This is a genomic window from Erwinia sp. OLFS4, from assembly GCF_002752165.1.
In the GTDB taxonomy this organism is placed as follows: Bacteria; Pseudomonadota; Gammaproteobacteria; order Enterobacterales; family Enterobacteriaceae; genus Izhakiella.
Genome location: NZ_MOMB01000005.1, coordinates 57,672 through 115,032, shown reverse-complemented (window position 1 = coordinate 115,032; position 57,361 = coordinate 57,672). Strand labels below are relative to the sequence as shown.

Annotated in this window: 59 protein-coding genes and 1 pseudogene (2 of these 60 only partly in view); 35 read left to right on the top strand and 25 right to left on the bottom strand. The window is 51.2% G+C overall.

Annotated elements, in window-relative coordinates; all coding sequences use genetic code 11:
• The 6 genes from BL249_RS02675 to BL249_RS02650 form a co-directional block, all read right to left on the bottom strand.
• A protein-coding gene (locus tag BL249_RS02675; RefSeq protein WP_256385410.1) for an amino acid adenylation domain-containing SDR family oxidoreductase crosses the window boundary here: on the bottom strand, positions 1-286 show its 5' end (the start). It extends 2,699 nt beyond the left edge of the window; the window shows 286 of its 2,985 coding nt (coding positions 1-286); its start codon is at positions 284-286; its stop codon lies off the left edge, out of view.
• 669 nt (positions 287-955) lie between these two features.
• Positions 956-1,564, bottom strand: coding sequence for a hypothetical protein (locus tag BL249_RS02670; RefSeq protein ID WP_099704947.1), 609 nt, complete (start codon positions 1,562-1,564; stop codon positions 956-958).
• 492 nt (positions 1,565-2,056) lie between these two features.
• Positions 2,057-2,920, bottom strand: coding sequence for a metal ABC transporter permease (locus BL249_RS02665; RefSeq protein ID WP_099704946.1), 864 nt, complete (start codon positions 2,918-2,920; stop codon positions 2,057-2,059).
• Positions 2,901-3,773 carry an iron/manganese ABC transporter permease subunit SitC gene (gene sitC / locus BL249_RS02660; RefSeq protein WP_099704945.1) on the bottom strand — a complete coding sequence of 291 codons (873 nt, stop codon included), beginning with the start codon at positions 3,771-3,773 and terminating at the stop codon, positions 2,901-2,903. Before sitC ends, BL249_RS02665 begins: the two co-directional genes overlap by 20 nt.
• A 2-nt stretch (positions 3,774-3,775) precedes the next feature.
• Positions 3,776-4,603, bottom strand: a complete 828-nt coding sequence (locus tag BL249_RS02655) for a manganese/iron ABC transporter ATP-binding protein (RefSeq protein ID WP_099704944.1) — start codon at positions 4,601-4,603, stop codon at positions 3,776-3,778.
• Entirely contained in the window at positions 4,600-5,517 is a 918-nt protein-coding gene (locus BL249_RS02650) for a metal ABC transporter substrate-binding protein (RefSeq protein WP_099704943.1), read from the bottom strand. Before BL249_RS02650 ends, BL249_RS02655 begins: the two co-directional genes overlap by 4 nt.
• 281 nt (positions 5,518-5,798) lie before the next feature.
• Between BL249_RS02650 and BL249_RS02645 the strand changes: the two genes are divergently transcribed.
• On the top strand, positions 5,799-6,164 hold the full coding sequence (locus BL249_RS02645) for a hypothetical protein (RefSeq protein ID WP_099716835.1): 366 nt from the start codon (positions 5,799-5,801) through the stop codon (positions 6,162-6,164).
• Positions 6,165-6,174: 10 nt separating this feature from the next.
• Here the strand turns inward: BL249_RS02645 and BL249_RS02640 are convergent, their stop codons facing one another.
• Positions 6,175-6,555, bottom strand: coding sequence for a RidA family protein (locus BL249_RS02640; RefSeq protein WP_099704941.1), 381 nt, complete (start codon positions 6,553-6,555; stop codon positions 6,175-6,177).
• Between the two features lie 186 nt (positions 6,556-6,741).
• On the opposite strand from BL249_RS02640, the gene BL249_RS02635 reads away from it, so the two are divergent.
• Positions 6,742-6,978, top strand: a complete 237-nt coding sequence (locus BL249_RS02635; RefSeq protein WP_241898826.1) for a hypothetical protein — start codon at positions 6,742-6,744, stop codon at positions 6,976-6,978.
• Positions 6,979-7,026: 48 nt separating this feature from the next.
• On the opposite strand, the gene BL249_RS02630 is transcribed toward BL249_RS02635, so the two are convergent.
• Positions 7,027-7,383 (bottom strand): RamA family antibiotic efflux transcriptional regulator, encoded by a 357-nt coding sequence (locus BL249_RS02630; RefSeq protein WP_099704940.1) that lies wholly within the window; start codon positions 7,381-7,383, stop codon positions 7,027-7,029.
• 328 nt (positions 7,384-7,711) lie between these two features.
• Between BL249_RS02630 and BL249_RS02625 the strand changes: the two genes are divergently transcribed.
• Positions 7,712-8,293, top strand: a complete 582-nt coding sequence (locus BL249_RS02625) for a TetR/AcrR family transcriptional regulator (protein ID WP_099704939.1) — start codon at positions 7,712-7,714, stop codon at positions 8,291-8,293.
• A 26-nt stretch (positions 8,294-8,319) separates the two neighbouring features.
• Here the strand turns inward: BL249_RS02625 and BL249_RS18910 are convergent, their stop codons facing one another.
• A complete protein-coding gene (locus tag BL249_RS18910) occupies positions 8,320-8,823 on the bottom strand; it encodes a thioredoxin family protein (protein ID WP_158233070.1) in 504 nt (167 codons plus the stop codon).
• Positions 8,824-9,039: 216 nt separating this feature from the next.
• On the opposite strand from BL249_RS18910, the gene BL249_RS02615 reads away from it, so the two are divergent.
• Positions 9,040-10,506: a catalase gene (locus BL249_RS02615; RefSeq protein WP_099704938.1), complete on the top strand. Its 1,467-nt coding sequence runs from the start codon at positions 9,040-9,042 to the stop codon at positions 10,504-10,506.
• A 106-nt stretch (positions 10,507-10,612) separates the two neighbouring features.
• Here BL249_RS02615 and BL249_RS02610 read toward each other — a convergent pair whose 3' ends face one another.
• The 3 genes from BL249_RS02610 to pptA all read right to left on the bottom strand — a co-directional run bounded on the left by BL249_RS02610 (position 10,613) and on the right by pptA (position 12,421).
• Positions 10,613-10,873 carry a DUF2534 family protein gene (locus BL249_RS02610; protein WP_099704937.1) on the bottom strand — a complete coding sequence of 87 codons (261 nt, stop codon included), beginning with the start codon at positions 10,871-10,873 and terminating at the stop codon, positions 10,613-10,615.
• 113 nt (positions 10,874-10,986) lie between these two features.
• On the bottom strand, positions 10,987-11,781 hold the full coding sequence (locus tag BL249_RS02605; protein ID WP_099704936.1) for an SDR family NAD(P)-dependent oxidoreductase: 795 nt from the start codon (positions 11,779-11,781) through the stop codon (positions 10,987-10,989).
• A gap of 409 nt (positions 11,782-12,190) precedes the next feature.
• On the bottom strand, positions 12,191-12,421 hold the full coding sequence (gene pptA, locus BL249_RS02600; RefSeq protein WP_099704935.1) for a tautomerase PptA: 231 nt from the start codon (positions 12,419-12,421) through the stop codon (positions 12,191-12,193).
• Positions 12,422-12,701: 280 nt separating this feature from the next.
• Here pptA and copC point away from each other — a divergent pair, with 280 nt between their 5' ends.
• The 5 genes and pseudogenes from copC (at position 12,702) to BL249_RS18905 (ending at position 17,006) form a co-directional block, all read left to right on the top strand.
• Complete coding sequence (gene copC / locus BL249_RS02595; RefSeq protein ID WP_099704934.1) at positions 12,702-13,079, top strand: copper homeostasis periplasmic binding protein CopC; 378 nt, start codon at positions 12,702-12,704, stop codon at positions 13,077-13,079.
• Between the two features lie 198 nt (positions 13,080-13,277).
• Positions 13,278-14,126: an NAD(P)-dependent oxidoreductase gene (locus BL249_RS02590; RefSeq protein WP_241898825.1), complete on the top strand. Its 849-nt coding sequence runs from the start codon at positions 13,278-13,280 to the stop codon at positions 14,124-14,126.
• 84 nt (positions 14,127-14,210) lie between these two features.
• Positions 14,211-14,477: a hypothetical protein gene (locus tag BL249_RS02585; protein ID WP_099704932.1), complete on the top strand. Its 267-nt coding sequence runs from the start codon at positions 14,211-14,213 to the stop codon at positions 14,475-14,477.
• A gap of 159 nt (positions 14,478-14,636) precedes the next feature.
• A pseudogene (locus BL249_RS02580) lies at positions 14,637-16,651 on the top strand (protein-disulfide reductase DsbD family protein).
• A 196-nt stretch (positions 16,652-16,847) separates the two neighbouring features.
• Positions 16,848-17,006, top strand: coding sequence for a hypothetical protein (locus tag BL249_RS18905; RefSeq protein WP_158233069.1), 159 nt, complete (start codon positions 16,848-16,850; stop codon positions 17,004-17,006).
• Between the two features lie 176 nt (positions 17,007-17,182).
• Here BL249_RS18905 and ptrR read toward each other — a convergent pair whose 3' ends face one another.
• A complete protein-coding gene (gene ptrR / locus BL249_RS02570; RefSeq protein WP_099704957.1) occupies positions 17,183-18,079 on the bottom strand; it encodes a putrescine utilization regulator PtrR in 897 nt (298 codons plus the stop codon).
• A 102-nt stretch (positions 18,080-18,181) separates the two neighbouring features.
• Here ptrR and BL249_RS02565 point away from each other — a divergent pair, with 102 nt between their 5' ends.
• A complete protein-coding gene (locus BL249_RS02565; protein WP_099704930.1) occupies positions 18,182-19,570 on the top strand; it encodes an aldehyde dehydrogenase family protein in 1,389 nt (462 codons plus the stop codon).
• Between the two features lie 378 nt (positions 19,571-19,948).
• Positions 19,949-20,473: a YagU family protein gene (locus BL249_RS02560; RefSeq protein WP_099704929.1), complete on the top strand. Its 525-nt coding sequence runs from the start codon at positions 19,949-19,951 to the stop codon at positions 20,471-20,473.
• A 298-nt stretch (positions 20,474-20,771) separates the two neighbouring features.
• On the opposite strand, the gene BL249_RS02555 is transcribed toward BL249_RS02560, so the two are convergent.
• Positions 20,772-21,587: a Cof-type HAD-IIB family hydrolase gene (locus tag BL249_RS02555; protein ID WP_099704928.1), complete on the bottom strand. Its 816-nt coding sequence runs from the start codon at positions 21,585-21,587 to the stop codon at positions 20,772-20,774.
• Between the two features lie 145 nt (positions 21,588-21,732).
• Positions 21,733-22,590, bottom strand: a complete 858-nt coding sequence (locus BL249_RS02550) for an SDR family oxidoreductase (protein WP_099704927.1) — start codon at positions 22,588-22,590, stop codon at positions 21,733-21,735.
• Positions 22,591-22,707: 117 nt separating this feature from the next.
• On the opposite strand from BL249_RS02550, the gene BL249_RS02545 reads away from it, so the two are divergent.
• Positions 22,708-23,109 carry a winged helix-turn-helix transcriptional regulator gene (locus BL249_RS02545; protein ID WP_099704956.1) on the top strand — a complete coding sequence of 134 codons (402 nt, stop codon included), beginning with the start codon at positions 22,708-22,710 and terminating at the stop codon, positions 23,107-23,109.
• A gap of 165 nt (positions 23,110-23,274) precedes the next feature.
• The gene (pqqU, locus tag BL249_RS02540) at positions 23,275-25,377 is read left to right on the top strand and encodes a TonB-dependent receptor PqqU (RefSeq protein WP_199073419.1); all 2,103 of its coding nucleotides are present in this window, start codon (positions 23,275-23,277) and stop codon (positions 25,375-25,377) included.
• Between the two features lie 16 nt (positions 25,378-25,393).
• Here the strand turns inward: pqqU and BL249_RS02535 are convergent, their stop codons facing one another.
• From BL249_RS02535 to dcp, 3 genes are all read right to left on the bottom strand, one after another.
• Complete coding sequence (locus BL249_RS02535) at positions 25,394-25,843, bottom strand: DUF441 domain-containing protein (protein ID WP_099704926.1); 450 nt, start codon at positions 25,841-25,843, stop codon at positions 25,394-25,396.
• Between the two features lie 62 nt (positions 25,844-25,905).
• A complete protein-coding gene (locus tag BL249_RS02530) occupies positions 25,906-26,541 on the bottom strand; it encodes a hypothetical protein (RefSeq protein WP_099704925.1) in 636 nt (211 codons plus the stop codon).
• A 342-nt stretch (positions 26,542-26,883) separates the two neighbouring features.
• Entirely contained in the window at positions 26,884-29,013 is a 2,130-nt protein-coding gene (gene dcp / locus BL249_RS02525) for a peptidyl-dipeptidase Dcp (RefSeq protein WP_099704924.1), read from the bottom strand.
• Between the two features lie 189 nt (positions 29,014-29,202).
• Between dcp and ydfG the strand changes: the two genes are divergently transcribed.
• Positions 29,203-29,949 carry a bifunctional NADP-dependent 3-hydroxy acid dehydrogenase/3-hydroxypropionate dehydrogenase YdfG gene (gene ydfG, locus BL249_RS02520; RefSeq protein WP_099704923.1) on the top strand — a complete coding sequence of 249 codons (747 nt, stop codon included), beginning with the start codon at positions 29,203-29,205 and terminating at the stop codon, positions 29,947-29,949.
• Between the two features lie 52 nt (positions 29,950-30,001).
• Here the strand turns inward: ydfG and BL249_RS02515 are convergent, their stop codons facing one another.
• Positions 30,002-30,328, bottom strand: coding sequence for a YnfA family protein (locus BL249_RS02515; RefSeq protein WP_099704922.1), 327 nt, complete (start codon positions 30,326-30,328; stop codon positions 30,002-30,004).
• A gap of 100 nt (positions 30,329-30,428) precedes the next feature.
• Between BL249_RS02515 and BL249_RS02510 the strand changes: the two genes are divergently transcribed.
• Positions 30,429-30,773, top strand: a complete 345-nt coding sequence (locus tag BL249_RS02510; protein WP_099704921.1) for a DUF1283 family protein — start codon at positions 30,429-30,431, stop codon at positions 30,771-30,773.
• 55 nt (positions 30,774-30,828) lie between these two features.
• Positions 30,829-31,125 carry a DUF1161 domain-containing protein gene (locus BL249_RS02505; RefSeq protein WP_241898824.1) on the top strand — a complete coding sequence of 99 codons (297 nt, stop codon included), beginning with the start codon at positions 30,829-30,831 and terminating at the stop codon, positions 31,123-31,125.
• On the opposite strand, the gene BL249_RS02500 is transcribed toward BL249_RS02505, so the two are convergent.
• Positions 31,104-32,582: an MDR family MFS transporter gene (locus BL249_RS02500; protein WP_099704919.1), complete on the bottom strand. Its 1,479-nt coding sequence runs from the start codon at positions 32,580-32,582 to the stop codon at positions 31,104-31,106. The genes BL249_RS02505 and BL249_RS02500 overlap by 22 nt on opposite strands.
• Before the next feature lie 421 nt (positions 32,583-33,003).
• Between BL249_RS02500 and BL249_RS02495 the strand changes: the two genes are divergently transcribed.
• From BL249_RS02495 to osmV, 4 genes are read left to right on the top strand one after another with little or no spacing between them, the layout of a single operon-like run.
• Positions 33,004-33,720, top strand: a complete 717-nt coding sequence (locus tag BL249_RS02495) for an ABC transporter permease (protein WP_099704918.1) — start codon at positions 33,004-33,006, stop codon at positions 33,718-33,720.
• 20 nt (positions 33,721-33,740) lie between these two features.
• Complete coding sequence (locus BL249_RS02490) at positions 33,741-34,667, top strand: glycine betaine ABC transporter substrate-binding protein (RefSeq protein WP_099704917.1); 927 nt, start codon at positions 33,741-33,743, stop codon at positions 34,665-34,667.
• Between the two features lie 9 nt (positions 34,668-34,676).
• A complete protein-coding gene (osmW, locus tag BL249_RS02485; RefSeq protein ID WP_099704916.1) occupies positions 34,677-35,324 on the top strand; it encodes an osmoprotectant ABC transporter permease OsmW in 648 nt (215 codons plus the stop codon).
• On the top strand, positions 35,324-36,460 hold the full coding sequence (osmV, locus tag BL249_RS02480; protein WP_099704915.1) for an osmoprotectant ABC transporter ATP-binding protein OsmV: 1,137 nt from the start codon (positions 35,324-35,326) through the stop codon (positions 36,458-36,460). Before osmW ends, osmV begins: the two co-directional genes overlap by 1 nt.
• Before the next feature lie 37 nt (positions 36,461-36,497).
• Here the strand turns inward: osmV and bioD are convergent, their stop codons facing one another.
• The 3 genes from bioD to BL249_RS02465 all read right to left on the bottom strand — a co-directional run bounded on the left by bioD (position 36,498) and on the right by BL249_RS02465 (position 39,502).
• Positions 36,498-37,151, bottom strand: coding sequence for a dethiobiotin synthase (bioD, locus tag BL249_RS02475; protein ID WP_099704914.1), 654 nt, complete (start codon positions 37,149-37,151; stop codon positions 36,498-36,500).
• A gap of 116 nt (positions 37,152-37,267) precedes the next feature.
• Positions 37,268-38,485, bottom strand: a complete 1,218-nt coding sequence (gene mlc / locus BL249_RS02470; RefSeq protein WP_099704913.1) for a sugar metabolism global transcriptional regulator Mlc — start codon at positions 38,483-38,485, stop codon at positions 37,268-37,270.
• Between the two features lie 126 nt (positions 38,486-38,611).
• Entirely contained in the window at positions 38,612-39,502 is an 891-nt protein-coding gene (locus BL249_RS02465; RefSeq protein WP_099704912.1) for a LysR family transcriptional regulator, read from the bottom strand.
• 95 nt (positions 39,503-39,597) lie between these two features.
• Between BL249_RS02465 and BL249_RS02460 the strand changes: the two genes are divergently transcribed.
• Both BL249_RS02460 and tus read left to right on the top strand, forming a co-directional pair.
• Positions 39,598-40,860 carry an MFS transporter gene (locus BL249_RS02460; RefSeq protein ID WP_099704911.1) on the top strand — a complete coding sequence of 421 codons (1,263 nt, stop codon included), beginning with the start codon at positions 39,598-39,600 and terminating at the stop codon, positions 40,858-40,860.
• A 123-nt stretch (positions 40,861-40,983) separates the two neighbouring features.
• Complete coding sequence (gene tus, locus BL249_RS02455; RefSeq protein ID WP_099704910.1) at positions 40,984-41,913, top strand: DNA replication terminus site-binding protein; 930 nt, start codon at positions 40,984-40,986, stop codon at positions 41,911-41,913.
• A 53-nt stretch (positions 41,914-41,966) separates the two neighbouring features.
• Here the strand turns inward: tus and fumC are convergent, their stop codons facing one another.
• On the bottom strand, positions 41,967-43,364 hold the full coding sequence (fumC, locus tag BL249_RS02450; RefSeq protein WP_099704909.1) for a class II fumarate hydratase: 1,398 nt from the start codon (positions 43,362-43,364) through the stop codon (positions 41,967-41,969).
• Between the two features lie 196 nt (positions 43,365-43,560).
• Between fumC and manA the strand changes: the two genes are divergently transcribed.
• The 3 genes from manA (at position 43,561) to add (ending at position 47,515) form a co-directional block, all read left to right on the top strand.
• Complete coding sequence (gene manA / locus BL249_RS02445) at positions 43,561-44,760, top strand: mannose-6-phosphate isomerase (RefSeq protein ID WP_099704908.1); 1,200 nt, start codon at positions 43,561-43,563, stop codon at positions 44,758-44,760.
• A 99-nt stretch (positions 44,761-44,859) separates the two neighbouring features.
• Positions 44,860-46,359 carry a YdgA family protein gene (locus BL249_RS02440; RefSeq protein WP_099704907.1) on the top strand — a complete coding sequence of 500 codons (1,500 nt, stop codon included), beginning with the start codon at positions 44,860-44,862 and terminating at the stop codon, positions 46,357-46,359.
• 157 nt (positions 46,360-46,516) lie between these two features.
• Complete coding sequence (gene add, locus BL249_RS02435) at positions 46,517-47,515, top strand: adenosine deaminase (protein WP_099704906.1); 999 nt, start codon at positions 46,517-46,519, stop codon at positions 47,513-47,515.
• A 44-nt stretch (positions 47,516-47,559) separates the two neighbouring features.
• Here the strand turns inward: add and BL249_RS02430 are convergent, their stop codons facing one another.
• Positions 47,560-48,600 (bottom strand): oxidoreductase, encoded by a 1,041-nt coding sequence (locus BL249_RS02430; RefSeq protein ID WP_099704905.1) that lies wholly within the window; start codon positions 48,598-48,600, stop codon positions 47,560-47,562.
• Positions 48,601-49,125: 525 nt separating this feature from the next.
• On the opposite strand from BL249_RS02430, the gene ydgT reads away from it, so the two are divergent.
• The 10 genes from ydgT to dtpA all read left to right on the top strand — a co-directional run.
• Entirely contained in the window at positions 49,126-49,341 is a 216-nt protein-coding gene (gene ydgT, locus BL249_RS02425; RefSeq protein ID WP_099704904.1) for a transcription modulator YdgT, read from the top strand.
• Between the two features lie 97 nt (positions 49,342-49,438).
• Positions 49,439-49,879: a DUF2569 domain-containing protein gene (locus BL249_RS02420; protein WP_099704903.1), complete on the top strand. Its 441-nt coding sequence runs from the start codon at positions 49,439-49,441 to the stop codon at positions 49,877-49,879.
• 131 nt (positions 49,880-50,010) lie between these two features.
• Positions 50,011-50,592, top strand: a complete 582-nt coding sequence (rsxA, locus tag BL249_RS02415) for an electron transport complex subunit RsxA (protein ID WP_099704902.1) — start codon at positions 50,011-50,013, stop codon at positions 50,590-50,592.
• Positions 50,592-51,170 (top strand): electron transport complex subunit RsxB, encoded by a 579-nt coding sequence (gene rsxB, locus BL249_RS02410; protein ID WP_099704901.1) that lies wholly within the window; start codon positions 50,592-50,594, stop codon positions 51,168-51,170. The genes rsxA and rsxB overlap by 1 nt, the downstream gene beginning before the upstream one ends.
• A complete protein-coding gene (gene rsxC / locus BL249_RS02405; RefSeq protein ID WP_099717013.1) occupies positions 51,163-53,316 on the top strand; it encodes an electron transport complex subunit RsxC in 2,154 nt (717 codons plus the stop codon). The genes rsxB and rsxC overlap by 8 nt, the downstream gene beginning before the upstream one ends.
• Complete coding sequence (gene rsxD / locus BL249_RS02400) at positions 53,317-54,375, top strand: electron transport complex subunit RsxD (RefSeq protein WP_099704899.1); 1,059 nt, start codon at positions 53,317-53,319, stop codon at positions 54,373-54,375.
• Between the two features lie 2 nt (positions 54,376-54,377).
• Positions 54,378-55,004, top strand: coding sequence for an electron transport complex subunit RsxG (rsxG, locus tag BL249_RS02395; RefSeq protein ID WP_099704898.1), 627 nt, complete (start codon positions 54,378-54,380; stop codon positions 55,002-55,004).
• Entirely contained in the window at positions 55,004-55,705 is a 702-nt protein-coding gene (locus BL249_RS02390) for an electron transport complex subunit E (protein WP_099704897.1), read from the top strand. The genes rsxG and BL249_RS02390 overlap by 1 nt, the downstream gene beginning before the upstream one ends.
• A complete protein-coding gene (gene nth, locus BL249_RS02385; RefSeq protein ID WP_099704896.1) occupies positions 55,702-56,340 on the top strand; it encodes an endonuclease III in 639 nt (212 codons plus the stop codon). Before BL249_RS02390 ends, nth begins: the two co-directional genes overlap by 4 nt.
• 595 nt (positions 56,341-56,935) lie before the next feature.
• Positions 56,936-57,361: the 5' end (the start) of a dipeptide/tripeptide permease DtpA gene (gene dtpA / locus BL249_RS02380; RefSeq protein ID WP_099704895.1), read on the top strand. 1,050 nt of this gene lie beyond the right edge of the window; the window shows 426 of its 1,476 coding nt (coding positions 1-426); its start codon is at positions 56,936-56,938; the stop codon falls past the right edge of the window.

Sequence of the window (57,361 nt, the reverse complement as noted above, 5' to 3'; positions counted from 1 at the left end):
TCAGATGTTCATCAGGGGTGCATGGGTCAAAGGGAACATAAGCTATCCCTAACTTGATACAGGCCAGCATGGTAATAATGGTAAACTCGCTTCTTTCCAGACAGAATAACAACGTTGGGTGTTTTTCATCTGGCGAAATATAGCGCGAGATAAACTGTGCGAACTGACATGCCCGCTGGTCTAACTGTTGATAACTAATGGTTTTATTTAAAAACTTCACAGCTACTTTATCTGGATTCTTTTTAACGCTTGCAGCAAATGCTGAGGAAAGAGAATCGTTATGCATCAGCTCGTTAGATAAATCATCCATAATTTATTACTCACATAATTGGTAGCGACATGCATGAAACCGGCGGATAAAACATCGCCAGACTTTAAAGGGCGATGAATCAGGTTAACATTATATTAGAATCAAATAGAAACAACTAAAGTTGAAGATGTAATTAATTATATCCCTGATAGGGTAAACTCACCCAGTGTTTTTATCAACAATTATTCAACGAATTTTGTTATATCGATTGTGACATTAAAAAGATTAAATTCCCCGGTAGAATCAGATGCAGCTAAATAATTAGTTTCTTTATTATATGCCTGAAAACGGTGTCATTTATTTTATTATCCCGCAACAGATAAGGCTTTTTACCCTGTCTGCTGGCGATACATCCGGTATGGCAGAACATCAATTCTGCCATACTCCTGATATCTAAGATGGTTAACACGCCGCAAGCACTTACATCATACCAACATACTTAATTACATAAATAAATCCTGGTTATCATTTTTCATATCCTGATATCGCCCACTATACCAGCAGGCAGAGATTTGCCAGGCAACCCCGCGCAATTCCGGAATAACAAACAAGATCACACGTATTATATGCGTGATAACATATGAAAAAGCGTACGCATTAACATGAATCACTTCACTAACGTCATTTAATCAGTGAAATGCGTTTTTAACCTAATTTCTCAGGATCAGGCGATTTTCCTGTGCTTTTGTTGCCAACATATACAATCCTGTCAGTGCCAACAATGATAGGATATGAATCATAGGCATAAGGTAACGTGGTGTTATGTAACTGGCTTACAGAGCCAATAATGTGGCATTCGTCCACATTTGTGGTCAGATCAAACCATGACACTTCGCCGTGTCTGCCCTTAGTTAACACGATCCTGATATCTTTGTCAGACATTTTTTCCCAACCTTCACCTATGACTTTATTCATAAGTACTTTCTGCGTTTTTAAATGTAATGCAAGATTGCGTCTGCCTAAAGTAGTTTCACAATTCTTTCTATATCGGGCCACGTTTAATCCTTCACTATTTATCTGATAGTAATATCGTTCACCGGGCATTTTTTCAGCGAAACGCCTCATGCCACCAAAGGTTTCCGCAACATAAATAATTGGCTCAATAGCTTTATTGTTTTGAAACCTCCCTAATGTTCCATCAGTATCAATTGAAAGGGATTGAGAGAAACCACCGATTTTTTTGATAACTTCAGGCGAACGACTATCGGCCCGAAAAAGTAACTTAATATCATTTTCAATAATAATATTACACATAGCTAGCACCTGAATAATTAATCATTAACTCATTGAAATAAGGATTTAACTTAAGATAATATAAGAAAAACATGTTATTTTACACACTGTTGAATCATTGTTGTTCTTGTTTGTATCTCCACGTATGGATAACGCATAGCCGACATTTTTCAGTGTTCTAACTGCTGGCTATTTAGATTGAGTTTAAATAACAGCCGTGAAAGGTTGATCTATGTCAAGTTTTATAAATTTATTCAGGTAATAATACTCCCGAAAGACCTGAGCAATTAAATACACTGCAATTTTTTTCATTTCGTTTCGTTCGCCATTCTCGGATGGCGTTTTTTTTAATGTTTTATCCATTTCGTTTTATAATTGTTTAATATTAATTTTAAATAACCCGCTTTTATTTAAAACTCGTTTAATTATATTATAATTATTCGCTAATGATTATTGTGGCCGACTGAGTAAATCTCCTGCCATACTGGTCCTACATTGACTGCAGCAGCCCAGTTAATCAGCATTGCACGTTTCGTGCCCACTATGTCGTACTCGCTCCAGCCGTCTGGCACGAAGACTGGAAAGCAGAAATGTGATAACAAAAACAACGGCAAACAGTACAACAATGGTTGGCGCTGGCGCACTGTCAATAAAGAAAGAAAGGTAAACCCCAGTCAGCGAGATAACCACCGATATCACCACCGCAAACAGCAATGCCCGCTGGAAACGCTGAGTAAGTAAAACAGCTATTGCGCCCGGCGCAATCAGCAGAGACACTGACAAAATAATACCGACAGATTTGAGCGTGGCGACGATGGTAAGCGATACCATACTGAGTAAACCATAATGCAGCCATGTGGTGGGTAATCCGCAGGCTTTTGCCTGCTGAAAATCAAAGCAAAATAGCAAAAAATCACGCCATTTCACCGCAATGATGCCAGCAACCAGCACGGCGATGATCAGCGTCTGCTGGCTATCATCCGGTGTGATACCGAGCATGTCACCAAATAAAATATGGTCGAGATGCACCCCGGGCTTCATTGCAATATACAGGATCAGGCCGCTGGCAAACATACCGGAAAAGACAATCCCCATCAGGGTATCCTGCTTTATCCGGCTATGTTCTTTCAGATAACCGGTGGTTAGTGCACAGAACAAGCCGGCGACAAAAGCCCCTGCACCCAGCGGCAACCCCAGCAACCATGCCAGTACAATGCCAGGAAACACAGCGTGACTCATAGCATCACCCAACAGCGCCCAGCCTTTCAGCACTAAAAACACCGAAAGAAGCGCGCAGGGGATGGCAACCAGCAGCGCGATCCACAACGCGCTGTTCATAAAACCGAAATGGAATGGTTCAAGCAGCATTGTCAGCATGTCGCCCTCCTGAAGCGCGCCGGTTACGTCGGCGACCCGCCAGCAGCCCGTGCGTCGGCGCAAAAATAAACGCAAGCAGAAAAAGGATTGTCTGGGCAACCACGATAATGCCGCCGGTCGCCCCATCAAGGTAGTAACTGGCCCAGGCACCGAAAAAGCTGGTAACACTGCCAATAGTGACAGCGATACACAACAAATGAGGAAAACGATCGGAGAACATCCAGGCGGTTGCGCCAGGGGTCACGACCAGACAAATAACCAAAAATGCACCAACGGTTTGCATTGCGGCTACTGTAGAAGCCGCCAGCAGCGTGAAGAAAATCAGTTTCAGCCAGCGGGTACGTAAACCGATGGTGCGCGCATGATTTTCATCAAAAAATGTCACCATCAGATCTTTCCATTTAAAAAACAGCACGATGATGGAAACCCCACCGATAATGGCCAGTTGTAATATATCGGCAGGCGCGATCGCCAGGATATTGCCCAGCACAATGGTCTGAACATTCACTGCCGTGGGATTAAGCGAAACAATAAACAATCCCAGACCAAAAAAAGAGGAAAAAATTAACCCGATAATGGCATCTTCTTTCAGACGCGTGCGCTGATTGAGAAATAACATGCTGCCGGCCGCCAGACCACCGGATATGAAGGCTCCCAGCGCAAAAGGTAATCCCAGCATCCAGGCTCCGGCAACCCCTGGCACAATCGAGTGTGAAAGCGCGTCACCAATCAAGGACCAGCCTTTAAGCATCAGATAACAGGAGAGAAAAGCACAAAGTCCGCCAACGACCGCCGATACCCACATTGCATTGAGCATGTACTGATATTGAAAAGGTTCCAGCAAGGTTGTCATCGTCAGTTCCCTTCCTGCGGTGCACTGCGCTGTGAAATAAACGGCCGTTCATCATCAGTAATAATGCGCTCGCCGGAACCGCTCAGTACGACCTGACGCAATACACCGTCAAAAGTGCGTTCAAGGTTTTCCATAGTGAAGGTTGTTTCAGTCGGTCCGCTTGCCAGCACCGTGCCTTTCACCATCACGCTAAAGTCACAAAACCCTTTAACTGAACCAAGATTATGGGTAGAAACCAACATGGTTTTGCCCTCTTCACGTAATTCATGCAGCAGGCTGATTATTTTTGCTTCGGTCTTAACGTCAACCCCGGTAAAAGGTTCATCAAGCAAAATTAGCTGCCCCTGCTGAGCAATGGCTCTGGCAAGAAAAACCCGCTTTTTCTGTCCTCCTGACAACTCACCTATCTGGCGCCGGCGAAAAGCCAGCATATCGACGCGTTCCAGCGCCTCAGTGACACTGCGTTTATCGGCGGCGGCCGGAATGCGCAATACCCCCATATGCCCATAACGTCCCATCATGACAACATCTTCGACCAGCACCGGAAACGACCAGTCCACTTCTTCTGCCTGGGGAACATAGGCGACAAGATTTTTTCGCAAGGCCTGACGTGTTGTCAGGCCGAGCACGGCGATGCTTCCTGAGGCCGGCCGAACAAATCCCATTATTGCTTTAAACAGCGTCGATTTACCGGAGCCATTAACGCCTACTAACGCGGCGATAGCGCCGGCTGGCACCTGAAAGGTTGCCGAGCGAAGTGCGGTATGACCATTGCGATAAGTGACGGTGACATCGGAAACGGCAATGCCCGCCGCGTTAGCCGTATTCATGATTTATCCTTCATCCCCGCTTTAATACCCTCGACAACGGTGCCGGTTGTGACCTTGAGTAAGTCGATATAGGTTGGTACCGGTCCGTCACTGGCACTGAGTGAATCAACGTAGAGTACACCGCCGTATAGCGCGCCGGTTTCCCGGGCAACCTGCCTGGCCGGTTTATCGGATATCGTGCTTTCGCTAAACACGGCTGGTATATGGTCTTTTTTTACCCGGTCCACCACTTTGCGTACCTGTTGTGGTGTTCCCTGCTGATCGGCATTAATCGGCCACAAATAAAGCTCTTTCATACCCAGATCGCGCGCAAGGTAGGAGAAAGCCCCTTCACTGGAAACCAGCCAGCGCTTATTCTGCGGAATTTCAGCCACCTCTTTTCTCAACGGCTCCAGCGTACTGATGATTTTTTTCTTATAAATCGTGGCGTTCTGCTGGTAAATCACAGCATGTTGCGGATCATATTTCATCAGGGCATCCCGGATGTTATCAACATAGATCAGGGCATTATCTGGGGACATCCAAGCATGGGGATTGGGTTTACCGTTGTAGGGACCTTCCGTAATTCCCATTGGTTTGACGCCCGTGGTGACAACCACTTCCGGCACGCCATTCAGATGCTGATAAAAACGTTTGAACCACAATTCAAGATTCAGCCCGTTTGCCAGAATAAGCTGTGCACCCTGCGCCCGCTTAATGTCTCCTGGCGTTGGCTGATATTCATGGATTTCTGCACCAGGCTTGGTAATTGAACTGACCTCTGCCGCATCACCTGCGACGTTTTTTGCCATATCAGCAATAACGGTAAATGTTGTGACTACTTTGAATTTACCAGCAGCCCAGGCAGAACCACTGCTGCTAAGCAATATCAGTACAGCGAGCAACAACGTGTTTGGTTTCTTTCGGTCGTACATGACTGTTGATCTCCACAGGGTTGAAATAGCAAAGGCTATACTTTATACCATTTGCTATATTTTTAGCATAGTCTGTGTAGAAAACAGGTTGGACAAATGTTGTGCGCAGGATAATGATTTATGATTAAATATCATAATGTTATATTGTTTTTGCGGATTTGATAGCAAATACCAATGAAAGAAACAGATCAATACAGTCAGCAGCTAAGTTATTTTTTTGCTTGAAAGAAAGCGATTATTAAGGCGTTAATATCTTTCATCACACCTCTCACGGAATGATTATGAAACCAGATTTCTTAACGGCTCGGTGGGTTGTCGTTAGCCTGTTAACGCTGCTTAGTTGCGACGTACAGGCGGCAGAATCCGATACTGCCCGCGCAGCAATGGTGCAAGACGATCATGGACTGGTAGTGACCTTCTCCGCCAGCCAGTCAAAACAACTTTATCACTACCTGGAAAAGGTTGAGCAGCAGGAAGGTTATGCAATCAGTTCGGGGGCGGCCGGTTCGATCTATTTAACCAGCCCGGCGGTTAGTTGCAGACGCATTAATCCTGGTAACTATGGCCGCAGTGAAAAAGACGACAGTGCCGATTTGTATCACTGCGCCATGCGCATTGACAGCCACGGGGTCAGCGCCCCGCCCTGATACGACAGCGCTAATCCAGTGCCAGAATAGCGTCAATTTCAATTTTCAGATCGGCTGAAAATAACGCGCTGAACTGCAGTAACGTGCTGGCGGGTAAATGATCGCCATATTGCTGGTAAAGCAGCGTACGAAGTGCGGAAAGTGATTCCAGCTGAGTCAGGTACAAAGTCACCTTAACCAGCGCGCTAAGATTACATCCTTCCTCAGTGGCAATTACCGTTAGCTGGCGAAAGATCTCCCGCGCCTGAGCGATGACATCTTCGCCCTGGGCAGCACTGCCAAAAGCAGTCAGACCCGAGACATAAAGCGTGTTATTGTGTTTTACAGCATGCACATAGGGTGAATTCACCTCACCAAGAGATGAATAAATTTTGCGCGTTAATGACATAATAATTCCCTTTATATAATGATAACCGGGGTTCTGGCAGTGAAAACGGCCATCATCCGCAGGCAGTCTCTCTGGCGGAACGCCGTGTAACCCCGATCGGCTCCGGCTGCGTCACAACATGATCGCTGGTCAATCCGCTGCAGGCTATGTTATAACGTTTTCCGCTCCTGACCGATTGTAAGGAAGAAGATGATGAAAATCAAAATGCAACTTTCAGCCGCGGTTTTAGTCCTGGCAGCGGGTAAAGCCGGCGCATTTCAGGCCAGGGTATCCATGCCTGAGGGTAATAATGCCAGTCAACGTCTTGCGGCGTTTAAGATTGTGCTGGCTGACGGCCGTTCTTTTCAAATCGGCGTTTGCGACGCCCACTCGGTTAACGGCTGTAACTGCCCGTTCTGTACCCAACTGCGTAACGCCGGGCGTTAAAACCAAATTTGTTACCCGCTGGCGCGAGTCCGGCAGAGTTTTCCATCTTCAACTGGCACGTTGCATGTTTGTTTTATGATGGAATGCTCTGCGGTAAGCGGCAGGGGGTTGATGATAAATCCGGCTAAAAATCCGCGTGAAGGTTTGCTGTGAATCGAAGCCATATTTCAGGCAGATATCAAATACCCGATCATCGGTATTTCGCAAATCCGCCGCAGCCAGACTCAGCTTTCTGTTACGAATATAGCTGCCTAAAGGTTCACCCTGATGCTGCATAAAAAGCCGTTGTAAATGCCATTTGGAATAACCAGAATGGCGGGCAACATCATCAATTTTTAGTGGCTGATCGAGATGCTGATCAATCCAGTCAACAAGTGTTTCAATAACTTGTCCCGAAATGTTCATATTCCCCCCTTAGTGTTTGCAAATTGAGTACAGGCGCTGTAGCGTCCTGCTGCCGGGACGCTGGCAAGCAAATCGCCCGGCTAACGCTGAAGCCGCTAATAAGATTAAACCAAACAACGCGTCTCCCCTTTCACAGTGCAGCTGCAGCAGTCTGATACTGACGGGTACAGTGTGAAAAGAGTTGAATATGAGTGAGTAAACACTCATTATATGAAGGTGGAATGATTCGTCAAGCCCGTTTTATTCAGACGGGGTTGATTGCAGCCTGTGATACAACGTGGTTCAATCGAGCGTGCTAGTTAATATTTGTTTTTAAAAGGTAACGAACGTGGCGCGTCCCAAAAGTGAAGATAAAAAGCTGGCTTTGCTGAATGCGGCTACCCGGGCTATTGCTGAAAGCGGTATCGGCGCCTCTACCGCGCAAATTACCCGCTATGCCGGGGTGGCTGAAGGGACGTTATTTCGCTATTTCGCCAGCAAAGATGCGCTGCTTAATGCATTGTATTTGCATCTGAAGCTTGATCTGGGTAAATCCCTTATTAACAATGTTGACCTGTTAACCTGCTCGCCAAAGATTTTTTTGCGACATTTATGGCATAACTGCATTGACTGGGGCGCGGCGAATCCCTATGGCTACCTCACCATGCGAAAGCTGGCAATCAGCGAAAAAATTACCGATGCAACCCGGGAGCAGGTTCTTCAACTTTTTCCTCAGCGCCGTCAGCATCTTGAGTCAGGACTGCTGCCTGAATTTTGTGTTCCGCCCTTTCGTGCCTACAGTGATGAAATTTTTCTGGCTCTGGTGGAAACCACTATCAAATTTATTACCGCTGAACCCACGCGAACCGATGAGTTTAAGCAGGTGGGTTTCGATGCACTATGGCGTGCACTGGGAAAGCAGGATAACTAACCGCTATCGCCGCGCCACCTGAGCAATTACTTTTGTTGCGGTGAAATAATATGCAACAGCTCATACAGGGTATCGTGCAGATGCTCTCCGCGTCGGTATGCCTCACGAATCACCTGATTACCTTTTATCACCGTTTGCGGTTGCTCAATAAACTGCCCTGCCAGCTGCTGGTGTTGATCAAGCACCAGCACGTAGGGAATGGCAATGCGCTCAATACCGAGCAGCATTTTCAGCGCCCTTTCTGCCCTGGCTTTACTGATAATTTTCATTTCAATATGTGGCTGCATCTGACACAACAACGCCATCGCGCAAAGGTTTATCTGACAGTCAGGACACCACATTTCAGCGGCAACCAGCAGGCTGTAGCCTTTGTCAATTGCCGCTATCTGCTGCAGTGTGGTCAGCGGCAGCGCTTGCGCACTTAGCCGCTGCTGAAAACTGTGCACGGCGGCAATTTCAGTCGCCAGCCCGTCCTGTGCATACTGTTTAAAATCACGTCCTGCTGCCAGTAGTAGCTGAAAATCCTGCATTATTTCATCCAATATCCGGGCGGTGGGCATTGAGTATGTCGGCGGGGTACGGTCAGCGTCAAGCCTGGCGTTAACCTTAATATCTGCCTGGGACCCTGGCGACAGGACTCTGATATTGCAACTTGACCTTACAAAAATAATGGGAATTTTTCTGCACGTCGTGCCGCGCTGAACTACGCTAGAAGACTGAATGATAACGACGCGGGAGACGCAATCATGAGCAATCAGCATAACAAACCCACCACCACGGATGCCGGCATTCCGGTAGCCAGTGATGAACATTCGCTCACCATTGGCCCGGATGGCCCGATTTTACTTCACGACCATTATCTTATTGAGCAGATGGCCAACTTTAACCGTGAAAGAATTCCGGAGCGGCAGCCGCACGCGAAAGGGAGCGGCGCGTTTGGCTTTTTTCAGGTTACAGAAGATATCAGCCGCTACACAAAAGCAGCGCTGTTTCAGCCGGGAATAAAAACCGATGTAGTGATGCGTTTTTCCACGGTAGCCGGAGAGCGCGGTAGCCCGGACACCTGGCGTGACCCGCGTGGCTTTGCCATAAAGTTTTATACCAGCGAAGGCAATTACGACATGGTGGGGAACAATACCCCGGTATTTTTTATTCGCGATCCGATGAAATTCCAGCACTTTATTCGATCACAAAAGCGACGAGCCGACAATAACTTACGTGATCATGATATGCAATGGGATTTCTGGACGCTGTCACCCGAATCAGCGCATCAGGTTACCTGGCTTATGGGTGACCGCGGTATACCGAAAAGCTGGCGTCATATGAACGGCTATTCCAGTCATACTTATATGTGGGTAAATGCGCAGGGTGAAAAATTCTGGGTTAAATACCATTTTAAAACCGATCAGGGCGTTAAATGCCTGACACAGGAAGACGCAGATAGGCTGGCCGGCATGGATGGCGACTACCACACCCGCGATCTGTACAATGCCATTGATCAAGGTGAATACCCCAGCTGGACCCTGTACGTGCAGATTATGCCTTTTGCTGAAGCAGAAACCTACCGCTACAACCCGTTTGATTTAACCAAAGTATGGCCACACGCAGACTATCCGTTGATCAAAGTTGGCAAGCTGCAACTCAATCGTAACCCGGTTGATAATCATGCCCAGATTGAACAAGCAGCCTTCGAACCCAATAATCTGGTGCCGGGTATCGGACTGAGTCCGGATAAGATGTTGATCGGGCGAATTTTTGCTTATGCTGACGCTCATCGTGCCCGTCTGGGCGTTAACTATAAACAGATACCGGTGAACGCCCCGCACGCCCCGGTAAACAGCTACAGTAAAGATGGTGCGATGCGGATTAACCCGGTGAGCGATCCGGTATATGCCCCTAATTCCAAAGGGGGTCCGATCGCCGACGGTACGCGCTATCCCACCGATGCAACCTGGCCTGCCAGCGGTGACATGGTGCGCGCAGCTTATACTCTGCGTAAAGATGATGATGATTTCGCTCAGGCCAATATGCTGGTCAATCAGGTCATGGATCAGGCCGCCCGCGATCGGCTGGTGAGTAACGTTGCCGGGCACCTGTTGGCCGGTGTCGAAGAACCAGTTTTATCGCGGGCTTTTCAGTACTGGCGCAATATTGACGCGGCGGTGGGTAAACGCATTGAAGAAAAAGTCATGGCAGCACGCGCCAGCAGATAAAACCGTCTGAATAAATCGCCCCTGAATTATCAGGGGCAGATTAATTAACGCTGACAGTCAGGGCGATAGGTTGTAAACACCGCTGTGCAGCGTATAACCGTACGATTTAGTGCTGTTGCTTGTCACCGAGAAAAAAGTACCAGAGCGGGACCGAAAGCAACAGGGTAAACACCAGACTGTAACCTGCTACCATAAAACCTTCAGTGATATACAGCTGCAGCGGCCATTCGCTGAGCGGCAGATGATACTCGTCAATAATGCCACCGACAATGGCATGTCCCATGACCACACCCACCAGTAATGCCACGATAATCACCGAACAGACAAATTTTATCGCCTGACGTGACAGTGGAAAAATGGCTCTCATAATGTTCCCCTTTGAGTATTAAGGCGGTTAGTTTACGCGATGGTGACGCGCAAGCCAATGGTGACACGCCCTATCACCACTGTTGTCAAACCAGAGGGTGATTGTATGCCGCTTCAGACGATATCATCCACCACGCCACCATCAACGCGTAGTGCTGCCCCAGTGGTAGCCGACGCCTGAGATGAACAGATATAGACCACCATATTCGCGACTTCATCAACGCTGGCGGCCCGTTGAATCACTGAGCTGGGGCGCGCCTCCATCACGAATGCTTTCGCCAGCGCGTCAAGGGATTTGCCGGTTTTCTGCCGCTCTTCTTCCAGCATGGCAGCTAAACCATCGGATAACGTCGGTCCAGGCAACACGCTGTTCACCGTCACGCCGCTGCCCGCAACATACTTTGCCAGTCCGCGAGACAATGAAAGTTGTGCCGTTTTACTGACACCATAGTGGATCATATCAGACGGGATATTACGGGCCGATTCTGAAGAAATAAAAACCACCCTTCCCCAGCCTTGTTTTACCATTGCCGGCAACAAGGCCCGTGACAGCCGCACGCCAGACATCACATTGGTTTGCCAGAAATTTTCCCAGGTTTCATCGTCTGTCTGATAGAAATCCTGCGGGCCGTAAATGCCGGCGTTATTAACCAGAATATCCACCGGTGGCAAGGCGTTAATTAATGTGTTAACGCCGGCGGCATCGCGCAGATTGGCGGCCAGCGGAATAATACTGGCCGCCGGGAGCGCCGTCTGTAACCTGGCCTGCGCTTTTTCAACGCTGTCGCTAGTGCGACCATTAATAATAACCCTGGCCCCGCTTTGTGCCAGGCCGCTGGCAATAGCATAGCCAATTCCGCCGGTGGATGCGGTAACCAGCGCCGTTTTTCCACTTAAATCGATTTTCATCAGTACCTCAAAGATGATGGGATGACACAGCAAACTTGCCGTATTGCGAATAATAAGCCTGGTTGAAGGTCATGGAAAATCAATCACCACCACACACATCGCTAAGTGGAAACCGGCCGCCAGCTGCGATAAAAAAAGCGCACCCGTAGACGCGCTCAGACCAGCGATATTGTATTGCAATAAAAGGCTAACCGCTGTCGGTTCAGGGCCATCATGACCAGGGAAAATCCCTGAACCTTTTTCAGTGGGCGGCGTACAGGGATTACCGTCGTCGCGCAGGCAACAAACTGAATGCGCTAAGCCATCTGGATATTGATGCGGGTTGAAGCCTTGTCAGAGAGCCGGCTATCAGGAATGGTACAGTCGCCAGCGCAGATGCAGCACCTGCGCTGGCGACAAGCAGATATTATTACATCTCGTAGCCGGGTTTTTTCACCAGCCGATCAATTTCCGCCCGGATACGCGGGTCGTAAACCTGTGTTTTCCAGTTTTCTTTTGCGACAGGATGCAGGGCAACAGACAGGGATTCATCACGGGAACCAAAATGTTTTTTTACCACTTCGCACAGATCGTTCGCCAGCGCTTGTTGCTGTTCATCACTGAGGTCACGGGAGAAAAATGATAATTCGATATGTGGCATAACCAGGTCCTATAGCAAAGGATTTAACATCAGATGAGCGTACAACAACCAGAGATCGCATGCTACGCATTCACAGCATAGCCTGCCTGTCGCCATCGCACAGCATCGCTTGTGCTGCAACAGGCTACGCCCCCTGGCGGATTCCGATAGCGGGCTGTTTGTGTCTTTGCCCGCAAATAACGCAAAACTTGTTACTTTAAATCACCGTTGCTGGCTATTATCCTGCTAACCTTCTGATGACAGCTTGTCAGCCGGATAACATTAACCAAGGAGCGACACCATGAAATTACCGTTCAGGAAAACACTGATTGCCATCAGCGCTGTACTGGCTTTTGCTGCCAGCGTACAGCAGGCGCAGGCCCACGCACATCTTAAAACCTCTGAGCCCGCAGCGAAAGAAGAAGTGACAGCGTCACCTAAGCAGCTGACGCTGACCTTTAGCGAAGGCCTTGAGCCGGCATTCAGTGAAGCTACCCTGAAAGACAGCCAGGGGGCGCTGGTACCGACAGGAAAATCACTCGTTAGCAAAAGTAACGGTAAACAGCTGGTGGTGCCGCTCACTGCACCGCTGGCCGCGGGTGCCTACCAGGTCAACTGGCATGTGCTTTCTACCGATGGTCATAAAACTAAAGGTGAGTACAGTTTTACCGTAAAATAACGTACTCAGGCGCCGCCGCGCGCCTTTCACAGCGTTATTGGTGACAAATAGCGCTGTAGCAAAGCAACATCTCTTCTCGCGAATAATTCGCCCGGCAGCCAGCCTGCATCAGGCTTTGAACAGGGGGTTACCGGCTACTGGCACGCATACTAGCAATATCAGCTAAGCACTCTGATTAATTACCTGATGTGGAGTTAAATGATGAAAACCGTTGCTATTATCGCCCCTAGTGCTATGGGGGCTGCCGTTGCCAGCGTACTGACAGCGCATCGTGTTGAGGTATTAACTCTGCTGACGGGACGCTCTTCTGCCTCTGCAGCACGCCCCCGCCAGGCAAAAATGACCGCAGTGAATGCGGATGAACTGATGAAAGCTGAAGCTATTTTTTCCATCGTTCCTCCGGCCAACGCAATGACACTGGCCACTGAACTTGCGCCGCTGCTAGCACGCAGCAGGACTAAACCGCTCTATGTCGATTGCAATGCGGTTAGTGCCCGGCAGGTTGGCAAAATTCACGCAGTAATTGATGCAAGCGGCGCCGGCTTTGTTGATGGGGCAATTATTGGTCTGCCACCTTCTGACGCGCAGGAAAAAGGACCGCGTTTTTGGTTCGCTGGTGATGATGCCCCGAAGCTTAGCTGGTTGAGTGATGCCGGCTTGCGGGTGAAAATAATGGCCGCCGAAGTGGGAGCCGCTTCGGCACTGAAAATGTCCTATGCCGGAATTAATAAAGGCATCACCCTGCTCAGTACCCTGATGCTGATTAATGCCAGCAGAGCCGGTGCGGCAGAGGCGTTATGGCAGGAGATGACTGATAGCCAGCCTGCGCTGATGGATCGCCTGCGTCAGGCGATCCCCGATATGTACAGTAAAGCGTGGCGCTGGGCGCCTGAAATGCAAGAGATTGCCAGCCTCAACCAGGGTGAACTGCCTGGTGATGTGGTTTATCATGCGCTGGCGCAGCTTTGTCGGCAACTGGCAGATAATCAGCAGCATCAAGATGATTACAGGCGGCTACTGAACAACTTTTTACAGCGCAAAGAATAACTATTACGTTATTTTACCCGTGTCTGACTTGTCACCGCACTCCGCATCGTTAAGATTGTTATCACTTCGTTATGCGGATGGTTTATGCTGAATCAACATCACATGGGCAGGTTTTTTTTATTCCTCGCCTGCCTGCTTGTCATCATCAGTATCAGCCAGCGAGTGGCAACGCATCGCCTGTTTGCCCTGCTGTCAGCACCAGAGATATCCGGCACGCTGCAAGGTTCGACGACAGAGTATGAAACGCCCGATGATATCGCCACGCTCAGTTGCGAACTGAACCCTAAATCGCTGAGCGGGACTCTGCCGCAACTGGCAGAAGCGTCACTATTTTTTCTGCTGATATTCTAAGGCATGCTGGCACTGCGGTTGCTGCTGATTGCTCGTCTACCCGCGTCACCACAATCCTTTCCTGCGCGATGTCGCCTGTATCTCGAATTTTGCAATCTGCGTGAATAAGTCAACCGGTATTGAGTTCAACCGGGCTATGGCTTACTTACGGAGATAATTATGTTTATGCGTTTTATCAGCAGCCTGTGCGGCCTGCTGCTATGGCTACCCGCCGCCTTTGCTGCGGACAGCGGCTGGTTGCACCATCCTCAGAATGGCTATGCCAACGTTCGTTTACGTGGCAACAGTCAGCAGCTGCTGCTGGAAGTAAAATTGCAGCCAGGCTGGAAAACCTACTGGCGTACACCTGGTGAAGGGGGGATTGCACCCAGCCTGCGCTGGGATGATCCATTGATAGAATCTGAATGGAACTGGCCTACGCCGCAGCGTTTTGATATTGCCGGTAACTCAAGCCAGGGCTATCAGACTCAGGTCAGCTTCCCATTGACGCTTAAAAATATCCCGCCGGGCAGAACCCACGGTACCCTGACTCTTTCTACCTGCAGCACTGTTTGTATCATCACCGATTATCCTTTTTCACTGGATTTCAGCCAGCCTGCCGATCGCGACTTCAGTCATGACTATGCTCAGGCAATGGGACAGGTGCCACTTGACAGGGGTCTTACCGATCAGCTGCAAGCCGAGTACCGGGCGGGAGAAATTCAGGTGAAAGCCCGCCGGGCGGCCGGTTGGGATCGGCCAACATTGTTTTCTGATAATCCGGCAAATAGCCGCACTGGTGAACCGGTGGTACAGGTTGATGGTGAACTGCTTACCGCGTCAATACCGGTGACAAATGAAAAGGGGGAGGCTGCCGCTAATCTGCGCGGTTCTACGCTGTCGCTGGTGCTGGCCGATAATGGCATGGCCCAGCAAAGTATGCTGACCATCGGCGCCCCCCTGATGCTCAATGAAGCTGAGCCGATAACTCTCTGGCAGATCTTACTGCTGGCGCTGGCCGGCGGTCTGATACTCAATATCATGCCTTGTGTTCTGCCGGTGCTGGCCATGAAACTCAGCAGCGTAATGACAGTTGAGCGGCAACAAAACCGTATGGTTCGCGCGCAATTTCTCACCTCAGCCGCCGGCATCATCGTTGCTTTTATGACGCTGGCAATATTAATGACCGTATTAAGGCTCACGCATCAGACTGCTGGCTGGGGCTTTCAGTTCCAGCATCCCTGGTTTATCGGCGTGATGGTGGCCGTGACGGCATTATTCACAGCTAACCTGTTAGGTCTGTTTCATCTCCGGCTGCCAGCGGCCTTTAACACCCGTCTGACGACATCCCAGAGCAACAGTTATCGCGTCTGTTTTCTGCAAGGCATGTTTGCGACTTTACTGGCGACGCCCTGCTCGGCCCCCTTTGTCGGCAGCGCAGTCGCCTTCGCGCTGGCGGCGTCACTTCCTCAGCTATGGACCATTTTTATTGCTCTCGGCACAGGAATGAGCCTGCCATGGTTGCTGATAGCCGTTTACCCTGTACTGGCACACCACCTGCCGCGTCCCGGGCGCTGGATGATTTTACTACGTCTATTACCTGGCCTGATGATGCTGGGTTCCTGTCTGTGGTTACTCAGCCTGATGGTTAACCATACCGGCATTTTCTCCGTATTGCTGGCCGGCAGCATCGTACTGATTTGCCTGCTGGCTGCTTTTGGTATCAGCAAGGCACGCGTCAGGCTTTTATCGTCAGCAGCGGTGCTCTCTTTTTCGTTGCCGCACTGCTCCCCGGTTTGCAGCCTGATGGCTACTGGCAAAAAAAGTTACAGGACAATATTCACTGGCAACCGCTGTCTGAGCAGGCTATTTATCAGGCTTTGTTGCAGGGTAAGCGAGTGTTTGTTGATGTTACCGCCGACTGGTGTATCACCTGCAAAGTCAATAAGCTTAACGTTATCCTCAACAACAGGGTGCAAAACGCCTTACGGGCAGCAGACGTGGTGGCATTACGCGCTGACTGGACCCACCCTTCACCAACCATCCAGCGCTTCCTGCAGGATCGCCACAGTGCGGCAATTCCGTTCAATCAGGTATACGGCCCCGGGCTGCCTAACGGCAGGGTGCTTTCGCCATTACTGACAACCGGCGCGTTATTAAGTGCACTGGATCAGGCCAGAGACGAGCCGCTATGAAAAAACTGATGAGTGCCCTGCTGTTGGTTTCAACACCGTTACTGGCGGCCACGCAGTTATTTTTTATTCCACAACCGAAAGCGCATATTGAAACATTCACGGACGTCCCACCGGTGTCAAATTCCGCTATGCCAGTACAAACTGCTCCGGCCGGCAACCAGTGCGCTGGCCAGTCGCCGCGCATCCCGGACTGTTCATGGTGGTGCTTACCGATTACAACCGCCCGCACTGTAAACATTTTGCTGCGCTGCTGGAAAAAATTATCAAAAACCAGTCGGAGATTGCGTTGATATTAAAACGCTTTGCAGGATCCCGCCCGGCTAACTTCTTAATGCTAGCAACTACAGCAAAATAATTTGCTGGCGTTCAATGAGAACAGCCAGACCCGGTGAGATGAGGTTTAGCCTGTTTTTTGTACTGCTGGAACCGTAATGAAATAGCAGGTTATGCGTACATTGCTATAGTATGAAAAAGCGCTTATTATTTTTGTTAATCAATCAGTTTCAACTCACTCACCATTTACGTAGCCGATTAACGGCGTTGATTGCTCCCCGCTGTCACCGCCGCTGCAGCCTGCGCCTGGGTCATGGTAATAAACTCACGCAGGTTTGCCCCTTGCATACCCTGGCGCCAGATAAGCCAGGTATCAAGGTAACGGTAATGTTGAGACAGTGACCAGGCAGTGACTGAATGGCTGCCTGGCATACTTTCCAGCATGCTGCGCGGCATTAACGCCAGTCCGCTACCGGCAATAACACAGGCCAGCATTCCATGATATGACTCCATTTCATATATTCTGCCGGGCAACACGCCATCATCATGAAACCAGCTTTCAAAATGACGCCGGTATGCGCAGTTTGCACGAAAAGCGTACAACGTCGCGCCCTGTACCTCACGGGCGCGGCTAATCGCTGGGTGTGCCGCCGGCACCACAATCATCATCTCCTCGCGGTACACAGCAATGCCGGTCAGTGCCGGATGCAAAATCGGCCCGTCAACAAATGCCGCGGCCAGTTCTCCCTGCAATACGGCCTCAATTAATTCCCCGGAAGGCCCGGTTTTCAGCGCTAGTTCAACCTGGGGAAATTGCTGATTGTAATGAGCCAGTAATGACGGAATACGCACAGCAGCACAACTTTCCAGCGCGCCCAGTGGAAAAATACCCTGCGGCTGACGACCGCTGACGGCATTTTTCGCCTCACTGACCAGATCAAGTATGCGATTGTTGTAGTCGAGAAAATGGTGGCCAGCGGCAGACAACCGCATACGCTGACTCTCCCGGATAAAAAGCTCAACGCCCAGCTCATCTTCCAGTTGCTTAATGCGGGTAGTCAGATTAGACGGCACCCGATGCACCCGGGCCGCCGCCGCGCTGATACTGCCGGTTTCCGCCACGGCACGAAACATCTCCAACTGGGTCAGGTTCATATCAATTCTCAAAATATGAATAGTTTTGTTATTTTTATTCATTTTTAATTAATCCTGCAAGCGGTAACAATCATGCCATGACTTTGTAAGGAGCAATCAACGATGGCAAATGTAACTCCCCTTCCCGCCCGTTCAGTCAATCCCACCAACGGCGAAATCCTCAACGAATGGCCCTGGGATAGCCAGCCGGTTATTAGTCAGTTACTGGAAACTGGCCATCAGGCCTTTGTGGAATGGCAACAGACTCCGCTGGCACAACGCGCCAGCACGCTGCAGCGTCTGGCCCAGCTGATTCGACGTGATAGCGAAAAAATGGCGCGCTTGATAGTGATGGAAATGGGTAAACCGATTAACCAGGCACGCGGCGAAGTAGAAAAATCGGCCAGACTGTGTGAATGGTATGCCCAGCACGGACCGGCGATGCTGGCAGACGAACCGGCACCGGTTGAACAAGGTGAGGCGGTGATTGCTTACCGACCGCTTGGTATGTTACTGGCCATCATGCCGTGGAATTTTCCGCTGTGGCAGGTGCTGCGCGGTGCAGTGCCGGCTCTGATTGCCGGCAATGTCTGGCTGCTCAAACCGGCACCCAGTGTCATGGGTTGCGCTTATCTGATCCGTGACTGGATAACGGAAGCTGGCTTTCCTGCCGGTGCGCTAGGCGTTCTCAATGTGGCGCCCGATGTGGTATCGGCAGTGATGGCCGATGAGCGTATTGCGGCAATCACCCTCACCGGCAGCGTTTCCGCCGGTGCGGCCGTCGCCAGCCGTGCGGGCGCGCTGGTAAAAAAATGTGTACTGGAACTGGGCGGTTCTGACCCTTTTATTGTCTTAAAGGATGCGGATTTGGATGAGGCAGTCCAGGCCGCCGTCACCGGACGTTACCAGAACACCGGCCAGGTCTGCGCCGCCGCTAAACGGATGATTGTTGAAAAACCGCTCGCAACAGAATTCACCCGCCGCTTTGTTGCCGCAGTCAGTAAGCTTAACGTCGGCGATCCGATGGCAGAAGAGACCTGGATAGGCCCCATGGCCCGGGCGGATTTACGCGATGAACTGCATCAGCAGGTACAGGCGTCACTGGCTGAAGGCGCAAGCCTGTTACTGGGCGGCAATAAAGTGCCAGGCCCTGGTAACTGGTACCAGCCAACGGTACTCGCTGACGTTACCCCGACAATGACGGCATTCCGCCAGGAATTGTTTGGTCCGGTAGCCGCCATTAGCGTAGCACAAGACGCAGAACACGCACTGGCACTGGCAAACGACAGTGATTTTGGTTTGTGTGCCACCCTCTACACCGCAGATATGGCACTGGCTAACAGGATGGCACAGCGTCTGCAATGCGGTGGAGTATTTATTAATGGTTACAGTGCCTCCGATCCGCGGGTTGCCTTTGGCGGCGTGAAAAAAAGTGGTTTTGGCCGCGAATTGTCACATTTTGGCGTTCGTGAATTTTGTAATGCCCAGACCGTCTGGCTCGATCGTAAATAATATTGCCTGCCTCAGACAGGGTACCCGTGTACCCTGTTACCAACCTTTCATTTATACGCTTAGCGTTGTGAAAATACTTTTATCTACGTAGCATCTCATAGCAGATAGCGCTTTCAGCAATACCGACTCTTTATTGAGATTAGGTTATGAATAGTCTATTTACATTTGTCATTTTTAAAGATATGTTTCCCGTCAGTTGATGCTGCGCATCTTGTTTTAACGCAAATGAACCGGTGCAGTTTTTTGCATATCAGCAAAGCTATAATTTACTTATTTGCAGATATGAATTTTACATTCCTGATAGCGAGATAATATTAAATTGCGCGCTACTCCTGCTTTCAACCAGAGTTTGCTATCGCAATTTAAAAGGAGTCTGACATGTCTTTTCTTTCTATAACTAAACCCAGCACACGTCATTATTTTGTCGCCTTATGGGCCGGATTTTTAGGTGGCAATCTGTCCAGTTTTGTTAAATGGGGAACGGAAAATCCTATGCCACCCCGTACACCCGATCGGGCAATTCCTCCTGCTGAAATGTTGTATGATCTCGGCTTAAAGGTCGATGAGATGATCTATCACTATTCTGGTCATGTTGTTAACTGGGGGATTTCGGGGGTACATCATCTGTTTTCCGTTGTATTTGCAATGTTTTATTGTTTTGTTGCTGAAGTGTTTCCGGCTATTAAGCTTTGGCAAGGAGCCGCTTTTGCCATCCTGGTAACAATTGGCTTCCATGGTATTCTGTTGCCAGTATTCAACTGGGCGCCACCTTTATGGCAACTGCCTGCCCATGAAATTATCTCAGAGACCCTGGGGCATATTTTATGGATGTGGGCGATCGAAGTGGTGCGCAGAGATATCCGCAATCGCATTACCCGACAGCCAGACCCGGAATTCCAATAATTTTAATCTCTACTAATTAATTATCCCCCTGGTGGAAATCCCAGGGGTGACAACGTTATCTTCGCCGCCCATTCTGTTTTTTCTATTGCCATTTGTGTTAAGTCTTCATTATTTTATGAACTACAGAACAGTTTGCTAAAAATATGCTATAGACAGAAAAAATGTAAGGTTTTTTGGGGGGGTTTTTAGCCAGCATTATTACCGATAATCCGCTCTGAAGCCGGCGGCTGATTACCCTGATACTCCCTTTTCTTTACTGACGACAGCCGCTTCGCAGGGGTTCGATACCTGATGCTGATTATTTATTAAACGGCGCTCTGCTAAGCAGAATATTATCAATCATGTCCAGCACCCCATCCTGATTATTATGTCCGGCAGCCAGTCGTCCTGGCGTGCGCATAATATCAGCGGCATTGGCCATGACAAATCCCCAGCCGGCTTTATCCAGCATTTCATGATCGTTGCCGCCATCGCCAAACGCAACGGTTTCTTCATCACTGATCCCCCACAGGTCCTGCAGGATGCCAATGCCGTTAGCTTTGTGGATACCTGGAATCATCAGATCTGCCGAACCATGCCCGCTGGACACCGGTGTCAGCATACCCGCCATCTCATCACTGATGTGCTGCATAAACGACTCAAAATGGTGGTCATCAATATTCAGGGCAAATTTATACACCGTATCTTTAATTTCACAAATATTATCAATCACTTGTAAATGATGATAAAAGCGGGACATATGCTGAAAAAACGCCTCGTCAAACGGACGACGAATGTAAGCACTGTGAAAACCGCAAATCACCGTTTTGATAAACTCATACCGATCCAGTATCGCCAGGCACTGTTCCCATTGCTGACGTGGAAGTTCGGCAACAAACAGCGGTTGCTGCTGGTTAATAACACAAGCGCCGTTCTCGGCAACAAAGGCAATTTCGGCGTGAATATCCGGAAAAAAAGAGCGCAGCTGGTAGTACTGATTACCGCTGGCAACTACAAAACGAATACCCTGTGTCTGCATCTGCACATACTGACGGGCAAACCGTGGGTTGTCATAGCTTTTGTTATCGCGTAAAAAGGTGCCATCCATATCCACTGCGATCAGTCTGACGCTCAAAGTGATACTCCTTACGGCCTGGTTTGATGCTCAAAGCATAGCGGCTGAAAAGGAAAAAATCCTCTTCAGTCCGCCGTCAATTTTGTCAGATTCTGCCAGCTGTCAGGCAGAAAATGCACGGTCAGCGTTTAGTCTGAGCCGCGGTTTATAATGCTTTCAGGGTGTCTTCAATGGTTTGCTGCCAGGGGGTGGTCGGACGGCCGATAAGCTGACTCAGGGTATGGCTGTCATCAAATAACCCTTGTTTTGCCGCCCCGCTATCTGAATCGGCGAGCATGGCAGCCAGCCCTTCAGGCAGCCCCGCCTGTTTCAGCCGGGCGGCAAAATCCGCCTCGCTCAGATTCTGATAGCTAACCGTTTTGCCACTACTGATTGCAATCTGTCCGGCGAACTCCTGTAAGGTGTAAGCACTATCCCCTGCCAGTTCATAGGTTTTACCGGCATGATTGTTTGTAGTCAGTACCGCTGCCGCCGCTTCGGCGTAATCCTGCCTGCTGGCAGAAGCAATACGTCCGCTGCCGGCCGCGCCCAGCAGAACCCCATGAGATAACGCAGCGGCAATACTGGCCGCATAATTTTCGCTATACCAGCCATTGCGCAATATGACAAAAGGAATTCCGCTTGCTTTTAACGCCGCTTCGGTTGCCCGATGTTCAACGCCAAGACCTAGCGGAGAGCGATCAGCATGCAGCAGGCTGGTGTAGGCAATCAGTTTCACTCCGGCCCGGCGCGCAGCATCAATCACCGCCTGGTGCTGCGCTTCACGCTGCCCCACTTCACTGGATGATATCAGCAACAGTTTTTCTACCCCTTGCAGGGCCGTGGTCAGAGTTTGTGGCTGAGCATAATCGGCCTTGCGTACTTGTACGCCACGTGCGGCGAGATCGGCAACTTTCTCTGACGAACGCACTGCTGCGACGATGTTATCTGCCGCAATCGTGTTCAGTAAAGTCGTAATGACTTTACGACCCAGCTGGCCGCTGGCACCTGTTACAGCAATCATATGCACTCCTCAATGTTATTAATAATGGCATTTACGCTTTTCACGCCCCCAGCTTACCCCTTATACTTACAAAAAGTAATTACTTACAGAAATGTTAGTATAAGGAACATGGTGATGATGGTGAAATTGCCCGCCGGCAAGCCCGGCAAAGGTGAACTGCTTAATGCTGACTGCCCTTCACGTGAGGTACTGAAAAGACTGACCGGGCGCTGGAGTTTATTAGTGCTGATTGCTCTGAAACAGGAAACACTGCGCTTTAGCGCGCTGAGGCGACGTATTGGCGGCGTTAGCGAACGCATGCTGGCCCAGACATTGCGCCATATGGAAGAAGATGGTTTCATCCAGCGCACGGCTTATGAGGTGGTCCCGCCCCATGTTGAGTATCATCTCACTCCGTTGGGACGTGAAGCTGAAAGCCGAATCGCCGTACTGGCAGACTGGCTGGAAAATAATCTGGGCCGCATTATGCAGCATCGCAGTGCAGCTGCTGGTGAAACGGCTGTTGGCAACAGTGAGTAAACAGATCAGATCAAAATTAATATCTGCTAATTTAGCGTTACAAATTCTTTTCATAAATTGACATAAGGCGTTATTCTGAGCCCCTTTTTGATTGCGCCAAATGGCTTTTGCTCATTAATACCTCTGATGAATATACGTATAACGCTCACCCCTTACGGTGCACTGATGACAGTGACCAGCGTGCTAATTTGCCCACCATTAATGGCCTTCGCGGCAGATAACCAGACAACGACCCCGACGGAAACACTGATTGTCAGTGCCCGCCAGACGGTGCCTTCCGAACTGGATACGCCGGCAGCGATCGGTGTCGTTGATGGCAGCGATTTGCGCCAGGCAACGCCACGGGTTAACCTTTCTGAAGGATTAAACGCTATCCCAGGGCTACAGATTCAGAACCGGCAAAACTATGCTCAGGATTTGCAGCTTTCCGTGCGCGGCTTTGGCGCCCGTTCAACATTCGGCGTGCGTGGCGTGCGCATTTATGTTGACGGCATCCCCTCCACCATGCCTGACGGCCAGGGACAAACCTCAAATATCGATCTGAATTCGGTAGACAATGTCACGGTGTTGCGCGGCCCTTTTTCTGCGTTGTACGGTAATGCAGCCGGTGGCGTGGTCAATATCAATAGTCAGCAAGGCAGCCAGCCCGCCACACTGGAATATGGTAGCTGGTACGGCAGTTATGGCAGCTGGCGCAACAGTATTAAAGCCAGCGGTGCCGTCGGCGATGGCAGCCATCCCGGTGACGTTAATTATCTGGTTTCTGCCAGTCGTTTCACCAGTCATGGCTGGCGTGAACACAGTGCCGCACAGAAAAATCTCGCCAATGCCCAGCTGGGTGTGCGGATTGACGAACGCAGTAGCCTGACGTTGCTCTTTAACTGCGTGGATATTACCGCACAGGATCCCGGCGGACTCACGGCTGAACAATGGCAACAAAACCCTCGCCAGGTTGCTGCCATTGTCACGCAATATAATACCCGTAAAACCGTTAGTCAGAGTCAGGCGGGTCTGCGCTATCTGCGTGAAATCACGCCACAAGACGATCTCAGTCTGATGCTTTACGCCGGTATTCGTCAGACAACGCAGTACCAGTCAATTCCCTATAGCACACAGTTAAAATCTGATAATCATCCCGGCGGCGTTATCGATCTCACCCGTCATTATCAGGGGGTTGATAGCCGCTGGACCCACCGTGATAACGTCGCGGGGATTCCGCTTACCCTGACTGGCGGACTGGATTATGAAACCCTGAGCGAACGTCGCAAAGGCTATGAAAACTTTATCGCCAGTTCAGCGGGTTATACCTATGGCGAAAAAGGACATTTGCGCCGCAATGAACGCAATCTGGTGTGGAATATTGATCCTTATCTGCAAAGCAGCTGGCAGCTTACTGAGCGGCTTTCCCTCGACGCCGGGCTGCGCTACAGCATGGTCAATTTTGACGATAACGATGATTACATTACCGACGGCAACGGCGATGACAGTTACAGTAACCATTTCTATCAGTGGCTACCGGCCGGCGCGCTGAAATATGCACTGACCCGCAGCTGGAATATCTATGCTTCCGCCGGACGCGGCATGGAAACACCAACCCTCAATGAGCGTTCATACCGTAGTAGCGGCGGTAATAATGCCGGTCTGAAACCGGCTACCAGCAACAGTTACGAGCTAGGCAGTAAAGCCCGGATTGGTTTTGGTTTACTGAGCATGGCGCTGTTTGCCACCGACAGCCAGAATGAAATTGTGGCCGATAGCAGCAGTGACGGACGGACCAGCTATAAAAATGCCGGTAAAACCCAACGCCGCGGGCTGGAGCTCGGTTTTGACCAGCAATTTGCCTATGACTGGCGCCTGAAAATGGCCTGGACCCTGCTGGATGCACGCTATCGCAGCAATGTCTGTGGTACTGCGGATTGCAATGGTCATCGTATTCCGGGTATCGCCCGCAATATGGGCTACCTGTCAGTTGGTTATCAGCCGGAAACGGGCTGGTATGCCGCCGGCGATTTACATTATATGAGCAATATTGCCGCTGACGATGAAAACAGCGTCATCGCGCCAGCATATACGGTTGCCGGAATCGACAGCGGCTATAAAATTCGCCACGGTGACTGGCAGCTGGATCTTTTTGGCCGGATAGATAATCTGTTTGATCGTCACTATATCGGGTCGGTGATCGTCAATGAATCGAACGGGCGTTATTATGAATCGGCCCCGGGGCGCAATTATAGCGTCGGTGCTACCCTGAGTTACGCCTTTAACTGAACCCGCCGGCCGGCGGTTACTGACGCCAGAGCAGCAATGACAGCAGGCCGGCAGCGATCAATGGCCCGACGGGAACGCCACGAAACAGCGACACCCCGATGATGGTCCCGACCAGCAGTCCGCCGACAACGGTCGGCTGGCTGCTCATCAGCGCCACCCCCCGGCCACCGACCCAGGAAACAAATATTCCAATCACCACCGCCAGTAATGATTTCCAGCTGAACAATGAGTGCATCAGCGTCGGCCCGGACAAACTGCCGCTAGCGAGGGGGGCCATGACACCAATCGTTAAGACAATAATCCCCAGGGTAACACCCTGTTTTTCAATCCAGGGAAAGGCCTGATGTAACGGCGGGATCAGGCGTAACACCAGCAGAAACAAAATTGCCAGCGTCACGGTGGTGTTGTGACTGAATGCGCTGAGCGCCGCCAGTAGCAGCAGAATAAAAAATGACAGATCGAACATGCAACCATTCCATAAAAAACGTAATCAGCCGTTGTTCGCCCGGTGGCCGGACGGTGAAGTTATCAATAGATTGCCTCAATGGCCGCCTGCAGACTAATCTGCGGGCCGGTCAGTACCGCAAGCGTGGTGTTAATAAAGCGGGCGGCACCGGCCATTGACACCTGAGCCAGTACAATACATGCCAGCGCCCGTTGTGGCCGGCTATGGATATAACTGGCGATGGCCTGGTAATAGCCCGGAATATCACCGCGACAAAAAATTTCCCAGGCATCCGGCACCTGTTCCACACTACATTGCCCCTGCGGCAATAAGGTCTCAAATAGCAAGCGGGTCGATGCCAGAGTTGCGGCGGCGCTACACAGCACCAGCACATGTCCGTGATAACAGGCAGCCTGTTTCGCCAGGGTTGCATCAACCCGCAACACCGGTTTCAGGTAGGCGTCTGCGTTAGTGCAGATAGCACCAAGCGTGGTACAGGTAACAATCACCGCATCAGCCACGCTGCACAACTCACTCACCGATTGCTGCATTGCCGCATCAATCTCAGGCGTGATGCCGTTGGCCGACATGACTGCCTGCAACAGGTCACTCTCCACGCGATGTAACAATCCAATATCCTGGTAATCCATGGTACTGAGCGCCGCTTCATAAAGCGCAATATTACTGCGTGCAGCGTGTAAACAGGCAATGGTAGCCATAGCCGTTTCTCCCGGAGTAGCGATCGCGAATCCACTTTGGCAAAAAGCACGGGCGTTGCCAATGAAAAACGCCGGCGGCAGACCAGTCAACCAGCTGAGGGACTCAGGGTTAAGCGTGCCGTTTCGGCCAGCAGCGGCTTGTCAGGCTTAAAATAAAACGTCATCACTTGCACGGCCACAGCAACGCTACCTCATTACGGCCGGAACCAATGGCACCAGCATAGTATTGAATGACGCGCGCGCTGCCGCCGCGTTCACCCGACAACAAGGTGACGGACAACGCACCATAAATATCCTGAGAATATCGTGTGTTTTGTCATGCGTTCATCGCTGAAAAACCCATTAAGGCGCTTCTTTCAGGCCACGATTAATCAGCATCGGGCCGATTTGCGGATCATGCCCGCGCCAGTCATGATACAGCTTTTGCAGGTCCTCACTGTTGCCGCGTGACAGAACCTTGTCGCGGAAGATCTGCCCATTTTCAGCGGTCAGCCCACCCCGCTGGTTAAACCAGCTGAATCCATCGTCGGCCAGCATCTGCGTCCAGAGGTAAGCATAGTAACCCGCCGCATAACCGCCCCCCCATATATGCTGGAAATAGCTGGAACGATAGCGCGGCGGCACCGCTGACAGGGCAATGGCTTCCTGGCTTAGCGCCTGATTTTCGAAGGTATCAACATTCTGTGGCAGATGCTGTGCATCAATGCTGTGCCAGTGCATATCCAGTAGCGCCGCCGCCAGCAGTTCGGTCATTTCATAGCCTTTATTAAAACGACTGGCTCTGATCACTTTATCGTGCAACGCCTGCGGCATCACTGCCCCGGTTTGCCAGTGTCGGGCATAGTGGCGAAAGACCTGGGGATCGCTGGCCCAGTGTTCGTTGAGTTGTGAAGGAAATTCGACAAAATCACGCGGGGTGTTGGTTCCCGACAGACTGGGATAACGCTGTGTTGCAAACAAACCATGCAGCGCATGACCAAATTCGTGAAACAGCGTAATTACCTCATCCCAGCTGAGTAGCACCGGCTCGCCGGCTGGAGGATGAGGAATATTAGCAACATTATAGATAACGGGCTTACTGTCGAGCAAGGTTGACTGATTAACAAAATTGCTCATCCAGGCACCGCCACCCTTATTGTCGCGCTTAAACAGGTCAGCATAAAACAAACCGAGCGGCGATCCATCCCGATCGCGCACTTCATAAACCCGCACATCCGGATGGTAAACCGGAATATCATGACGCGCTTTAAAATGCAGACCGTACAGCTGGCTAGCCGCATAAAACACGCCATTTTCCAGCACGTTATTCAGTTCGAAGTAAGGACGGATTTCGCTTTCATCAAGATGATAACGCGACTGTTTTACCTGTGCGGCATAATACTGCCAGTCCCAGGGCGCGAGGGTAAAATGCCCTTTCTGCTGGTCAATCACCGCCTGCAGATCCGCCGCTTCGCGCTTTGCCCTTGCTGTTGCCGCCGGGACTAAATCGCGCATGAACCGCAACGCCACACCGGGTGTTTTCGCCATTTGATTTGTCAGGGCCCATTGTGCATAGCTCTGGTAACCCAGCAATTCAGCCTGACGGGCCCGGACATCCGCCAGCTGCAGTAAAATTTCGCGGGTATCATTGCCATCACCCTTTTCTGCACGCTGCCAGCCCGCCGTAAATAATGCTTCCCGGGTGTGGCGATCTGTTAACCTCTGTAGCGCGGGTTGCTGAGTCGTATTTTGCAACGCTAACAACCAGCCGTTGCCCCCACCGGCACTGGCGGCCTGATGGGCGCTGGCAATTTCGCTGTCACTTAACCCCTCAAGTGCCTGACGCAGGTTTATTTGTACGCTGCCGGCTTTACTGGCAGCCAGTAGCCGGTTAGTAAAGCGCGTGCTGAGGCTGGCTTCCTGCTGATTAAGTTTTTTTAGCCGGGTTTTTTGTTCTTCATTAAGCGTGGCACCGGCAAGACGAAACGCCTGCCAGGTTTCTTCCACCAGTCTCAGCGATTCAGCATCCAGATGCAGCTTATCCCGTTGCTGATAAACGGCATCCAGACGGGAAAACAGCGTAGCATTAAGATAAATTTCATCCTGCAGCGCGGCAAGACGCGGCTGCATTTCTTCATCCAGCTGCTGCAGATAATCACTGGTATTGGCGGCGGTCATGGCACTGAATATCAGATTTACCCGGTTGAGTAACTGGCCACTGCGTTCCAGCGCTTCATAGGTATTTGCAAAGGTAGGTGCATCCTGCTGCTGAGCGATTGCCATCACTTCACGGCGTTTTTCCGCCATGCCTTTTTCCAGCGCCTGGCGGTAATCACTTTCTTTAATACGATCAAAAGGCGGTGCCTGGAAGGGTAAGGATGCTGGCTGACTGAATGGGTTATGTTGCCAGTCTTGCATGTTATCGTTCTCCTTGCTTTCTGCCTGAACGCTGGTCAATGTCATCGCCAGCATTAATGCCACTGAAATACGCATTTTCGCCACTCTCCTGTTTAAGGCGTAAGGTTTTATCATAGCCAGGATTGTCCATTCAGGGCAGAGTAAGCTAATCCCGACATTGCGCGCCCCAGCGGGTAGCAGTGATGCCCGATGCGCTGGAACAAGCCTGACAGCGCATGTTAAGCTGACACAAAATGCAACCTGCAAACGCTGAGGATTAACCGAATGATTGTATTTATTACCGGTGTAACCGCCGGTTTTGGTCAGAGTATTGCCCGCCGTTTCGTTGCTGAAGGTCACCGGGTTATTGGCACCGGCCGGCGCCAGTCACGGCTTGATGCGCTGAAAAGTTCTCTTGGTGACGCACTTTTGCCGATAGCGCTTGATGTCCGTCACCGTGCCGATATAGAGCAGGTTGTGGCCGGGCTGCCGGCAGAATGGCAGGCGATTGACATCCTGGTGAACAATGCCGGCCTGGCTCTGGGGGTTGAACCGGCCCAGCAGGCCAGCGTTGATGACTGGGAAACCATGATAGACACCAATAATAAAGGTCTGGTTTATATGACGCATGCGCTGTTGCCTGGCATGGTAGCCCGCAATCGTGGTCATATTATTAATATTGGTTCCACCGCCGGTAACTGGCCTTACCCGGGTGGTAACGTCTATGGCGCCAGCAAAGCATTTGTACGTCAGTTCAGTCTGAATTTGCGTACCGACCTGCACGGCACGGCGCTGCGGGTAACCAATATTGAACCAGGCCTGGTGGGCGGCACCGAATTTTCCAGCGTCCGTTATAAAGGTGACGAGGCAAAAGCCAGTAACGTATACGAAAATACCGCGCCGTTAACGGCAGAGGATGTGACGGAAGCCGTGTGGTGGGTAGCCACACTTCCTGCCCACGTTAATATTAACAGCCTGGAAATGATGCCGGTGGCGCAGACAACTGCCGGCCTGAAAGTGTACAAAGGCTAAATCTGCACACCCTGGGGTAGCAAGCAATAAGGCTGCATCGCGCCAGACCTGCTTATCTGCTACCCCAGCCGGCAACAATAATCAGCATTCCGCTTAATGCAACCGCGCCCCCCAGCCAGTCCCACGGGCTGAGTCTGACGCCGTCAATAATCCGTAGCCAGATAAGCGCGCTCATCACGTAAACCCCTCCATAGGCGGCGTATACCCGACCGCTGGCAACCGGATGAAGCGTCAGTAGCCAGACAAACAGCGTAAGACTGGCCACCGCAGGCAACAGTAACCAGGCGCTGGCCCCCTTTTTTAGCCACAGCCAGGGCAGATAACACCCGCAGATTTCTGTTAATGCAGTCAGAAAAAACAACAACGTGATTTTTAACATCACAACAATTCTCTCTGTTACCTCAATGAAGCGAATGTTGAACTGGGCAATAAATCGCCTGATGATATACTATGAGCGATCTTAAAAAGGAATCAATTTAATGAAAACGTTAATTAAATCCCTGACCCCGGCCCTGCTGTTCACGCTTCTGGCGGGTGGCCTTCCTCTGAGTCAGATGGCACAGGCGGCTACCCAGCACATCATTCTGGATAGTAATGGTAATCCGCTGAGCCGTGAAGAAGCCCGTGAGCAAAAAGAGCAGTGGGACGCCACGCGCAACTTGCGGAATAAAATAAATCAGCGGGCTGAAAAGCAGTTTGATAAAGCGGCTAATGGCCTTGATAACCGCGACGCCTGTGAACACAGCCTTAACGTCAACGCCTACTGGGAGCCTAACTCATTGCGTTGTCTTGACCGTCGTACCGGTCGCCCGGTTACCCCCTGATTTACGCAAGGTGCTATAGTAAGCGCGGGTCTTTAGCAAAAGGATGAGAAATAAGATGAATAACAAGTGGATACTGACCGGCCTGTTACTCGTCACCCCATTACTGGCGCAGGCATCCTGTGAATCAGTAAAAGCGCAAATCAGCCAGAAAATCATCAACAATGGGGTACCTGAAAGCGGTTTTACGCTGGAAATAGTCCCCAACGATCAGGCTGATGATCAAACTGACGGCCTGGTTGTTGGTCACTGTGAAAATGACTCACAGAAAATCATCTACCGCCGTAACAGCAGTGAAAATGATACCCGCGTGCCGGCTAACGCCGGCACCAGTCAGGACTCCCCGACGCCATAACTACCGGGACGATCCGCAGCGGGTAACATTTTCGCTGCAACCACGCAGGCCAGTGCAAACAGCAGTGCGACGAAAAACACCCAGTGCAGTGAGCCTGCAACCTGCTGCGTCAGCCGTTGTAACACTGCCCCGCTTAAGCCAGCGCGCTGCGCTGGCGACATCATTTGCTGCACCGGATCGTGAAAATCGGGCAAACGCAGTGCCAGATTATAATTAAGCACCGCCCCCATCACCGCAGTTCCCAGTGCAGAGCCCAGCATACGGCTGAACATCACCGACGCCGTACAGATACCCCGAATGTGATAGCTGGCGTCGTTCTGCACCGCCACCAGAAATGTGGTACTGGTCATGCCCATTCCGCTGCCAATTAAAAATGCCATCAGCCCTGCGCTGACAATCCTGCTTTCACTGTGCAATAACAGCAGGGAACCACAACCGGCAATAAGCAATATACTGCCCATTAATGCTGCCACGCGATAAGAGGTACGGGCAATCACACGTCCGCTCAGGGTACTTGCCAGTGGCCAGCCAATCGACATCATTGCCAGCGCACTGCCAGCTTCTAACGGCGTTCCGCCATTTACGCCCTGGATCCAGGTCGGCAGAAATGCGCTAATGCCCATCATTGCCGCACCAATAATCAGGTTGCCGGCATTACCGGCAAGCTGGATGCGGCTACGCCACAGGGCGTGAGGAAATAAGGGTTCCTGCGCACTGCGCTCATGTTTATACAGTAGCCAGCCACCGCCTGCTGCCACAGCCAGTAACAATAGCAGCCAGACGCCGGCTATTTGCGCCTGCAATAATGCACCAATCAGCGCGGTTACCGTGACCATCATTAACACACTGCCGGTAATATTCAGACGATGCGGCTGTTTTTCTACCGGTTCAGCCAGCCAGCGCGCAAGCATCAGCATTGCAATCACGCCAACCGGCAGATTAACCCAGAAAACCACCGCCCAGTTGAAATGCAGCACAATCCAGGCACCGGTAAGCGGGCCGGTAATCGCCGCGAATCCCCAGACGCTGGATAACCAGCCTTGTACCCTGGCACGTTCGTCAGGACCATAAACATCGGCAACAATGGTTGAGGCTAGCGGCATAATAGCGCCGGCCCCCAGCCCCTGGAATGCCCGGAAAAAAATCAGCCAGGTCATTGAAGGTGCAAATCCGCACAAAACCGATCCGAGTAAAAAAAGCGATGTTCCGAGGAAAAAAACTTTTTTTCTCCCCCAGATATCGGCAAGCCGGCCGTATAACGGCACACACACCGCCTGGGTGAGCAGGTAAATTGAAAATACCCAACCAAAGTGAGAAAACCCACCCAGTCCGGCAATAATGCTTGGCATCGCCGTTGCGACAATAGTGACCTCAATCGCGGCCATAAACATAGCCAGCATTGCCGCGATCAGGATAAGCGGGCGATGAGGAACGTGCTGTGCAGTGTTATCCGTCATGGTATTCCTTTTTTAGCGTTCTCCGAGCCTAGCCGATGATGGCACCGTTCAATTTCCCCTGCGTGCGGTAGTTGTGACATTGTCACTTATTTTTCGATAAATTTTTTTCATCGATAGATTTCCTTATCTGGCACCGGCTTACGCTGAATTTATCACAAACTATCATGCTGATTTATGACGCAAAGTTGGCAATCCCATCGCCCTGCTGCTATAGACTTATAGGCGGTTAGTGACCTGCCTGCCAAACAAACATTGCGCTAAGGTTTAACTCACTACTGCTGAAGGCTGGTGCGGTTTTGGAAAGTATCAGCACCATTTTTATGCTTTCTGTCGCTCCGCCACCTCTTCTATAACAAGGGAAACGTCGGGCATCCTCATCCCTGTACGTTTCCTGACACTGATATCAGGGAGAGTCTTACCCATGCAAAACCCGACGCTGTGGAAGCGTACGATACTGGCCGTGTTATTTATTGTAGTGGTTATCGCTCTGCTGGTTGCGGGACTGGGCGCGGATACCATCAAAAGCCGCCAGGTTGATTTGATTTATCTGGGTAAACAACATCTGCTGCTGGTGTTCTGGTCAATGCTATTTGCATTACTGGTTGGCATACCCAGCGGGATTATCCTCAGTCGACCCGCTGCCCGGCGCTGGGCAGAATATGTCATGCAGATATTTAATATCGGTAATACCCTGCCCCCGCTGGCGGTACTGGCATTGGCAATGGTGATTATTGGTATTGGCGATCGACCGGCTATTGTGGCACTTTTTCTGGCTTCCCTGCTGCCGATTGTACGCAATACCTATGCCGGGCTGATTGGCGTTCCCGCCGCCATGGTTGAAGCGGCTAACGGACTGGGCATGACCAAAATTCAGCGCCTGCGTCAGGTGGAGCTGCCAAACGCAATGCCGGTAATCCTTTCCGGCGTGCGCATTGCCACGGCAATTAACGTTGGCACTGCACCACTGGCTTTTTTAATCGGCGCCAGCAGCTATGGCGAACTGATTTTTCCCGGTATTTATCTTAATGATTTTCCTACCCTGATCCTTGGCGCCGTCGCCACCGCGCTGTTTGCCTTAATTCTGGATATGTTGCTGGCGGGTCTTGGGCGAGTGCTTAGTCCGCATACCGCCGTTTAAACCACAATAAGGAGACTGTGATGGCAACCCCTTTCTGTTTACAGCGCTGGCTGAGCCGGCTGGTATTGACGCTGCTGGCCAGCCTGGTGCTAAGTCTGACAGCATCGGCGGCAACACCCATTGTGTTTGCAACCAAAAGCTTCACCGAGCAACACATCCTCTCGGCAATGACCACCCTGTATTTGCGTAAAAAGGGCTTTCAGGTAGAACCGAAGACCAATATTGCCACCACGATCGGCCGCAATGCCATGATCAATAAACAAATTGATATGACATGGGAGTACACCGGGACCTCCTTAATTATTTTTAACCACATCAGCAAGCCGATGTCACCGCAGCAAGCCTATGACACGGTAAAACGGCTCGATGCCAGGCTGGGACTGGTATGGCTTAATCCGGCGCCAATGAATAACACCTATGCCTTTGCCATGACGCGTAAACGCGCTGAACAGGAGCATATTTCTACTATGTCGCAACTGGTGGCGAAAATTGAAGATATCCGCCAGCACGATCCCGACCATAACTGGCTATTAGGATTGGATCTGGAATTTTCCGGCCGTTCTGACGGCATGAAGCCGCTGCAAAAAGCTTATAATATGCCGCTCGACCGGCCACAGATTCGCCAGATGGACCCAGGGCTGGTGTACAACGCTATACGCGATGGCTTTGTCGACGCCGGATTGATTTACACCACCGATGGCCGGGTTAAAGGTTTTGACCTGAAAGTGCTTGAGGACGATAAACATTTCTTCCCCAGCTATGCCGTTACCCCGGTTGTGCGAAAAGAAGTGCTGGATTCACATCCTGGTCTTGCCGACGCCCTGAATGCCCTTTCGCCGCTCATCAGTGACCAGGTGATCACCGAGCTGAATAAACGCGTGGATATTGACCACCAGTCACCGCAGCAGGTCGCTCGCGATTTTCTTAAATCTAAAGGCTTGCTCTAAGGGGAAACGATGGACACCATTCACTATATTATTGATAACTGGCAGTATCTTATCGGCCTGACAGGTCAGCATTTGTGGCTGGTTGCTCTGGCAGTAGGTATGGCGATCATTATCGGGGTGCCGCTGGGTATCGCCATTGTACGCTTTAAATGGCTGGCGACGCCGGTACTGGGCCTGGCCACCATCGTGCTCACCATTCCTTCTATTGCCCTGTTTGGCATCATGATCCCGCTCTTTTCACTTATTGGTCAGGGGATTGGCGTGCTGCCGGCGGTTACCGCCGTTTTCCTCTATTCTCTGCTGCCTATTGTGCGTAATACCCATACCGCGCTGGAAAATCTGCCGGGGGGGCTGCGTGAGGCCGGACGTGGTATAGGTATGACGTTCTGGCAACGGCTGCGCTGGGTGGAAATTCCGATGGCGCTGCCGGTCATTTTTGGTGGTATCCGCACGGCGGTGGTCATGAACGTCGGCGTGATGGCGATTGCGGCCGTTATTGGTGCCGGCGGCCTCGGCCTGCTGCTGCTTGATGGCATTAGCGGTAGCGACGTGCGCATGCTGATTGCCGGGGCGCTGATGATTTGTTTGCTGGCAATTATTCTCGACTGGCTGCTGCACCGTCTGCAGCTGGCGCTGACTCCAAAGGGGATTCGATAATGATAAAACTGGAAAATCTCACTAAAACGTTCTCCCAGAAGAACGGCACCACTTTTAATGCCGTGGATAATGTCAGTCTCAACGTACCGGAAGGAGAAATGTGCGTACTGCTCGGCCCTTCCGGCTGTGGTAAAACCACCACCCTGAAAATGATTAACCGCCTGATCCCGGCCACCAGTGGCAAAATTTTTATTAACGGCGAAGATACCAGCGCCCAGGATACCGTCACTCTGCGCCGCAATATCGGCTATGTCATTCAGCAAATCGGCCTGTTTCCCAATATGACCATTGAAGAGAATATTATGGTGGTGCCCCGCATGCTTGGCTGGGAGAAACAGCGCTGTGCAGAGCGTGCACGCGAACTGATGAGTATGGTTGCGCTTGACCCGACAAAATATATGCATCGCTATCCGCGTGAACTCTCAGGCGGACAGCAGCAACGTATTGGTGTGATACGCGCCCTTGCTGCCGATCCGCCGGTGTTGTTGATGGATGAACCCTTCGGTGCCGTTGACCCAATTAACCGTGAAGTAATCCAGAATGAATTTCTTGATATGCAGCGGCAACTGAAAAAAACCGTCATGCTGGTCAGCCATGATATTGATGAAGCGTTAAAATTAGGCGACCGCATCGCAGTATTTGGCCAGGGCAAAATAGTGCAGTGTGCCAGCCCGGATGAACTGCTTGCCAAACCGCGTAATGAGTTTGTGGGCTCCTTTGTTGGTCAGGACCGGACGCTGAAACGTCTGTTGCTGGTCTCTGCCGGTGACGTTACCGATCAACAACCGACGATCACCGTACAGCGTTCAACGCCGCTTAGTGAGGCTTTTGCCACTATGGACGATAACGATATGCGTTCAATCACCGTAGTGGATGAGGAAGGCCGGCCGCTTGGTTTTGTCAAACGTCGTGAGGCGCGCCATGCCGAAGGCAGCTGCGCCGATCTGACACATTCCTTTAAAGTGACTGGCCGGGCTGAAGAAAATTTGCGCGTGGTGCTGTCTAAACTGTACGAACACAACACCACCTGGATGCCGATTGTCGATGAAGACGGGCGCTATAGTGGCGAGATATCACAGGATTATATTGCCGATTATCTCAGCTCTGGTCGCACCCGTCGCCAGCTCGACCTGTAATTCAGTGCGGACAGGGAAGTCCGCTGCCGCCAGGTGTTTACATCCCGCAGAGATAATCCGCCAGTGAACGCTGTTCCGGACGCGGTAAATAGGGGATTTCCCCCAGTAATGGTGCCGGCAGTTTTTCACTCAACACGGCAATAATTTCGGCGTAATGGGCAAGACCGGGGTTAATCCGGTTGGCTATCCAGCCGACTAAGGGCAAACCGTCAGCGAGGATCGCCTGTGAAGTTAGCAGCGCATGATTAATACAGCCGCTCTGAATACCTACCACCATGATAACCGGTAGCTGTTCCTGCACTACCCAATCAGAAAGTGGCCGTAAATCACACAGCAGATTACGCCAGCCACCAGTACCTTCCACAATTACCGTATCGGCCAGCATAGACAATGATGCTAACCCCTGACTCAGTACAGCATAATTAATGGGTTTACTGCACAGTACGCTGACTTCATCATCTTCATAGGCCAGCGGATTAATGGCGTCATAAGCCAGCTTGAGCCCTGAAGCAGCCTGTAAAACCAGTGCATCCGGGTTACGTAACCCTTCGGCGGTTTGCAGACTGTTACGTCCGATAGGTTTGTATCCAACTACCTGTTTGCCTTCCTGAGACAGTTTCTGCATGAGTGCACAGCAGGCAACGGTCTTGCCAATAGCGCTGTCAGTTCCTGTCACAAATACCCTTTTCATTTCATTCTCCCCAGAATGCCACGTCTCCCGCTGAAGCCAACTCACCGGTGCGAGAAAAAAGTGTAAGCAGAATAAAAGTGATGGGGATTGCGTTAGCGCAATGTTAATGTGAAAAATTAGCCTTGTAACAATTGAATCAGTAACGAGCCTTCAAACAGCGCCTCTTTAACCAGCGCGGCAGCGGCAAGAGTGCCCGCACTATTAATTGTTGAAGCTTCAAGCTGCAGCCTATCACCATACGATGATAATGCTTGCTGGCTGATAGCGCGTCGGATGGCCGGATAAAGTACCGCTGCCGCCTGATTAAGCGGTGAGGCGATAACGATCTTTTCTGGATGAAAGATGTTGACCATCACTGCCAGCAAGCCACCTACACGCTGACCGACATCACTAATTAACTGGCGCGCCAGCGGATCCTGGCATTGTGCGGCCTGACAAAGTGCCCCGACGGTGAGTAATTGCTGATGAAGCAGAGAATCAGGATAGTCTCTGAGCTGTTGCGCGGCCTCGTCCAGCAAATAAGGAACACTGGCCAGGGTTTCCAGACAGCCCTGATTGCCGCAATAGCAGGCCCGGCCTTGTGGATTAAGCTGGATGTGGCCAATTTCAACCTGCGATGCGCCACCCGCATGCAGGATACGTCCACCGGTTATCACCCCGGCACCGACATTATCATCAATAACCAGATGAATAACGTCACGGCCACCGCGAGCCGCACCAAATAACGCTTCGGCCAGCGTCCAGCCATAAATATCGTGGGCCAGAAATACCGGTAAGCCAATACGCGATGATAAAAATGAGGCCAGTGGCATCTCGTTGACCGGATAAAACGGCATGCTGTGAATAATACCCAGGCTGGCATTTACCCGGCCAGGTGCGGTGATAGTGATAGCGGTTAGCCGCGCCAGTTTGTCATGATGTCGTAAAAAAAACGCATCAATTTGTCCGGCAATCAGAAACTGTAACGGACGGACATCGTCGACGGGTAACGGGCGACTTTCCTCAATAATACAGCGACTGGCAAGGTCACGCAGAGCCATTATCAGTTCACCATTGCCAATTCGCAATGCCAGATAGTGCCAGTTTCCGCTAGCTACAATTAACCCGGTTGCCGGCCGACCCCGACTGGCCATTTCCTGAAATTCCGTTTCAGTTACCAGCTGAGCGTCAATCATTTCGCGCACTATTTTGGTAATACTGGCCGGTGCCAGTTGCGCTTTTTTAGACAATTCAATGCGGGATATGGGGCCGTGCTGGTCAATAAGGCGATAAACAACGCCGGCATTTATTTTTTTTATCTGATCAATATGACCTGGTTGACTCTCCCCCAGCACCTGCCACACTCCGGTTATTTTCACGCTGTAAAATAAAGCTTACCGCGATGGTGAAACAGTTACAGTGCTTCCTCAACTATTTGATTAGATATGTGATTTACTGCACATAATGCCGCTACTGACGTCTCATTGATCGCCGGTTAGCATCGCAATCATATGCAGCAAGGCCGCAGCCGGTTCACGCTGGCGTGACCATACCAGCCAGACTTCTGACAAGGCATCGGCTTCATTCAGCGCCGTCCAGACCACCTCCGGTGGTGAGACGCGGCGAAATGAGGCGGGTAAAATCGATACACCAAGACCGGCGGCAACCAATCCCATGATGGTCATGGCTTCCCCCACTTCCTGGGTAATACTGAGACTCACCTGATAACGTTGCATCAGGGCCAGTGTTTCACTGTACAGCGCGGTCCCGACATGTGGATCAAAAAATACAAAAGGCTCATTGGCCAGCTCGCGCACCGAAATTTTCCCCGCGCGGGCACGGGGATGATCGCGATGAAACAAAGCACACAAGGGCTCGCGCATCAGTAAACGCCAGGTCAGTGAGTCAGATAACTCGGTATTTCGCATCACTCCAAGGTCAAGGCGGCCATCGCTTAACGGTTCCAGCTGCTGACGGGTATTAAGCTCCTGCATTTGCAAATGCACGTCGGGATAGCGATAACGGAAACTGGAAAGCGCATCCGAGACCTGAATTATAAACGGTGAAGAAGAGGTAAACCCGATACGTAATTCGCCGTGAGTACCGGCATGCAGACGCGCCGCTTTTTCCGCCGCGCGGTTAACACTAGCCAGAATCTGACGGCTATCGAGTAAAAATTGCTCACCGGCGGCCGTCAGCTCTACGCGGCGGTTGCTGCGTGCCAGCAGTCGGGCATTAATTTGTTTTTCCAGCATCTGAATTTGCTGACTCAGCGGTGGCTGGGAAATATTCAGCCGCTGTGCGGCGCGGCCAAAATGCAATTCTTCCGCCACGGCAATAAAATAGCGCAAATGGCGCAATTCAATATGCATAACATATTATTCCAGACTATTAATATATTAGACATAATACATAGTGCTGTTTAAGCTTGAAAGCATTGCCGTTGCAATGTCGTAAAGGATTTCCTGTGAGTCGTCTTTCTGCATCATCACTACTCGATCAGCCCGAACAACCATCCGTTGCTAGCGCGCCCTCGCATCATGCCACTACGCAGTATATTCAGCGCGGTACGCCACAGTTTATTCGCGTTACGCTAGCGCTGTTTTCTGCCGGACTGGCGACCTTCGCCCTGTTATATTGTGTGCAGCCGATTCTGCCACTGCTATCACAAGAATTTGCCGTTTCACCGGCAACCAGCAGCCTGTCACTGTCGGTTTCCACCGCGCTGCTGGCATTTGGTTTGCTGATAACCGGTCCGTTGTCAGACGCTATCGGACGTAAATCAGTGATGGTCACCGCCCTGATGCTGGCAGCGTTATGCACCCTGATATCTGCAACCATGACAAGCTGGCATGGCATTTTGCTGATGCGCGCCCTCACCGGTCTGGCGCTGAGCGGCGTTGCCGCGGTAGGGATGACCTATCTTAGCGAAGAAATACACCCGGGTTTTATTGCCTTTAGTATGGGGCTTTATATTAGCGGTAATTCTATTGGCGGCATGAGCGGTCGATTAATTAGCGGTGTGATTGCGGATTTTTTTTCCTGGCGCGCTGCTATTGCCACCATCGGCTGTTTTGCCCTGGCCTCTGCATTAATGTTCTGGAAAATACTGCCACCTTCACGGCACTTTCGCCCGACGTCCCTGCGCCCAAAAAATTTATTAATTAACTTCCGTCTGCACTGGCGTGATCCGGGTCTGCCGCTCCTGTTTGCCGAAGGCTTTTTACTGATGGGCGCCTTTGTCACGCTCTTTAACTATATTGGCTACCGACTTGTTTCGCCGCCGTGGTCACTTAATCAGGCGATTGTCGGTCTGCTTTCTGTGGTTTATCTGACCGGCACCTGGAGTTCACCTAAGGCCGGAGCGATGACCGCTGTGTTTGGTCGTGGTCGCGTCATGCTGTTTTCCACCGGCGTGATGCTGGCAGGATTACTGTTGACCCTGTTCAGTTCATTGTGGCTTATCCTGGGCGGAATGATGCTTTTTTCCGCCGGTTTTTTTGCCGCCCATTCCGTCGCCAGTGGCTGGATTGGTCCGCGGGCAAAACGTGCGAAGGGCCAGGCGTCTTCACTGTATCTGTTCAGTTATTACCTTGGCTCCAGCCTTGCCGGTACTGCCGGAGGCCTGTTCTGGCATCGGTTTGGCTGGCCCGGCATCACGCTGTTTATCAGCACCCTGCTGATTATTGCCTTGTATATTGGAAAACAGCTGAAAAACCGTGCGGTCTGATTACAGCGGTGTCCGCAGTAGAGCCGGGCACCGCCTTCTGCTGGAATAGCTTTATCTGCGGGGGTTGCATTCGGGTACCGTTTATTAAATAATCAATAGTATGTTGTAACTAAAATTCCCGCTATGTCCCGATATCAGGCAATTGAACGGCTCCATCAGTGTATTAATGCACTGGAACAGGCTCTGCACCAGTTACAACAGCAGATAACCGCCCTGCCCCTGCTGGCGGCCCGGGTTTTCGTGTTACCTGAGATAACCAAAGGTGAAGAACATGATCCCCGGCCACAGCTTCAGGTGACGCCGTTACTGGCGCAAGCGGCGCTGGCACAGGCGCTGCAACATTATAGCCTGCTATTTATGCAGCAACAGCCGGCGCAACGTAGCACGAAATCTGCTGTCAGGTTACCGGGGGCACTTTGTCTGCAGGCAGCGCCTGCGCTGGCTGACGCATTACGTCAGCAGGTCAGGCATATTAACCTGCTGAAAAACCGGCTTGAGCAGATTATTACGCTGGAATCGGAGGTTGCCGCGGCCGAACGTTTTGAGTTTGTCCATCAACAGTTACCAGGGCTGATTACCCTGAATGCATACCGAACGATTACCCTGCTGGACGCACCAGACAGCGTACGCTTTGGCTGGGCAAATAAACAAATTATTCAACGGGTTGACCGAACTGTGCTGCGGGAAAAGTTACTTGCCAGTCTGCAAGGCGGTCGCGCTGCGCCTGGCTGGCAGCGTGAGCAGTGGGCAGACAATTTGCGCCACGAGATTGCCCTGATTGATGCGCTGCCTGCCGGTGCTCAGCTAAAAATCCGCCGACCGGTTAAAGTGCAGCCGGTTGCACGCATCTGGCAGGCACAGAAGCAAAAACAAACCCAGCTGGCCTGCCCTTCTCCATTGCTGATTCTGTGCCAGAATGCCGATCAGTTACCCAAACTGGGGGTATTAGCCAACTATGACCAACAGCGGATAACCCACCGTCATAAACCAACGGCACAGCAATTGTGGCCGCTGATACCGCGTTTGCATCTGTACAGTGACTTACCAGGCTAAAAAACCGGGCCGAAGCCCGGTGAAATAATCACGCAAACCGCGGCCCTTTAAGGCTACTGTTTCATGCTGCCAACCATGTCTTCCGGTCGTACCCAGGCATCAAACTCCGCTTCCGTGAGATAGCCCAGTTTCAGCGCTGACGCTTTTAACGTCAGGCCTTCTTTGTGCGCTTTTTTAGCAATTTCAGCCGCTTTATCGTAGCCAATATGGGTATTAAGCGCCGTTACCAGCATCAATGACTCGTTAAGCAACTGGCTGATCCGCGGGCGATTAGGCTCAATACCACTGGCACAATGATGATTAAAGCTGTCCATACCATCGGCCAGCAGACGCACCGATTGCAGAAAATTGTGAATAATCATCGGGCGATAGACATTCAGTTCAAAATTCCCTGATGCGCCGCCCATATTAATGGCCACGTCATTGCCGGTTACCTGACAGCACAGCATGGTTACCGCTTCACATTGGGTCGGGTTCACTTTACCCGGCATGATTGAGCTACCCGGTTCATTTTCCGGGATAGCCAGCTCACCAATCCCACAACGCGGACCTGAAGCCAGCCAGCGCACGTCGTTGGCAATCTTCATCATCGATGCCGCCAGCCCCTTCAGCGCACCATGCGCATGCACCAGTCCGTCGCAGGTTGCCAGGGATTCAAACTTGTTTGGCGCAGTAATAAAGGGTTGTCTGGTGAGCGCTGCCAGCTCTTTTGCCACACGTACAGCATATTCAGGGTGGGTATTTAACCCGGTGCCCACTGCGGTTCCCCCCAGGGCCAGTTCAGCCAGATGGGGAATGCTGTTTTCAATATGCTTAAGGTTATGCTCCAGCATGGCCACCCAGCCGGAAATTTCCTGCCCGAGCGTCAACGGTGTGGCATCCTGCAGGTGCGTGCGGCCGATTTTAACAATATCTTTAAACGCGTCTGATTTCTGACTCAGGGTGTTTTTCAGCTGCTGTAACTGGGGGATAAGCTGTTCGCGTAATGCAATCACCGCCGCCACATGCATTGCCGTAGGAAACACGTCATTAGAGCTCTGGCTCTTGTTCACATCATCATTGGGATGAACCAGCCGCGACATACCGCGCTCACCGCCAAGCAATTCACTGGCGCGGTTTGCCAGCACTTCATTCATGTTCATATTGGTCTGGGTGCCGGAACCGGTTTGCCAGATAGCCAGCGGAAATTCGTCACTGTGCTGATTATCCAGCACCTCGTCGGCCGCTTTAATAATCGCCGCAGCGCGCTCGGCCGGCAGCAGGCCTAAATCCTGGTTAACCTTTGCTGCAGCCCGCTTAGTCAGCGCCAGTGCATGCACCAAAGCGGTCGGCATTTTCTCGGTTGAAATACGAAAATGTTCCAGTGAACGCTGAGTCTGTGCGCCCCATAGCTTTTCAGACGGTACATCGATGGGCCCCATTGAGTCTTTTTCAATGCGATTGGCAACCATTACTGTCTCCTTTAGCACAAATATCAATTATTAACGGTTTTCCTGCCGCTGCCGGCGGAAAGCTCGCCGCATAGAGTGACATAGATCAACATTATATTATGAGACTCAGCCGGAGTTATTGCTCATTGAATGTCTTTTCCGCGGCTTTCTGTTTTAATAGCCAACAGTTAACTCACTGCCAATATGGGTATTAATCATGCAAAAATTAATTAATTCACTGCAATATTATGCATGGGGCAGTAAAACCGCCTTAACCGAGCTTTACCATATCGCCAATCCCGATCACCGTCCGCTGGCCGAACTCTGGATGGGGGCTCATCCGAAAAGCCCTTCACATGTCGTTACGCCCACTGGACAACGCTCATTACGCGACCTTATCGCCGACAATCCGCAGGCCATGCTCGGAGAAAAAGTGGCCCGCCGCTTTGGCGAATTGCCTTTTTTATTCAAAGTACTCAGTGCAGCTCAGCCGCTGTCAATTCAGGTCCATCCGAGTAAATCTGCCGCTGAAGCCGGTTTTGCCAGAGAAAATGCAGCGGGTATTCCCCTTGACGCCCCTGAACGCAATTACAAAGATGCCAACCACAAACCTGAACTGGTTTTCGCACTGACACCGTTTAAAGCCATTAACGGTTTTCGCCAGCAGGACGAAATGATTTCATTGCTGCAACCGATAGCCGGCGCCCACCCCGCTATCGCCCATTTTCTGCAGGCACCGGATGAGCAACGCTTAAGCCATCTGTTCACCAGCCTGCTGTCAATGGAAGGTGACAGCAAAACCCGGGCAATCGGCGTGCTAAAAGCGGCGCTCAACAGTCAGCAGGGTGAACCCTGGGATATCATTCGCACTATCGCGGTGGATTATCCGCAGGATAACGGTCTGTTTTCGCCGTTGCTGCTAAATGTGATTACGCTGCAAGCTGGCGAAGCGATGTTTTTATTTGCGCAAACACCGCATGCCTATCTTGATGGCGTGGCGCTGGAAGTAATGGCAAATTCCGACAATGTATTGCGCGCCGGACTGACGCCTAAATATATCGATATTCCCGAGCTGCTGGCCAATCTGGAATTTCGCGCCAAACCTTATGCGTCCTTGCGTACGGAGCCACAGGCGGAAGGTGACATGCTGATTTTTCCGATACCGGTTGATGACTTTGCTTTTGCTTTACATACTGTTAAACCGACACCGAGCCGCATCAGCCAGCAGAGCGCCGCAATATTGTTTTGTGTCGAAGGAAAAGCCATCATCAGCCGCCAGGATCAGCAGATTGAATTAGCACCCGGCGAATCCTGCTTTGTACCTGCCTGTGAGTCACCCGTAATGCTTGCCGGAACCGGTCGCGTTGCGCGGGTCTATAATCAGCTGGATGAAAGCGAAGCAAAGACACTTTCTTAAATAGCTGTTATCATTCAACCGATTGCTTAAACACCTCGCCGGAGCGGCCAGCAGGATGCACAAGGCGCACCGGCATGATGGATTAGAAAGGATGTGATGATGAAAAAGACCAAGATAGCGGTCGGCGTGGTGGTAGCGCTGGGGATTATCCTGACGGGCGGCGCCTGGTTCACCGGGAAAAAACTGGAAGAGAACCGCGATCAGGCGTTACAGAACGCCAATAACTGGCTGCAACAACAAATGCCGCAGGCGCATCTGACGCTGAGCTATCAGGATTACCAGCGTGGAGTATTCAGCAGTCAGGTTAAGCTGATTATTCAGTCCAGCTCACAGACCACTGATGATGCGTTATTAAAACCGGGACAGAGCCTGGTTTTTCAGGAAACGCTTCATCACGGCCCTTTCCCGCTTTCTCAGCTGCGCAAATTTAACCTGATTCCCAGCATGGCTTCGGTGCACAGCGAACTGCAAAATACCGACCCGGTACGCAAACTCTTTGAACTGACCAAAGATAAACCTTTTATTAGCGGCGATACGCGTATTGGTTACGGCGGCGACACCACCAGTGATATCAGGTTGTTACCCCTGGATTATCAGGACAGCAAAAGTGGCGACCGGCTGGCGTTTAATGGCGGTAAGTTAACCGTTTCTGCCGATAACCAGGGTAATCAGCTTAATTACTCAGGCCTGGTTGACGATCTGGCAGTGACCAGCAAAAATGATATGGGAATGCCGGTATTACTGAGCTTTAATGGCCTGTCTTTCAACGGTAAGACCCACCCTGGCGCAGCCGATCTGCGGGTGGGTAATCAGTCTGTTGATCTGAAAAGCTTTACCACCCGTATCGAAGATAAAGAAGTCATTAACGCACAAGGTTTACAACTACTGTCCGATTTCACCAGCGACAGCAAAAATATTAACGGCCAGTTCGACTATAAAATGGACGCCGTGAAACTGCAGGGCCAGGATTTTGGTTCCGCCAGGCTGACGGTAAAATTATCGCAGCTTGATGCCGCCTCACTTAAAGCTTTCTCGGAAAATTACCGTACTCAGATGCAACCGTTAATCGACCAGCCCAATGTTGACCCGCAGCTGTTGCAACAAAAATCGCGTGAGGCCTTTGCCAGCAACCTGCCGCTGTTACTTAAGGGTAATCCGGTTATCAGTATTGCACCATTGAGCTGGAAAAATGCCAAAGGTGAAAGTACCTTTAATTTCACCGCCAGCCTGAAAGATCCTTCCAGCTCTGCTGCTCCGGCCGATGAAGGTAATATCAATCAGATGGCGGATAACGTGGTGAAATCCCTTGATGCCCGCTTAGTCATTCCCATGGCAATGGCCAGCGAAGTTATGACCCGCGTTGGCATCGCTGAAGGAAACAGTGAAGAACAGTCGGCGAAACTGGCCGATCAGCAAGTGAAAGGGTTTGCCGCGATGGGGCAGATGTTTAAGCTGACCACTCAGCAGGATAATAACATCGTTGCCAGCCTGCAGTTTGCCAATGGGCAGATAACCATGAACGGTGAAAAAATGCCCCTCGACCAGTTTATCAGCCGCTATCTGACCGCGGGTAGCGCGCCCGAAGGCCTGTCGCAATAAGCTATAATTTATAGATTGGCGCGCGCAAGCGCGCTTTTTTTTACCCGCCCGGTTGCCGCTTTAAACCAGATTTATTGTTAATAATACTGGCTTCATTGAACTGGGTGTTTTTATACTGGTTTGCACTTTTCAAGCCGATAACATAAGAGAGTGCCGCGTGATCGATCATCACCTTCCTCTGACAGACCTCCACCGCCATCTTGATGGCAATATCCGTGCGCAGACGATTCTTGAATTAGGACGTGAGTTTAATGTTCAGCTGCCCGCCACCAGCCTGGAACAGCTGCGGCCACACGTGCAGGTAACCCGCAACGAGCCAGATTTAGTGAGCTTTCTCAACAAACTGGACTGGGGGGTTAAGGTTCTGGGATCACTGGATGCCTGTCGCCGTGTCGCTATGGAAAATGTGGAAGACGCCGCCCGGGCAGGCATTGATTATGCCGAACTGCGTTTCTCGCCGGGCTATATGGCGATGGCACATAATCTGCCCATTAGCGGCGTGGTGGAAGCGGTGGCGGACGGCATCCGCACAGCCTGCCGGCAGGTGGCTGTCGAAGTACGCCTGATTGGCATTATGAGCCGTACTTTTGGCACAGAAGCCTGCCTGCGCGAGCTGGAAGGCCTGTTGGCACATCGCGATGCCATCACGGCGGTTGATCTGGCCGGAGATGAACTTGGCTTTCCCGGCAGCGAATTTTTACACCATTTTAATTGTGCTCGTGATGCCGGATTCCACATTACCGTCCACGCCGGTGAAGCCGCCGGGGCTGAAAGTATCTGGCAGGCTATTCGTGAACTGGGTGCAGAACGCATTGGCCATGGTGTGCGGGCAATTGATGACCCTGCCCTGATGGATTTCCTCGCCGTGCAGGGTATTGGCATTGAGTCCTGTCTCACGTCCAACATTCAGACCAGTACCGTGGCGTCGCTGGCAACCCATCCGCTAAAAGCGTTTCTGGAACATGGCATTCTGGCGACGATAAACAGTGATGACCCGGCGGTTCAGGGTGTTGATTTGCCGGATGAATACCGGCTGGCTGCACCGGCAGCCGGCCTGACGCCAGCGCAGATACATCAGGCCCAGCAAAACGGGCTGAAGGTGGCCTTTCTCAGTGAGGCAGAAAAACAGGCGTTGTGCCAGCGGGTAGCCGGTTAAACCCTGGCCCCTGCCGCGCGGGGGCCAGGCAACGCAGAGATCACCTACTTACAGGACAGGGTCTGGCGCTTTTCTGAAGATTGTAATCCCAGTTCAATCAGCTCCATTACCTGAATGGCCTGGTCTGCGCTGACCGGATTGCTGCCGCGTCCGCTAATGGCATCGCGAATTGCGGCGTAATAGGCCGGGTAATTCCCCGGGGTGGTCAGCAGACTCTTCCCGACCAGGCTGTCGCCCTGCTGCAGGGTTAATAGTCCGTCACGCATATCATAGCCCCAGTCCTGCTGCGGTGGACGAACACCCGCCTTCAGGCTGTCTTCCTGCGGGTCCAGCCCATACTTAACATAACTGCCTTTGGTGCCGTGAATCTGATAACGCGGCGATTCAGCCGCAACCAGCATGCTGGCATGTAATACCACGCGTTTTTGCGGATAAATTAACTGAGCATGAAAATAGTCGGTGGTTTGCGCACCGGGACGTAATTCAGTCATATCAACGTTAATGGCTACCGGAGAGCCAAACAGTTGTAACGCCTGATCCAGTAAGTGCGGGCCAAGATCGTACCAGATACCGCTGCCGACACCTTTCTGCTCACGCCAACGCTGACGCACCTCCGGGCGAAAGCGATCAAAATGGGATTCAAAATAACGCACTTCCCCCAATTCGCCACTGGCCAGCAAACTCTTCACCGTAAGAAAATCACTGTCCCAACGTCGGTTATGAAAAACCGATAGCATTAATCCCTGCGCCTGAGCCAGTGCATTCAGCTCATGCGCTTGTGACAACGTCACTGTAAACGGTTTATCGACAACCACATGCTTACCGGCTGTAAGCGCCGCTTTTGCCAGTGGAAAATGTGTGTCATTAGGCGTAGGGATAACAATAACCTGCAGATCCGGATCATCAAATAAGGTCTGTGCATCATCCACAACCTGCACGGCTGGCCAGTCTGCGTGCACTTTGCCGGCATCACTACTCGACACCGCTGCCAGTTCCATATCTGCGGTTCCGGCAATCAGCGGTGCATGAAATGTTTTACTGGCATAGCCGTACCCCACCAGGCCAACACGAATTTTTTCGCTCATTGAAATTCCTCTCATTCTCGGATGTGAATGATTTAAGTCGAAAGCGGCAGACAGAACAAGGTGTAAAGTGCCGAAAGCCGACAAAAATAACCATTGTGACCTTATCACAACAGCGACTTACTCGTCGCATCAGGCGGCCAGCGATGCGGATAATTTAGCGTCTGTTCATCGGTTGCTGTGCGCTATGTCAGCGCATCCCGCTGACAAAAAAAGTGTGCAAACGGACAAACGCGTTTGTGGCACAAGCAAATGCAGCCCGGCTTGCTGATATCGGCTCTTTGTTGAAATGAGGTTTACTTATCCAGATTAGAATGTTTCAGATAGGCATATCTTAGCCGTTGTCTGCTGATTAAAAACCACTCATTGCACCCGCTGCTGTAGCCATGCTGCGGCTCAGTGAATATTTTGTCATGCATTTTTGAGCGTAATTCTTAAATTCACGGCTTTATGCGTTTTTTACTATATAACCAGTAAAACATCATCATATACTCATCACTCGCTCTTGCAGGACAATTTGCCACTATCATGACAGTTCACGATTTTCTGTTAAAATTTCGCAAAGTAAATAATCAGGACAGCCTTGAAAAACTTTTCGATCATCTAAATTATACCCTGACCGATGACCACGACCTTATCAATATGTATCGGGCTGCCGACCATCGTCGGGCAGAACTGGCCTCTGGCGGCCGCTTGTTTGATTTAGGCTGCGTGCCGAAATCCGTCTGGCGCTATGTAGTGTAAATAAGCCTGAACGGGTGAATTTGCCGGAAAAATACGTATAATCCCCTCCCGGCTGTCAACGACAGCACCTGTCTGTTGCCCGTAATGAGGATTCGTTTTGATACAGCAATCAAAACCGCGTATTGGTGGCTGGTTATGGTTACCGTTAATCTGGCTAGCGCTCTCTCTGCTGACCAGTACCCTGGTCATCGTCCACTATTACCGCTTTCTGCTTGATACGCAGGTGCGCAATCATCTTTTTGCCCAGACGGCCAGTCTGCTGGTTCCGTTACTGTTATCGCTGCTCACCGCGACGCTGCTCTGGTTATATACGCTGTGGATTAGCTGGTTATTTTATCAGCGTTCAGGACGACTACCGCGCCACTATATTATCTGGCTGCTATTGACGGTTATCCTGGCGATTAAAAGCTGGGCCTTTTCACCGGTTAGCGATGTAATTGCTACCAGAAATCTGTTAATTTCTCTGCTGACTGCAGCAATTTTCGCTATTTATCTGCGACGTTCTGCCAGAGTTAAAACGACCTTTACCGCGCCATGAAGCTGTTACAATCCGGCAATTTTATTCAATAGTGCGCTCTGCCCAGCTTTACGGATTAACCCTGGGTGCAGATGGTTGTCGCTGGCGCCCGAATCGCCGATAATTATTGCTTTCATTATTCAGGCTAAACCATGACCGAATACCTGCTGTTATTTATTGGCACCGTACTGGTGAATAATTTCGTTCTGGTAAAGTTCCTTGGCCTTTGTCCTTTCATGGGTGTTTCCAAAAAACTGGAAACGGCAATCGGAATGGGACTTGCCACCACCTTTGTGATTACGCTGGCCTCGATTTGCGCGTGGCTGGTCAATCATTTGATCCTGCTGCCCCTTGATCTGACCTATCTGCGCACCATGGCCTATATTCTGGTCATTGCCGTTGTAGTGCAGTTCACCGAAATGGTAGTCCGTAAAACCAGTCCGGGCCTTTACCGGTTGCTGGGCATATTCCTGCCGCTTATTACCACCAATTGCGCGGTGCTGGCGGTGCCTTTGCTAAGCGTCAACCTCAATCACAGTTTTCTTCAGGCGGCAGTATTTGGCTTCAGTGCCTCACTGGGCTTCTCACTGGTGATGGTGTTGTTTGCCGGCTTGCGCGAACGCCTGGTGCTGGCGGATGTACCCGCACCGTTTAAGGGCAATTCTATTGCCCTGATCACCGCCGGACTGATGGCGTTAGCCTTTATGGGCTTTAGCGGACTGGTTAAATTCTGATGACGGCTATCTGGATTGCGATTGCGGTACTCAGCGCACTTAGCCTGTTTTTTGGCGGTCTGCTTGGCTATGCCTCACGGCGCTTTAAAGTTGAAGATGATCCCATCGTCGAGCAAATCGATGCACTTTTACCGCAAAGTCAGTGTGGTCAATGTGGCTATCCTGGCTGTCGTCCCTATGCCGACGCCGTCGGTAACAATGGCGAAGCGATAAATAAATGTGCGCCCGGTGGGGAACAAACCATGCTGAAGCTGGCCGCCTTACTGAACGTAGAGCCGCAATTTCTTGACGGTGACGCAGAAATACGTGAGCCGGTGAGAAAAGTAGCCTGGATCGATGAAGCCAACTGTATTGGTTGTACCAAATGTATTCAGGCTTGCCCGGTTGATGCCATTGTTGGTGCTACCCGCGCAATGCATACCGTACTAAGCGATGTGTGCACCGGTTGCGATCTCTGCGTTGCTCCCTGCCCGACCGACTGCATCGACATGCGGCCGGTTGCCGTTACGCCAGCCAACTGGAAATGGAATTTGGACACCATTCCGGTACGCGTTATCCCAGCGGACAGTCATGCATAACCTGTTAAAGCTGTTTAAAAAAGATCGTATCTGGGATTTCCAGGGAGGCATTCATCCTCCGGAAATGAAAACCCAGTCAAACGCCACCCCTCTGCGTCAGCTTCCGCTGGCCTCGCAGTTTATTATTCCGTTAAAACAGCATATCGGCCATGATGGCGAGATCTGTGTAACGCCCGGCGATAAAGTGTTACGCGGCCAGCCGCTGACCTTTGGCCAGGGCCGCATGCTACCGGTTCATGCCCCAACCTCCGGTACGATAACGGCTATAGCCCATCATATGACGGCTCATCCTTCCGGGCTGAGCGAACTGTGTATTTTTCTGCAAGCAGATGGTGATGATCGCTGGACGCCGCGTAATCCGCTGAACGACTATCGGCAGCGTCCGCGCAGTGAAGTTATTAACCATATTCACCAGGCCGGTATTGCCGGGCTGGGCGGTGCGGGCTTTCCTACCGCTGTCAAACTGAAAGGTGCGCAGGACAGTACGCGCACGCTGATTATCAATGCCGCAGAATGCGAGCCTTATATCACCGCAGACGATCGTCTGATGCAGGATTGCGCAACCGAGGTAGTGGAAGGTAGCCGCATTCTGGCCTGGATTTTACAGGCAGAAACCACACTGATTGGCATTGAAGATAATAAGCCCGAGGCGATTTATGCCCTGCAGCAGGCCCTCGCGGGTCAGGATACCTTACAGTTACGTATCATCCCGACGAAATACCCATCCGGCGGCGCAAAACAGCTGACTAAAATCCTCACCGGCAAAGAAGTTCCCCACGGTGGCCGCTCGTCAGATATTGGCGTACTGATGCAAAACGTCGGCACCGCTTATGCAGTGAAACGTGCGGTCATTGACGGCGAAGCGCTTACCGAACGCGTAGTTACCCTTACCGGCGAGGCAATTGGCCAGCCCGGTAATGTCTGGGGACGCTTTGGTACTCCGGTAAGTCATCTGTTACGGCATGCCGGTTTTACAGCGCAGGCCGAACAAATGGTGATTATGGGGGGACCACTGATGGGCTTCACCCTGCCGTCACTGGATGTGCCGGTGGTGAAAATAACCAACTGTCTGCTAGCACCTTCTGCTAATGAGATAGGTCAGCCCGAAGCAGAACAATCCTGCATTCGTTGCAGTGCCTGTGCGGATGCCTGCCCGGCAGCCTTACTACCCCAGCAGCTATACTGGTACAGCCGTGGTGGCGACCATGATAAAGCCCGGGCACACCATATTGATGATTGCATTGAATGCGGCGCGTGCGCCTACGTCTGTCCGAGTAATATACCGCTGGTACAATATTACCGGCAGGAGAAAGCCGAATTACGGGCTATTGATCTTGAGGCTAAACGCACCGCACAAGCAAAAGCACGTTTTGAAGCGCGCCAGAACCGTCTGGAACGCGAAAAACTGGCACGGGAAGCTCGCCATCAACAGGCCAAAACCGCAGTGAGTGAGCGCGATCAGCAGACGATTAATGCCGCCCTGCAACGGGTGAAAGAAAAAAATAGTCACGCGACACGCCCGGTTGAGGTTCAGGCTGGCAGCATACCGGATAATAGCGCTATTATCGCCCAGCGCGAAGCACGTAAAGCCGACGCTCGCGCCCGGCAGGCGGCCATCCAGGCCGAAACCGAACCGCTAACCCGGCAGAACACAGATCCGCGTAAAGCTGCGGTCGAAGCGGCCATTGCCCGCGCTAAAGCAAAAAAAGCCGCGCTCACCGACAGCAGCAGTACCGCTGACGCCCCTCCCGCAGAGGATGCGCGTAAAGCCGCGATCGAGGCGGCCATTGCCCGCGCTAAAGCAAAAAAAGCCGCGCTCACCGACAGCAGCAGTACCGCTGACGCCCCTCCCGCAGAGGATGCGCGTAAAGCCGCGGTCGAGGCGGCCATTGCCCGCGCTAAAGCAAAAAAAGCCGCGCTTACCGACAGCAGCAGTACCGCTGACTCCCCTCCCGCAGAGGATGTGCGTAAAGCCGCGGTGGCGGCGGCCATTGCCCGCGCTAAAGCAAAAAAAGCCGCGCTTACCGACAGCAGCAGTACCGCTGACGCCCCTCCCGCAGAGGATGCGCTTAAAGCCGCGGTCGAGACGGCCATTGCCCGCGCTAAAGCAAAAAAAGCCGCCCGACAGCAAAAACAAGAGGAATAAATGGCGTTTCGTATTGCAAGCTCTCCCTATACACATAATCGCCGCAGTACCAGCAGAATTATGCTGCTGGTAGTCTTTGCCGCTGTGCCAGGTATAGCCGCCCAGTGGTATTATTTCGGCTGGGGAAATATTATCCAGGTGACGATTGCCGTTTTCACCGCCCTGTTAACAGAAGGTTTCGCCTTAAAATTACGTCGCAGCCCGGTACTGGCGGCACTTAACGATTATTCAGCGCTGCTCACCGCGTTGTTACTGGGCATCAGCATTCCTTCACTGGCTCCCTGGTGGGTGGTGGTTATCGGTACCGCCTTTGCCATTGTCATTGCTAAACAGCTATACGGCGGACTGGGTCAGAACCCTTTTAATCCGGCGATGATAGGCTATGTTGTGCTGCTGATCTCTTTCCCGGTGCAGATGACCAGCTGGCTGCCGCCGGTGGAGCTTCAGGCGTCATCCGCTGGCTTTATCGATTCACTGGCTGTTATTTTCAGTGGCCATAGCTTCAGCGGACAAACGCTTCATCAGTTACGTGAAGGGATAGATGGCATCAGCCAGGCCACGCCGCTGGATAATTTTAAAACCGGATTAACGGCCGGTCATTCCGCCAGCCAGCTACTGGCGCAACCCATTTACAACGGTGTGCTGGCAGGCGCTGGCTGGCAGTGGGTCAATCTTGGTTTTCTGCTTGGCGGCCTGTTTTTAATTCGCTGCCAGGCGATCCGCTGGCATATTCCAGTCAGTTTCCTGCTATCGCTTTGTCTGTGTGCGCTTGCCGGCTGGCTGCTGGCACCCGATCGCTTTATTTCACCGCTAATGCATCTGTTTTCCGGCGCGACTATGCTCGGGGCTTTTTTTATTGCCACCGATCCGGTTACTGCCTCCACCACCAATAAGGGGCGCCTGATATTTGGCGCACTAATCGGCATGCTGGTATGGCTGATCCGCAGTTTTGGTGGTTACCCGGACGGCGTAGCGTTTGCCGTCCTGCTGGCCAATATTTGCGTTCCACTGATTGATTACTATACTCAGCCGCGCGTTTACGGTCACAAAAAGGAGTGAATATGCTGGATGTGATTCGTAAAAACGGGGTGACCCTGGCAATTTTCGCGGCAATTACCACCGGCATGACCGCGGTCATTAATGCGGTAACTAAACCAACAATTGATCATCAGGCCGAGCTGGCGCAGAAAACCCTGCTGGATCAGGTGGTACCACCGGCGATGTATAACAACAAGTTGCAGCGAGAATGTTACGTTGTCACAGATAAAGCGCTGGGTAATATGACCCCACACCACCTTTATCTGGCCCGACGCGATGGCAAACCGGTGGCGGTCGCCATCGAAACTACCGCACCGGATGGTTATTCTGGTAATATCCAGCTGCTGGTCGGCGCAGATTTCAGCGGCAGGGTTTTGGGTACCCGGGTCGTGGAACACCATGAAACGCCGGGTCTCGGCGATAAAATTGACCTGCGAATTTCAGACTGGGTCTTATCTTTCAATGGTAAAGTCGTGGCTGGCAAATCCGATCCCCGCTTTGCGGTAAAAAAAGATGGTGGTGATTTCGACCAGTTTACCGGGGCAACCATTACCCCACGCGCCGTGGTAAACGCCGTGAAGCGTACCACGCTGTTTGTGGAGACTCTGCCTCCCCAGCTTAATTCACTCACCGCCTGCGGAGAACAATGATGAGCGAAGCAAAGAATTTGCTGATTGGTGGCCTGTGGAAAAATAACTCTGCGCTGGTGCAGCTACTGGGGCTTTGCCCGTTACTGGCGGTTACTTCTACCGCCACCAATGCACTGGGGCTCGGACTGGCCACCACCCTGGTGCTGACCTGCACTAATAGCGGTATCTCGCTTTCCCGCCGTTGGGTCCCTTCTGAAATTCGTATTCCGATATACGTCATGATTATTGCCGCCGTCGTCAGTTGCGTACAGATGCTGATTGCAGCCTGGGCGCCGGGGCTAAACCAGTCGTTGGGCATTTTTATTCCACTCATTGTCACTAACTGCATCGTTGTTGGCCGCGCGGAAGCCGTAGCGTCAAAAAACCGCATCCCACTGGCGGCGCTTGATGGCATGGCCATTGGTCTCGGGGCAACCAGTGTCATGGTGGTACTGGGTTCTTTACGCGAAATCATCGGCAATGGCACCCTTTTTAACGGTGCTGACCAGTTGCTTGGTCCCTGGGCAAAAGCATTGCGTATCGAAGTTTTTCATTTTGATTCACCGATGTTGCTGGCGATGTTACCGCCCGGAGCCTTTATCGGACTCGGCATGCTGCTGGCCGCGAAGTATCTGATTGATCAGAAAATGAAACAACGTGCCGCGCTGCGTGCACAAATTACCCGTGAGAATCTGCCGGGACAGACAGGAAGCACCGCGTGAATAAACTCAAACGCCGTCAGATACTTGAACGCTTACGCGCGGCCAATCCGTCCCCGACAACCGAGCTGAATTTTACCACGCCTTTTGAGCTGCTGATTGCCGTTTTGCTTTCTGCACAGGCCACCGATGTCAGCGTTAACAAAGCCACAGCCCGTCTCTATCCGGTGGCCAATACCCCTCAGGCAATGCTGGCACTCGGCGTCGATGGGGTGAAGCAATATATTAAAACTATCGGTCTGTTTAATAGCAAGGCGGAGAACGTCATTAAAACCTGCCGTATTTTACTGGAAAAGCATGGTGGCATCGTTCCGGAAGATCGCCTGGCGCTGGAAGCCCTGCCAGGCGTAGGCAGAAAAACGGCAAATGTTGTACTTAATACCGCATTCGGCTGGCCTACTATTGCCGTCGATACGCATATTTTTCGTGTCTCCAACCGCACCCGTTTCGCCCCTGGCAGTAACGTTGAACAGGTGGAAGCGCGATTACTAAAAGTGGTACCTGCTGAGTTTAAAGTTGACTGCCACCACTGGCTAATTCTGCATGGCCGCTACACCTGCGTGGCGCGTAAACCTCGCTGCGGGGCCTGTATCATTGAAGACCTGTGCGAATATCCCGAGAAAACCGAAATCGCCTGATTGTCAGCCGTTAAACAGTTACCTGACGCGCTGACTAACATATTTGCGCCAAAGATCACAAAACAAAACATTGGCGCTGTAATAACTCACTTCACCCGAATTTCACCACTTATTAACATTATCATTCACCTTACTGGCTGTTTTTCAATCTCTTCTTTCGGGTTATTTTCGACCACGATCACATCATGACAACTTATTTAACGCCCCTGCCGTTAACATCCGCATTTTATTAATTAAAAAAACCATAAACACAATATAAACGGCCATATTTTTGTTTATGATCGGTATAAAAAACCATTTGCATGATATATGGAGAAATTATCTTTCGCTGGTTATTTCTGGCGAGATTATTAGTATAAAATGTCTTATCAGGTTCTTAATGAAGACACAAATGTCGCATTCACTCCTTCAATGGCAGGTTACTCGCTATTGATAAGCCTGCTTAACCTGATAAAAAAATGCTTGCCTGCATGGCGCTAATCAGCGAAATTAGTCAGCTGTTTTTCCCCCTTCTTTATCCAAAGTCGAGAATTTTTATACAATAACGTCGACTTAATTCCTGAAATACAACAGGATTGCTAAGCCAGAGGTATAAGTGTCAACTGCAAACAACAACATCGAAGAGGCGTCGAGCCTTAACTCCTTTCGACAACCGAAGGCGTTTTATCTGATCTTTTCCATCGAACTTTGGGAACGATTTGGTTATTACGGCCTGCAGGCGATAATGGCCGTCTATCTGGTCAAACAGCTGGGTATGTCAGAATCACAATCAATTACCCTGTTCTCTTCTTTTAGCGCCCTGGTTTATGGTCTGGTGGCTATTGGGGGCTGGCTAGGTGACAAGGTGCTGGGAACCAAGCGTGTCATTATTCTCGGCGTCATCGTGCTGGCGATAGGCTATGCCATGGTGGCCTGGTCTGGCCATAATGTCACACTGGTGTACGTTGGAATGGCAACCATTGCCATGGGTAGCGGTCTGTTTAAGGCCAACCCGGCATCACTGTTGTCTACCTGTTATGAT

Excerpts from the sequence above, each read along its gene's own strand:
- ptrR (WP_099704957.1), bottom strand. The coding sequence starts at position 18,079 with ATGAACCTGACCCAGTTGGAGATGTTTCGTGCCGTGGCGGAAACCGGC.
- BL249_RS02515 (WP_099704922.1), bottom strand. The coding sequence starts at position 30,328 with ATGTTAAAAATCACGTTGTTGTTTTTTCTGACTGCATTAACAGAAATC.
- BL249_RS02630 (WP_099704940.1), bottom strand. The coding sequence starts at position 7,383 with ATGAACATTTCGGGACAAGTTATTGAAACACTTGTTGACTGGATTGAT.
- BL249_RS02635 (WP_241898826.1), top strand. The coding sequence starts at position 6,742 with ATGATGAAAATCAAAATGCAACTTTCAGCCGCGGTTTTAGTCCTGGCA.
- BL249_RS02605 (WP_099704936.1), bottom strand. The coding sequence starts at position 11,781 with ATGAAAATCGATTTAAGTGGAAAAACGGCGCTGGTTACCGCATCCACC.
- BL249_RS18910 (WP_158233070.1), bottom strand. The coding sequence starts at position 8,823 with ATGCAGGATTTTCAGCTACTACTGGCAGCAGGACGTGATTTTAAACAG.
- BL249_RS02655 (WP_099704944.1), bottom strand. The coding sequence starts at position 4,603 with ATGAATACGGCTAACGCGGCGGGCATTGCCGTTTCCGATGTCACCGTC.
- pptA (WP_099704935.1), bottom strand. The coding sequence starts at position 12,421 with ATGCCACATATCGAATTATCATTTTTCTCCCGTGACCTCAGTGATGAA.
- BL249_RS02665 (WP_099704946.1), bottom strand. The coding sequence starts at position 2,920 with ATGCTGACAATGCTGCTTGAACCATTCCATTTCGGTTTTATGAACAGC.
- sitC (WP_099704945.1), bottom strand. The coding sequence starts at position 3,773 with ATGACAACCTTGCTGGAACCTTTTCAATATCAGTACATGCTCAATGCA.
- BL249_RS02530 (WP_099704925.1), bottom strand. The coding sequence starts at position 26,541 with ATGGCTACCATTGCCTGTTTACACGCTGCACGCAGTAATATTGCGCTT.
- BL249_RS02670 (WP_099704947.1), bottom strand. The coding sequence starts at position 1,564 with ATGTGTAATATTATTATTGAAAATGATATTAAGTTACTTTTTCGGGCC.
- rsxG (WP_099704898.1), top strand. The coding sequence starts at position 54,378 with ATGCTGGATGTGATTCGTAAAAACGGGGTGACCCTGGCAATTTTCGCG.
- tus (WP_099704910.1), top strand. The coding sequence starts at position 40,984 with ATGTCCCGATATCAGGCAATTGAACGGCTCCATCAGTGTATTAATGCA.
- BL249_RS02465 (WP_099704912.1), bottom strand. The coding sequence starts at position 39,502 with ATGCATATTGAATTGCGCCATTTGCGCTATTTTATTGCCGTGGCGGAA.
- manA (WP_099704908.1), top strand. The coding sequence starts at position 43,561 with ATGCAAAAATTAATTAATTCACTGCAATATTATGCATGGGGCAGTAAA.
- BL249_RS02610 (WP_099704937.1), bottom strand. The coding sequence starts at position 10,873 with ATGAGAGCCATTTTTCCACTGTCACGTCAGGCGATAAAATTTGTCTGT.
- rsxD (WP_099704899.1), top strand. The coding sequence starts at position 53,317 with ATGGCGTTTCGTATTGCAAGCTCTCCCTATACACATAATCGCCGCAGT.
- BL249_RS02545 (WP_099704956.1), top strand. The coding sequence starts at position 22,708 with ATGGTGAAATTGCCCGCCGGCAAGCCCGGCAAAGGTGAACTGCTTAAT.
- BL249_RS02650 (WP_099704943.1), bottom strand. The coding sequence starts at position 5,517 with ATGTACGACCGAAAGAAACCAAACACGTTGTTGCTCGCTGTACTGATA.
- ydfG (WP_099704923.1), top strand. The coding sequence starts at position 29,203 with ATGATTGTATTTATTACCGGTGTAACCGCCGGTTTTGGTCAGAGTATT.
- BL249_RS02615 (WP_099704938.1), top strand. The coding sequence starts at position 9,040 with ATGAGCAATCAGCATAACAAACCCACCACCACGGATGCCGGCATTCCG.
- osmV (WP_099704915.1), top strand. The coding sequence starts at position 35,324 with ATGATAAAACTGGAAAATCTCACTAAAACGTTCTCCCAGAAGAACGGC.
- ydgT (WP_099704904.1), top strand. The coding sequence starts at position 49,126 with ATGACAGTTCACGATTTTCTGTTAAAATTTCGCAAAGTAAATAATCAG.
- rsxC (WP_099717013.1), top strand. The coding sequence starts at position 51,163 with ATGCATAACCTGTTAAAGCTGTTTAAAAAAGATCGTATCTGGGATTTC.
- BL249_RS02500 (WP_099704919.1), bottom strand. The coding sequence starts at position 32,582 with ATGACGGATAACACTGCACAGCACGTTCCTCATCGCCCGCTTATCCTG.
- BL249_RS02590 (WP_241898825.1), top strand. The coding sequence starts at position 13,278 with ATGATGAAAACCGTTGCTATTATCGCCCCTAGTGCTATGGGGGCTGCC.
- BL249_RS02645 (WP_099716835.1), top strand. The coding sequence starts at position 5,799 with ATGAAACCAGATTTCTTAACGGCTCGGTGGGTTGTCGTTAGCCTGTTA.
- BL249_RS02495 (WP_099704918.1), top strand. The coding sequence starts at position 33,004 with ATGCAAAACCCGACGCTGTGGAAGCGTACGATACTGGCCGTGTTATTT.
- bioD (WP_099704914.1), bottom strand. The coding sequence starts at position 37,151 with ATGAAAAGGGTATTTGTGACAGGAACTGACAGCGCTATTGGCAAGACC.
- BL249_RS02535 (WP_099704926.1), bottom strand. The coding sequence starts at position 25,843 with ATGTTCGATCTGTCATTTTTTATTCTGCTGCTACTGGCGGCGCTCAGC.
- osmW (WP_099704916.1), top strand. The coding sequence starts at position 34,677 with ATGGACACCATTCACTATATTATTGATAACTGGCAGTATCTTATCGGC.
- BL249_RS02560 (WP_099704929.1), top strand. The coding sequence starts at position 19,949 with ATGTCTTTTCTTTCTATAACTAAACCCAGCACACGTCATTATTTTGTC.
- BL249_RS18905 (WP_158233069.1), top strand. The coding sequence starts at position 16,848 with ATGGTGGTGCTTACCGATTACAACCGCCCGCACTGTAAACATTTTGCT.
- BL249_RS02390 (WP_099704897.1), top strand. The coding sequence starts at position 55,004 with ATGAGCGAAGCAAAGAATTTGCTGATTGGTGGCCTGTGGAAAAATAAC.
- BL249_RS02505 (WP_241898824.1), top strand. The coding sequence starts at position 30,829 with ATGAATAACAAGTGGATACTGACCGGCCTGTTACTCGTCACCCCATTA.
- BL249_RS02565 (WP_099704930.1), top strand. The coding sequence starts at position 18,182 with ATGGCAAATGTAACTCCCCTTCCCGCCCGTTCAGTCAATCCCACCAAC.
- dcp (WP_099704924.1), bottom strand. The coding sequence starts at position 29,013 with ATGCGTATTTCAGTGGCATTAATGCTGGCGATGACATTGACCAGCGTT.
- BL249_RS02430 (WP_099704905.1), bottom strand. The coding sequence starts at position 48,600 with ATGAGCGAAAAAATTCGTGTTGGCCTGGTGGGGTACGGCTATGCCAGT.
- rsxB (WP_099704901.1), top strand. The coding sequence starts at position 50,592 with ATGACGGCTATCTGGATTGCGATTGCGGTACTCAGCGCACTTAGCCTG.
- BL249_RS02585 (WP_099704932.1), top strand. The coding sequence starts at position 14,211 with ATGCTGAATCAACATCACATGGGCAGGTTTTTTTTATTCCTCGCCTGC.
- BL249_RS02490 (WP_099704917.1), top strand. The coding sequence starts at position 33,741 with ATGGCAACCCCTTTCTGTTTACAGCGCTGGCTGAGCCGGCTGGTATTG.
- BL249_RS02510 (WP_099704921.1), top strand. The coding sequence starts at position 30,429 with ATGAAAACGTTAATTAAATCCCTGACCCCGGCCCTGCTGTTCACGCTT.
- rsxA (WP_099704902.1), top strand. The coding sequence starts at position 50,011 with ATGACCGAATACCTGCTGTTATTTATTGGCACCGTACTGGTGAATAAT.
- copC (WP_099704934.1), top strand. The coding sequence starts at position 12,702 with ATGAAATTACCGTTCAGGAAAACACTGATTGCCATCAGCGCTGTACTG.
- pqqU (WP_199073419.1), top strand. The coding sequence starts at position 23,275 with ATGACAGTGACCAGCGTGCTAATTTGCCCACCATTAATGGCCTTCGCG.
- fumC (WP_099704909.1), bottom strand. The coding sequence starts at position 43,364 with ATGGTTGCCAATCGCATTGAAAAAGACTCAATGGGGCCCATCGATGTA.
- BL249_RS02550 (WP_099704927.1), bottom strand. The coding sequence starts at position 22,590 with ATGATTGCTGTAACAGGTGCCAGCGGCCAGCTGGGTCGTAAAGTCATT.
- BL249_RS02440 (WP_099704907.1), top strand. The coding sequence starts at position 44,860 with ATGAAAAAGACCAAGATAGCGGTCGGCGTGGTGGTAGCGCTGGGGATT.